Origin of the sequence: Mycobacterium persicum (assembly GCF_002086675.1) — a bacterium.
GTDB classification, from domain to species: domain Bacteria; phylum Actinomycetota; class Actinomycetes; order Mycobacteriales; family Mycobacteriaceae; genus Mycobacterium; species Mycobacterium persicum.
In genome coordinates, this window is record NZ_MVIF01000041.1 from 1 (window position 1) to 44145 (window position 44145).

41 protein-coding genes and 3 pseudogenes are annotated in these 44145 nt (G+C 65.4%); 25 read left to right on the top strand and 19 right to left on the bottom strand.

The genetic code is table 11. The features are described 5' to 3' along the window. Together BST40_RS32875 and BST40_RS14325 are read left to right on the top strand one after the other, a co-directional pair. A pseudogene (locus tag BST40_RS32875) lies at positions 1-1361 on the top strand (replication initiator); the annotation flags it as partial. Then, entirely contained in the window at positions 1354-1638 is a 285-nt protein-coding gene (locus BST40_RS14325) for a hypothetical protein (RefSeq protein WP_082275520.1), read from the top strand. The pseudogene BST40_RS32875 and the gene BST40_RS14325, both read left to right, overlap by 8 nt. Here BST40_RS14325 and BST40_RS14330 read toward each other — a convergent pair. From BST40_RS14330 to BST40_RS14350, 5 genes and pseudogenes are all read right to left on the bottom strand, one after another. Next, on the bottom strand, positions 1560-2999 hold the full coding sequence (locus tag BST40_RS14330; RefSeq protein WP_083154552.1) for a recombinase family protein: 1440 nt from the start codon (positions 2997-2999) through the stop codon (positions 1560-1562). The genes BST40_RS14325 and BST40_RS14330 overlap by 79 nt on opposite strands. A gap of 18 nt (positions 3000-3017) precedes the next feature. Further along, positions 3018-3827 (bottom strand): annotated as a pseudogene (locus tag BST40_RS14335) (HNH endonuclease signature motif containing protein); the annotation flags it as partial. 397 nt (positions 3828-4224) lie between these two features. Next, a complete protein-coding gene (locus BST40_RS14340) occupies positions 4225-4674 on the bottom strand; it encodes a DUF5078 domain-containing protein (protein ID WP_083154553.1) in 450 nt (149 codons plus the stop codon). A gap of 76 nt (positions 4675-4750) precedes the next feature. Continuing rightward, a complete protein-coding gene (locus BST40_RS14345) occupies positions 4751-5713 on the bottom strand; it encodes a crotonase/enoyl-CoA hydratase family protein (protein ID WP_075548165.1) in 963 nt (320 codons plus the stop codon). A 440-nt stretch (positions 5714-6153) separates the two neighbouring features. After that, a complete protein-coding gene (locus BST40_RS14350; protein ID WP_083154555.1) occupies positions 6154-8172 on the bottom strand; it encodes a prolyl oligopeptidase family serine peptidase in 2019 nt (672 codons plus the stop codon). A gap of 65 nt (positions 8173-8237) precedes the next feature. Between BST40_RS14350 and exaC the strand changes: the two genes are divergently transcribed. From exaC to BST40_RS14370, 4 genes are read left to right on the top strand one after another with little or no spacing between them, the layout of a single operon-like run. Next, the gene (gene exaC, locus BST40_RS14355) at positions 8238-9761 is read left to right on the top strand and encodes an acetaldehyde dehydrogenase ExaC (RefSeq protein WP_083154557.1); all 1524 of its coding nucleotides are present in this window, start codon (positions 8238-8240) and stop codon (positions 9759-9761) included. A 13-nt stretch (positions 9762-9774) separates the two neighbouring features. After that, a complete protein-coding gene (locus tag BST40_RS14360; protein WP_075548152.1) occupies positions 9775-10263 on the top strand; it encodes a DUF779 domain-containing protein in 489 nt (162 codons plus the stop codon). A 20-nt stretch (positions 10264-10283) separates the two neighbouring features. Continuing rightward, positions 10284-10562, top strand: a complete 279-nt coding sequence (locus tag BST40_RS14365; protein WP_082275522.1) for a putative holin — start codon at positions 10284-10286, stop codon at positions 10560-10562. Beyond that, positions 10555-11121 (top strand): hypothetical protein, encoded by a 567-nt coding sequence (locus tag BST40_RS14370; protein ID WP_089025149.1) that lies wholly within the window; start codon positions 10555-10557, stop codon positions 11119-11121. Before BST40_RS14365 ends, BST40_RS14370 begins: the two co-directional genes overlap by 8 nt. A 562-nt stretch (positions 11122-11683) precedes the next feature. Here the strand turns inward: BST40_RS14370 and BST40_RS29460 are convergent. The 5 genes from BST40_RS29460 to BST40_RS14385 form a co-directional block, all read right to left on the bottom strand. Next, positions 11684-12772 carry a hypothetical protein gene (locus tag BST40_RS29460; protein ID WP_141563933.1) on the bottom strand — a complete coding sequence of 363 codons (1089 nt, stop codon included), beginning with the start codon at positions 12770-12772 and terminating at the stop codon, positions 11684-11686. Positions 12773-13222: 450 nt separating this feature from the next. Next, positions 13223-14527 (bottom strand): PPE domain-containing protein, encoded by a 1305-nt coding sequence (locus BST40_RS14380; RefSeq protein ID WP_083154558.1) that lies wholly within the window; start codon positions 14525-14527, stop codon positions 13223-13225. 458 nt (positions 14528-14985) lie between these two features. Next, complete coding sequence (locus BST40_RS29465) at positions 14986-16143, bottom strand: hypothetical protein (RefSeq protein WP_131808326.1); 1158 nt, start codon at positions 16141-16143, stop codon at positions 14986-14988. Beyond that, the gene (locus BST40_RS32555) at positions 16133-16264 is read right to left on the bottom strand and encodes a hypothetical protein (protein ID WP_255245988.1); all 132 of its coding nucleotides are present in this window, start codon (positions 16262-16264) and stop codon (positions 16133-16135) included. Before BST40_RS32555 ends, BST40_RS29465 begins: the two co-directional genes overlap by 11 nt. Positions 16265-16630: 366 nt before the next feature. After that, on the bottom strand, positions 16631-17374 hold the full coding sequence (locus BST40_RS14385) for a hypothetical protein (protein ID WP_131808325.1): 744 nt from the start codon (positions 17372-17374) through the stop codon (positions 16631-16633). Between the two features lie 347 nt (positions 17375-17721). On the opposite strand from BST40_RS14385, the gene lpdA reads away from it, so the two are divergent. Both lpdA and BST40_RS14395 read left to right on the top strand, forming a co-directional pair. Then, on the top strand, positions 17722-19116 hold the full coding sequence (gene lpdA, locus BST40_RS14390; protein ID WP_083154572.1) for a dihydrolipoyl dehydrogenase: 1395 nt from the start codon (positions 17722-17724) through the stop codon (positions 19114-19116). 9 nt (positions 19117-19125) lie between these two features. Then, positions 19126-19401: a hypothetical protein gene (locus BST40_RS14395; RefSeq protein ID WP_075548146.1), complete on the top strand. Its 276-nt coding sequence runs from the start codon at positions 19126-19128 to the stop codon at positions 19399-19401. A gap of 5 nt (positions 19402-19406) precedes the next feature. Here the strand turns inward: BST40_RS14395 and BST40_RS14400 are convergent, their stop codons facing one another. Both BST40_RS14400 and ramB read right to left on the bottom strand, forming a co-directional pair. Continuing rightward, the gene (locus BST40_RS14400; protein ID WP_075548145.1) at positions 19407-19973 is read right to left on the bottom strand and encodes a carboxymuconolactone decarboxylase family protein; all 567 of its coding nucleotides are present in this window, start codon (positions 19971-19973) and stop codon (positions 19407-19409) included. After that, positions 19970-21391, bottom strand: coding sequence for an acetate metabolism transcriptional regulator RamB (gene ramB, locus BST40_RS14405; protein WP_075548144.1), 1422 nt, complete (start codon positions 21389-21391; stop codon positions 19970-19972). Before ramB ends, BST40_RS14400 begins: the two co-directional genes overlap by 4 nt. Positions 21392-21554: 163 nt before the next feature. On the opposite strand from ramB, the gene BST40_RS14410 reads away from it, so the two are divergent. From BST40_RS14410 to BST40_RS14420, 3 genes are all read left to right on the top strand, one after another. Further along, positions 21555-22349, top strand: a complete 795-nt coding sequence (locus tag BST40_RS14410) for an acyl-[acyl-carrier-protein] thioesterase (RefSeq protein ID WP_083154560.1) — start codon at positions 21555-21557, stop codon at positions 22347-22349. Positions 22350-22623: 274 nt separating this feature from the next. Then, positions 22624-23910, top strand: a complete 1287-nt coding sequence (aceA, locus tag BST40_RS14415) for an isocitrate lyase (protein WP_075548142.1) — start codon at positions 22624-22626, stop codon at positions 23908-23910. Positions 23911-24062: 152 nt separating this feature from the next. Further along, positions 24063-24926 carry a 3-hydroxybutyryl-CoA dehydrogenase gene (locus BST40_RS14420; RefSeq protein ID WP_075548141.1) on the top strand — a complete coding sequence of 288 codons (864 nt, stop codon included), beginning with the start codon at positions 24063-24065 and terminating at the stop codon, positions 24924-24926. A gap of 13 nt (positions 24927-24939) precedes the next feature. Here the strand turns inward: BST40_RS14420 and pcaA are convergent, their stop codons facing one another. Further along, positions 24940-25803 carry a cyclopropane mycolic acid synthase PcaA gene (pcaA, locus tag BST40_RS14425; protein ID WP_075548140.1) on the bottom strand — a complete coding sequence of 288 codons (864 nt, stop codon included), beginning with the start codon at positions 25801-25803 and terminating at the stop codon, positions 24940-24942. 168 nt (positions 25804-25971) lie between these two features. Beyond that, positions 25972-26679: a TetR/AcrR family transcriptional regulator gene (locus BST40_RS14430; protein ID WP_075548139.1), complete on the bottom strand. Its 708-nt coding sequence runs from the start codon at positions 26677-26679 to the stop codon at positions 25972-25974. Positions 26680-26816: 137 nt separating this feature from the next. Between BST40_RS14430 and BST40_RS14435 the strand changes: the two genes are divergently transcribed. The 6 genes from BST40_RS14435 to deoC all read left to right on the top strand — a co-directional run bounded on the left by BST40_RS14435 (position 26817) and on the right by deoC (position 31141). Next, positions 26817-28178: a DUF445 domain-containing protein gene (locus tag BST40_RS14435; RefSeq protein WP_083154561.1), complete on the top strand. Its 1362-nt coding sequence runs from the start codon at positions 26817-26819 to the stop codon at positions 28176-28178. Positions 28179-28260: 82 nt separating this feature from the next. Beyond that, positions 28261-28677: a helix-turn-helix domain-containing protein gene (locus BST40_RS14440; RefSeq protein WP_075548137.1), complete on the top strand. Its 417-nt coding sequence runs from the start codon at positions 28261-28263 to the stop codon at positions 28675-28677. Between the two features lie 297 nt (positions 28678-28974). Beyond that, entirely contained in the window at positions 28975-29589 is a 615-nt protein-coding gene (hbhA, locus tag BST40_RS14445; protein ID WP_036398732.1) for a heparin-binding hemagglutinin HbhA, read from the top strand. A gap of 130 nt (positions 29590-29719) precedes the next feature. Continuing rightward, complete coding sequence (locus BST40_RS14450) at positions 29720-30007, top strand: DUF2516 family protein (RefSeq protein ID WP_023370391.1); 288 nt, start codon at positions 29720-29722, stop codon at positions 30005-30007. A gap of 4 nt (positions 30008-30011) precedes the next feature. Then, entirely contained in the window at positions 30012-30452 is a 441-nt protein-coding gene (locus BST40_RS14455) for a DUF2599 domain-containing protein (protein WP_075548135.1), read from the top strand. Next, positions 30452-31141, top strand: a complete 690-nt coding sequence (deoC, locus tag BST40_RS14460; RefSeq protein ID WP_075548134.1) for a deoxyribose-phosphate aldolase — start codon at positions 30452-30454, stop codon at positions 31139-31141. The genes BST40_RS14455 and deoC overlap by 1 nt, the downstream gene beginning before the upstream one ends. A 6-nt stretch (positions 31142-31147) precedes the next feature. On the opposite strand, the gene BST40_RS14465 is transcribed toward deoC, so the two are convergent. From BST40_RS14465 to BST40_RS14475, 3 genes are read right to left on the bottom strand one after another with little or no spacing between them, the layout of a single operon-like run. After that, on the bottom strand, positions 31148-32212 hold the full coding sequence (locus BST40_RS14465; protein WP_075548133.1) for an LmeA family phospholipid-binding protein: 1065 nt from the start codon (positions 32210-32212) through the stop codon (positions 31148-31150). Next, positions 32209-33039, bottom strand: a complete 831-nt coding sequence (locus BST40_RS14470; RefSeq protein ID WP_083154563.1) for a carbon-nitrogen hydrolase family protein — start codon at positions 33037-33039, stop codon at positions 32209-32211. Before BST40_RS14470 ends, BST40_RS14465 begins: the two co-directional genes overlap by 4 nt. Before the next feature lie 41 nt (positions 33040-33080). Then, complete coding sequence (locus tag BST40_RS14475) at positions 33081-33605, bottom strand: DUF2505 domain-containing protein (protein ID WP_083154564.1); 525 nt, start codon at positions 33603-33605, stop codon at positions 33081-33083. A 2-nt stretch (positions 33606-33607) separates the two neighbouring features. Between BST40_RS14475 and BST40_RS14480 the strand changes: the two genes are divergently transcribed. Further along, positions 33608-34732, top strand: a complete 1125-nt coding sequence (locus BST40_RS14480; RefSeq protein ID WP_083154566.1) for a UDP-N-acetylmuramate dehydrogenase — start codon at positions 33608-33610, stop codon at positions 34730-34732. A 94-nt stretch (positions 34733-34826) separates the two neighbouring features. Then, positions 34827-36149, top strand: coding sequence for a L,D-transpeptidase (locus tag BST40_RS14485; protein WP_198929538.1), 1323 nt, complete (start codon positions 34827-34829; stop codon positions 36147-36149). Here the strand turns inward: BST40_RS14485 and BST40_RS14490 are convergent. After that, positions 36127-36885 carry an SDR family NAD(P)-dependent oxidoreductase gene (locus tag BST40_RS14490; protein WP_075548128.1) on the bottom strand — a complete coding sequence of 253 codons (759 nt, stop codon included), beginning with the start codon at positions 36883-36885 and terminating at the stop codon, positions 36127-36129. The genes BST40_RS14485 and BST40_RS14490 overlap by 23 nt on opposite strands. A 177-nt stretch (positions 36886-37062) precedes the next feature. Between BST40_RS14490 and BST40_RS14495 the strand changes: the two genes are divergently transcribed. The 6 genes from BST40_RS14495 (at position 37063) to regX (ending at position 43312) form a co-directional block, all read left to right on the top strand. Continuing rightward, on the top strand, positions 37063-38364 hold the full coding sequence (locus tag BST40_RS14495) for an ROK family transcriptional regulator (protein WP_075548127.1): 1302 nt from the start codon (positions 37063-37065) through the stop codon (positions 38362-38364). A 58-nt stretch (positions 38365-38422) separates the two neighbouring features. Then, a complete protein-coding gene (mshA, locus tag BST40_RS14500; RefSeq protein WP_083154567.1) occupies positions 38423-39766 on the top strand; it encodes a D-inositol-3-phosphate glycosyltransferase in 1344 nt (447 codons plus the stop codon). Then, positions 39763-40296, top strand: coding sequence for a type III secretion system chaperone family protein (locus tag BST40_RS14505; RefSeq protein WP_176358024.1), 534 nt, complete (start codon positions 39763-39765; stop codon positions 40294-40296). The genes mshA and BST40_RS14505 overlap by 4 nt, the downstream gene beginning before the upstream one ends. 13 nt (positions 40297-40309) lie before the next feature. Further along, entirely contained in the window at positions 40310-41065 is a 756-nt protein-coding gene (locus BST40_RS14510; protein WP_075548161.1) for a phosphoglyceromutase, read from the top strand. Between the two features lie 136 nt (positions 41066-41201). After that, positions 41202-42425, top strand: coding sequence for a sensor histidine kinase (locus BST40_RS14515; protein ID WP_089025150.1), 1224 nt, complete (start codon positions 41202-41204; stop codon positions 42423-42425). A 203-nt stretch (positions 42426-42628) separates the two neighbouring features. Continuing rightward, positions 42629-43312 carry a two-component sensory transduction protein RegX gene (regX, locus tag BST40_RS14525; RefSeq protein ID WP_075548125.1) on the top strand — a complete coding sequence of 228 codons (684 nt, stop codon included), beginning with the start codon at positions 42629-42631 and terminating at the stop codon, positions 43310-43312. A gap of 180 nt (positions 43313-43492) precedes the next feature. Here the strand turns inward: regX and BST40_RS30120 are convergent. After that, a pseudogene (locus BST40_RS30120) lies at positions 43493-44145 on the bottom strand (hypothetical protein); the annotation flags it as partial.

Sequence of the window (44145 nt, forward strand, 5' to 3'; positions counted from 1 at the left end):
TGTATGCCCGCGACACCTGGCAGCTGGTGCACGCCGGAGCCGCCGGCGGCCACCACAACGTACACGCTGAAGTCGCCACTCATCCGCAAGTGTTCACCACCTTGACTGCACCAGGCTACGGGGCCGTGCACAACGCCACCGGCACACCCTGCCACACCAAGGCCAACAGGTCGTCTACTCACTGCCGACACGGAAAACCCCTGCGCTGTAACACAATCCACGTCGCCGATGATCCGGTGGCGGGGCAACCCTTGTGTGCGGCCTGCTATGACTATCTCGGGCATGTGCTGTTCGCATGGCAGCTGCCCGAACTGTGGCGGCGCTTCACCGTCACGCTACGACGCGCCATCATCACACCTGAAAGCCATTGGACTGACTACGGATTCGGTGCGGGTCAGTTTCGTCAAGGTGGTGGAACTGCAAGCCCGCGCCATCCCGCACATTCACGCACTGATCCGCCTCGACCCACCCGGAGATTGGCCTACCACGGCATCGGGTGACCGCATCAGTCACGGCCCCGCCGCCCCTCGGGGTGGTGGGGAGCCCCGTCACATCACCGACCAGCAACCTGGTTGGTCGTCACCGATCACCGCCGCCGAGCTGGCCGCCTTGATCCAACACGCTGCCGGTCGCGTCAGCATCGACGTGCCCGCCGACGACGACGATTACCCAACCAGGGCGGGATGCGCACGGTGCGGTTCGGCACCCAAATCGACACCCAAGCACTGATACCCGAAACCGACACGACCGCAACCGATTCCGTGGCAACGGGAGCCGCAACCGCCGGATCGTCGCGGCTTTCACCGCGCTGGGTCGCTGCATATTTGGCGAAATACGTCACCAAATCGTTGCACGACTTCGGCATCAGCGCCCGACGCCTATCCGCCGAGGCGATTGGCGAGCTGGCCGTCAGCGACCATGTGCGGGCCATCCTGGACACCATCGCCGAGCTGGCCGAACACGGCAGCGCCGCGGTGGCGGGGATTGGACGCTGGCTACACACCCTCGGGTATCGCGGGCACATCATCACCAAATCGCGCCACTACTCCACCACCATGAGTGCTTTGCGTACCGCCCGCGCCACCTGGACCCGCCAACAGCTGACGAAAGACGCAGCGCAACGAAACGAAACCCCACCCGACGGCGCGGTGACTGGCCCCGACCAGCGGCCTTACGCCCCACTCGACCCCGATGCCGTGTGTTGGGAGTTCGATCACGCCGGACACACCAACGCCGGCGACCGAGTGCTGGTCGTCTCCGCAGCCCTGCGCCACATCGCCGCCCGCATCACTGCCATCACCGAAACCCGCTCCCGCACCGGCAACCGGTGGCCGGCACCACCAGGGGGCGGTGATGGCTGAGGCCACGCCCGATGCCGACACCACCGACACGGGGAACAACGGCGATCAGCCGGTGCCGTTGCATGAGCGGCCCGAGTTCATCGCCTGGCTGACCGCCTCATGTGAACGCCAGAACCTGCCAGTCACCGTGACCGACCCGGCCGTCATCGCCCGCATCGCCACCCTGCTCGGGATCGATCACCGGCCGTCGCCGGCGGGTTACACCCGCCAGACGGGTCGTACTCGGTCGATGTCCAGGCGGCGCGCACCCGGTGTGCCCGGGGCGATGACGGCGTGATCGAGCACCGCTTTGATGATCGCCTGCTGGCGGCCCAGGTCCAGGTCAGCCCACCCGCTGCGCAGTATCGCGCCGGTGCCGGCCAGCTCGTAGACCGCGGTGGTGTCGGTGGCGGCGGCGATATCGCGGCGGGCCGCGGTGATGCGGTCGGTGATCGGATCACGCGCAGCGATCCACTCCCGGGCGGTAATGGCGCCATCGGCATACAACCCCGCCAGCTCATCCAGACGTTCCTGATCCGCATCGAGCTGAGCCGCCAAAGCGGCGACATCGGCATCAGCGGTGGCTTTGCCCGCCAGCACCTCGGCCAGCCGCGGTGAATCCAGCCGTGCCAGCACCGCTTCGGTCAGCAGTTCCTCGACCGGGGCGGCGACCACCGTCAACCGGCCACACCCACCATGATCCGGCCCCTTCAAACACACATACCGGCGTGTCCGATTGCCGGGATTGCTATGTCGGGCTTGGGAATACAGTCGGTTGTCGCAGCGCCCGCAGCGCAACATCCCCGACAACAGATACGTGCGTGCGCTGCGGGATTTGGTCACCGAGCGTGCCGCCATGCGGGCCAGCACCCGATCACGCTCTGCTGGAGTGATGATCGCTGGCCACACCGCCGCACCGATCACCTCCCCGCGGTGCTCCCGCAACCCGGCGATACGGCCCGAGGACAACACCTGGCGCACCACCGAAGTCTGCCACGACCTCGCCACGCTCGGGGCGATCTGCGATTCGTTGAGCCAGATGGTCAACGACCGCAAGGATTGGCCCGCCAGATACCGGTGCACCATCTGGCGGACCACTGCGGCCTCCGATTCGCGCACGGTGACCTTGTCCGGTTCATACCCGAACGGGCGCGCTGAACCATGCGGCAACCCAGCCTGCGCGTTCTGCAACATCTTCCGCCGGATGCGCGCCGACTTGCGGCCGGACTCCTTGGCAGCGAACGCGGCGAAAATGCGGGCCATGAACAACCCGTCATCATTGCCCAAATCGATGTCGGCGGTCACCGTCGCCACATCACGCACCCCCACCGACTCGCACAACGTGACGAACTCCTCCAACTCGACCGGACGCCGATGCAACCGATCCAAGTTGTAGACGATCACCGCATCACGATCACCAGACGCCAGATCAGCGAGCATCCGGGCATACTGCTGGCGGGGCTTGCCGGAAAACGCCGACACATCGTTGTCCACATACTCGGCCCCGACCGGCCACCCCCGATCAGCGGCGAGCTTGCGGCAATCCTCCACCTGCCGCGCCACCCCCAACCCCGTGCCCTCCGCATCCGAGGAAATCCGGGCATAAATCGCCGCCGAGCACACCCCAACACGCTGACCAGCAGATTTCCGTAGAGACATGAGGGTAGTTTAACAACGTATGACCTTGTCCAGTTCGGTGGCGCCGCTGTCTTCCCAATGGCGTCGGTGGTGGGCGTGTAGGCCGCGGGTGGCCCCGCACCCGGGTACTGCGCAGGTTTGGTCGCGGTGCTCCAGGGCGCGGTGCAGCCGGCGGTTGATCACGCGGGTCGCCCGCCCGGCGCCGAGGAGCTGGCCGTCGCGTTCGAACCAGGCTTCGCAGGTGGCATCGCAGCTGAGGTAGCGGCGCTCGGCGTCAGACAGCAGCGGACCCAGATGCAGTGCGGCGATGCGGTCCTTGACATCGACGTGCACCAGCACCGTGGTGTGCTGGCCGTGGGGGCGGCGGGTCGCCTCGGTGTCCCAGCCGGTCTCGACCAGCCGCAGGAACGCCTCGACGGTGCTCGGCAATGGCGGCCGCTGCTCTGAGGCGCCCGCGGCGGTGTCGTGGTCGTGTTTTCACTCGGCGATCAGCGCCTCACGATGAGAGGCCAGCGCGGCGTCGAACTTCGCCGCGTCGTCATGGGCAAGTCTGATCCCTTCCCGCATGCCCGCCACACACCGGTGGAACTCCTCGAGCCGGCCCGCCACCGTGGTGATCGTGTGGGCGTTGGTCGACGACGAGCCGAGCTTCCAGGCCAGCAACGCCGCCACCGACCGCGCACCCGTCATTCCGCACAGCTCGTCGCGATCCATCTCCGCGGCGATCTCCACGATGCGCCCATCAATCGCATTGCGCTGACCGGCCAACTCCGACAACTCCGCAAACAACACCTCAAGGTGCTCCGTCGGCAGCATGGGCGCACAGCCCAACGACGCGGCCGAAGACATAACCCCATCATCGCAGCCGGGTCTGACATTGATGATGAAACAGCGTTACCGCGCAGGTCGTGACCCTGAGTCTGGCCGCCGCCCTACTGGGCTGTCCTTCACTTGATCTGCCCGGCCCGCGTGGTGCGCGTCTTGAGCACGCCGGACTTGACCTAATCAGGAGCCCGGCCGTTCCTCATCAACGGCTTGTCTGCCCGCCCTGGCCGGTGTGAACCCCCACCTCAACGCTCGTCAGAAGGGACACCACCATCTTGGCGGAATCAGTGCTCATCGTCGCCGGCACGCACACCCACGCCGACACCCTCCACGTCGCCGCCATCACCATGACCGGCGCCGCGGTCGAAGACCGGGAGTTCCCCGACCGTCGCGCACCGCCGATCTCGACGCACGCCGGTGCCTACCCCCAGTTCCACACCGACATATCGCCGGGCGGGTATTGGTTGCACACCTCGGTGGACTTGGCGACAACGCCCTTGTTGTTGAAGAAGATCTTCATGTGGTTGCGCCAGCCCCACCACAGGGGATCGATGGAATCGTAGAAGTGCTCGGAGTAATCCCGGCGGTCCGCCGGTGACAACGAGAAGAACCAGTGCACCTTGTCCTGGGTAGCCTGCTGGTATTGAGCATGGTTGTTGTAGTCGATCATGTACCGCTCGTAGTACACCGGGCTGGTGTCCCTGGTGGCCGCGAGTATTTGTTCGGCATCGCAGGTGGTGGCGATTATCCGGCGAGGAATCGGAAAGTCTTCCGTGGAATCGGCCGTAGCGGTGCTCGGAACAGCCACTGCGGCGACACCCAACGCGAGGAAAACAACGCCTGCGCGCAGGCGAGAACTCAGCGGAGACATAGTTGTTACGGTAACACTTTTCGGCTCCCGGCATAGCGTCGACCGTCACCTTCGGTCATATTCCTAGCCCAGCTCACTATGCAGTGTCATCAGGGATGATGACGTGGTTCGGGTCGGGCTGCAGCTCCGGAGGGGCTTGACTGTAGTCGCCGAACGGGCCGTCGCGGCGCTCGACCGCTGCCCGCACCCCCTGGGTTTGGGCGGTCGTGATGAAGTCCAACGCCTCGGGGGTGTTGCGCATCAGGCCATCGAGAATGCCGCCCAACGTCTGGGTGGACGCCAGTCCCATGTTTTCGTAGGCCTGGTTGACGATCAGCTTCTGGGCCTGCAATTGCGACAACGGGATTCGTGCCAGCTCGGTGGCGATCTCGGCGACTCGCGCCTCGAGCCGTTCGAAGGGCACCGCCTCGTTGATCAGCTCGACCTTGGCGGCCTGGACACCGGTCAACGGCCGGCCGGTCAGCGCATGCCACTTGACCTTGGCCAGGCTCAGGCGGTACAGCCACATCCCGCTCAAATAAGCCCCCCACATGCGGCTGTAGGGTGTCCCGATCACGGCGTCCTCGCTGGCGATCACGATGTCGGCGCACAACGCATAGTCGCTGGCGCCGCCCACGCACCAGCCGTGTACCTGCGCGATCACCGGCTTCGACGCCCGCCAGATGGCCATGAACTTGTGCGTCGGACCGGTCTCACGGGCGCTGACCATGGCGAAATCCTTACCCGGATCCCACTTGCCGCCGGTCATCATGGCCTCACCCCAGTGCTGGAAACCGCCGCCGAAGTCGTAACCACCGGAGAAGGCGCGTCCGGCGCCGCGCAGCACGATGACCTTGATGTCTCGGTCGCGCTCGGCCAGCCCGACAGCTGCCTCGATCTCGTCGGGCATGGGCGGGACTATCGTGTTGAGGTGTTCCGGGCGATTCAACGTGATGGTGGCGACTGGGCCGGCTGCCGAGTAGAGCAGCGTTTCGAAGTCCGGTATCGACCGGGGACTAGGTGAGGGACTAGACGGGGGACTAGGCCGGGAAGTAGGCATAGCCGAAGCGAAGCCGCTGGGGGACTTCAGTGTCAAGGGTGCGCCATTGCGAGGCGCACGGGACGTCTTGTGTTTCTTGCGCTTCCGTGCCATGCCCGGATCGCCGTTTGAGCAGTCACGGATCAGCAGGGCGACGGCCAGGGCGGCTGACGCTGCCCATACGTATTTCTCGTGGCGCTGGAAATCCGCGTAGATCGCCCCGATAGTAGTCACCGACCAACACCCGTAGGGCGACCCACGCGGCGCCCCCGAGGGTGTTGAACGCCGAAAACGCCACCACCCCAGGTGGGCCGCCCCGGCAACGATCCCGTTGGCCTGGCGCAGCCCGTCGATGAACCGCGCACCGACCACCACGACGGCGCCGCGTCCGGAGAAGAAACGCTCGGCCGCGGCCCGAAGATGCCTGGTGCTAGACGTCCGCTCCTGACCCGCTGACAGGGTTACCGGCTCTCGCCCAGCATCCGGTGCAGGAAGGAGTAACTCAACGCCGACTTGAACGCCAGCTGCTCGTTGTCGGCCGCGCCGGCGTGCCCGCCCTCGATGTTCTCGTAGTACCAGACTTGATGGCCGGCGGCCTCCAGGGCGGCCGTCATCTTGCGGGCGTGGCCCGGGTGGACGCGGTCGTCGCGGGTGGAGGTGGTAATGAGCACCGGCGGGTACTTCCGGTCCGCCGAAATATTCTGGTACGGCGAATATTCGGAGATGAATTTCCAGTCGTCGGGATTGTCGGGGTCGCCGTATTCGGCCATCCAGGAGGCTCCCGCCAGCAACAGGTGATAGCGCTTCATGTCCAGCAGTGGCACATCGCAGACCAGCGCGCCGAACCTCTCCGGGTACTTGGTGAGCATGATGCCCATCAGCAGCCCGCCGTTGCTGCCGCCCCGGGCACCGAGCTGCTCGACCGTGGTGAGCTCCCGTCTCACCAAATCCGTTGCAACTGAGGCGAAGTCCTCGGCAACCTTGTGCCGGTCAGCGCGCATCGCCTGGGTGTGCCAGCCAGGTCCGTACTCGCCGCCGCCGCGGATATTGGCCAGCACGTAGGTGCCGCCGCGGGCCAGCCACAACCGGCCCAGCACGCCGTCGTATGCGGGCGTTCTGGACGTCTCGAAGCCGCCGTAGCCGCTCAGCAGCGTGGGACCGGGTCCGTCGGCGGCCACGGGCCGCACCACGAAATACGGAATGGCCGTCCCGTCGTCGGACTCGGTGAAATACTGCGCCACCGTGAGGTTTTCGGCATCGAAGAAGGCGGGCGCGGACTTGATCGGGGCGAGTTGTCCGTCGTCGGTGCCGCGCAGCAGTCGCGACGGCGTGTCGAATCCGCTGGAATCGAGGAAAAACTCGTCGCCGTGGTTGTCGGCGGTGACGACGACGGTGTGGGTCGCCGCGGGGATGCCCGCCAACCCTTGTCGCTGCCAGCTGCCTGGGGTGGCGATTTCGACGCGGCTGGCGACGTCGGCGAGGGTCACGATCAGCAGCCGGTCGCGGGTCCACAGGTACTGATGCAGGGCGGTATGCGGGTCGGGTTCGAATACCACACGCAATTGCGCTGTGCCGGCAAGGAATTCGTCGTAGTCCGCGGCCAGCAGCGCGCCCGCGGGGTAGGTGGTGGCGGCTACCGTCCAGTCGGTGCGCAGTTCGATCAGCAGCCATTCGCGGTGCACGGACACGCTGGCGTCGGTGGGCGCATCGATGCGGATCAGCTCTGCGCCGCGCAGCTCGTAGACCTCGTCGTTCCAGAAGTCGAGTGCCCGCGCAATCATGGTGCGCTCGAAGCCGGGGGTGCGATCCACCGATGCCATGACGCGGACGTCGGCACGGGCGCCCTCGAACACCGTCTCCGCCTCGGCTAGCGGGGTGCCCCGGCGCCATCTCTTGACGACGCGAGGGTAGCCGGATTCGGTGAGGGAATCAGCGCCGAAGTCGGTGCCCACCAGCACGGTATCCGGGTCTTGCCAGGAGATCTGGGACTTGGCTTCCGGAAGCTCGAATCCGCCGTCGACGAATTGGCGTGTCCGCATGTCAAATTCACGCACCACGGATGCGTCCGAGCCGCCGGGCGACAGACCGATCAGCGCGCGAGTGTGGTCGGGTTCGATGACGCCGGCGCCGGCCCACACCCATTTCTGGTCGTCCGCTCGTCCGAGTTCGTCGACATCGATCAGCACGTCCCATTCCGGGTTGTCGGCGCGGTAGCTGTCCAGCGTGGTGCGCCGCCACAGCCCGCGCGGGTTGGCGGCGTCGCGCCAGAAGTTGTAGAGGTAGTCGCCGCGGCGCACCACGTAGGGGATCCGGGTATCGGTGTCGAGCACCTCGAGCGCCTCGGCCCGCATCCGTTCGAAATCGCCGCCACAGAACCGGGTCAGCGTCGGCTCGTTGCGTGCGCGCACCCAGTCCAGTGCGTTCTCGCCGGTGACGTCTTCAAGCCACAGGTGCGGGTCGTCGGGCGCCTCAGATGTCATGGAAGCCATTCTTGCCCCGGCGGTAGTGTGAGCTGTATTACATGATCTAGCGAGGAGCCGAAAAGATGACCGTCTTTGCACGTCCGGGTTCCGCCGGTGCGCTGATGTCGTATGAATCCCGGTACGAGAACTTCATCGGCGGCGAATGGGTCGCACCCGCCCAGCGCCGCTACTTCGAAAACTTGACGCCGGTGACCGGCCAGCCGTTCTGTGAGATACCGCGGTCCGACGAGGCCGACGTCGACAAGGCGCTCGACGCCGCGCACGCCGCGGCGCCGGGGTGGGGCAAGACCGCGCCCGCCGCGCGGGCGGCGATCCTGAACAAGATTGCCGACCGCATCGACGAACACCGGGCCGCGCTGGCGGTGGCCGAAGTGTGGGACAACGGCAAACCGGTCAGGGAGGCGCTGGCTGCCGACATTCCGCTGGCCGCAGACCATTTCCGGTATTTCGCCGCGGCGATCCGCGCCCAGGAGGGCACGCTTTCCCAGATCGACGAGAACACTGTCGCCTACCACTTCCACGAGCCGCTGGGAGTGGTCGGCCAGATCATTCCGTGGAACTTCCCCGTCCTGATGGGCGCCTGGAAATTGGCGCCGGCGCTGGCCGCCGGCAACACCGTGGTGCTCAAGCCGGCCGAGCAGACCCCGGCATCAATCCTGTACCTGATGTCGCTGATCGCTGACCTGCTGCCGCCGGGGGTGGTCAACGTGGTCAACGGATTCGGCTTCGAGGCCGGTAAACCGTTGGCGTCCAGCAACCGGATCGCCAAGGTGGCCTTCACCGGCGAGACCACGACCGGTCGGCTGATCATGCAATATGCCTCGCAGAACCTGATTCCGGTCACCCTGGAACTCGGCGGCAAGAGCCCCAACATCTTCTTCTCCGACGTGATGGCGGCCAACGACGATTTCCAGGACAAGGCGCTGGAGGGTTTCACGATGTTCGCCCTCAACCAGGGCGAGGTGTGTACCTGCCCGTCGCGCAGCCTGATCCAGGCCGACATCTACGACGAGTTCCTGGAACTGGCGGCGATCCGGACCAAGGCGGTTCGGCAAGGTGACCCGCTGAACACCGAGACGATGCTGGGCTCTCAGGCCTCCAACGACCAGCTCGAGAAGATCTTGTCCTACATCGAAATCGGCAAGGAGGAGGGCGCCAAGCTCATCACCGGCGGTGAGCGTGCCGACCTCGGTGGTGACTTGGCCGGCGGGTTCTACCTGCAGCCCACCATCTTCGCCGGCAACAACGCGATGCGGATCTTCCAGGAGGAGATCTTCGGGCCGGTGGTGGCGGTCGCGTCGTTCACCGACTACGACGACGCGATCGGCATCGCCAACGACACCCTCTACGGTCTGGGAGCTGGTGTGTGGAGCCGCGACGGCAATACCGCCTACCGGGCCGGGCGCGACATCAAAGCCGGGCGGGTGTGGGTCAACTGCTACCACGTCTATCCACCGCACGCGGCGTTCGGCGGCTACAAGCTGTCCGGCTTCGGCCGCGAGTGCCACAAGATGGCGCTCGAGCACTACCAGCAGACCAAGAACCTGATGGTGTCCTATTCCGACAAGGCGCTGGGATTGTTCTGATGCTCGGGCTGTCATGAACCCGCCCAGCCGTGCGGTCATCACCGCGCCGGCCGCCGAGTTGTTGGCCCGGCTGCACGAGCAGCACGGTCCGCTGATGTTTCACCAGTCCGGCGGCTGCTGCGACGGGTCCTCGCCGATGTGCTACCCGCAAGGGGACTTCCTCGTCGGTGACCGCGACGTCCTGCTCGGGGTGCTCGATGTGACGGAACCGGGCGTGCCGGTATGGATCTCGGGTCCGCAGTACCAGGCTCAATATCGAGAGCAGCACACCCAACTGGTTATCGACGTGGTACCGGGCCGCGGCAGCGGGTTCAGCCTGGAAGCCCCCGAGGGCGTGCGCTTCCTCAGTCGCGGCCGGGTTTTCAGCGACGAAGAGAAGGCCCAGGTCGAAGCTGTTCCAGTGATCACCGGCCTGGCGTACGCACGGGGTGAGCGGCCGCCGGTACGTGGCGAGGTTGTCGCCGACAACGCGCCGGGAGCGTGCCGGGCCACCGGGGCGTGACCGCAGTAAGGTCGTACAACGTGATTCCCCTTCCACGTGCGCGGCTACTGACGAGCGCCATGCTGGTTGGCAACGCGGTCGGCTTGCTGGCCGGAGTGGCGGGAACAGTCCTGGTTCATACGCCGCTGCGGCCGGACATCGTCATTGCGCTGGTGGTCGCGATTCCCAGCGTGCTCGGGCTGGCGATCATTCTGTTTTCCGGGCGCCGTTGGGTAACGACGCTGGGCGCCTTCATCCTCGCGCTGGCGCCGGGCTGGTTCGGTGTGCTGGTGGCGATCGAGGTGGCAACCGGTGGCTGACAAAGAGGCTGACCAGGATCACGTTTCGGACCCTGGGACGGCACCGTTCGTGCCCGATTTCGACACCGGCTCGCAGCCCTTACCCCTGTTGGCCGCCCACGCGGAGAAGGCTGACTCGGCGACGCAGCCCAAGGAGGAACCTGAAAGCCCGTCCTCGGCCCCGCCTGTCGCGGAAGCGCCCGCCGATGCGTCGACGGGCGAGCCGGCTGCCGCACCGGTGCAGGTGCCCGGCCGCTACCAGTACCTGAAGTGGTGGAAGTTGCTGCTGGTCATCCTCGGCGTGTGGTTTGGCGCGGCCGAAATCGGGCTGAGTCTGTTCTATTGGTGGTATCACACGCTGGACAAGACGGCGGCCGTCTTTGTCGTCCTGGTTTATGTGGTCGCGTGCACCGTGGGCGGCTTGATTCTGTCGATGGTGCAGGGCCGGCCCATGATCGCGGCAATGTCAATCGGGGTGATGTCGGGGCCGTTTGCCTCGGTCGCCGCGGCGGCACCGCTGTACGGCTATTACTACTGCGAGCGGGTGGGCCACTGTCTGGTCGGCGTCATTCCGTATTAAAGCGTGTCGAACAACTCTGACGAATGTCTGCACCGCCCTTCCCGGGGCGTCGTCGGTTCAGGCCGCCGGGGCGGTGTGAACGTCGGTTTCCGTGTATTCGGGCTGGTTTCATCAACGTGAGGGTGTCCCGTTGGCGGACATTGGTGGCCGGCCGCTCCCCCGCAAGCGGGCGGTACCCCCAGTTTGGGGGTCCGAGGTTCGGCGGGGCTCGTGAGGGGTGTGGCTGGATCAGATGGGGCGCCGCGTGTGTGCCTGTCGGCGGTATGCCCACATCCGTAGGTGGACACCCGATCTGCCAGTGTCATCGCAGTGTCGACTACCCGCGCATTCGGGGCATAGGAGGGTCGAGGGATACCATGTCAGCCGCGGCCCGCTCTCGAGCTGCACCATCCCCGCCGCGCCGGCTGTGAAGATCACATCCGGGGTCCGCCAACGACCCCGGCCCGCCAACCTACCACTGCACTGATTCGACCAAGAACAGATCTGGCGCGCGCCGGTGATCTGACCGCCCCGCAACCGAAAAATCGGCCGGCCAGCCCCCGCCTTCCGTCGTCATCAAAGTTCAATTATTGTTGTTTGAAATATTGTCATAGTTTAACGCCTCAAGCGCTGCAACGCTCATAGCTTCGTAATCAGGCACGTCGGGGTAGGGTTCGGCAAACTGAATTCGCGTTGGCGGTGGCTCGGCGTTCGCGCCATAGTCGGGGCCGCTATTGCCAAGGGCGTTATTGTTGGAAAAATTATCGTATGGACTGGCCCAGCCGGCGACAATTTCGTCGCCCAGGTAATTATTTGAATTGCTTTCTCGTCTCATCCCTACCTCGCCCAACTCAGAACTTTCAGTCTCGTCTGACTCAAAGTCTTCGGCCTGAGGCATAGTCGAGTGCAAAGTATCTAGGTGATCATCAATGTGGTCGTAGGAAAGTCCAATAAGGCTATCATGAGTAGTGTCAAAGGCGATGATGGTTTCTAATTGCGATTCAAGCTGTTCCCGGAAGCTACTGGCGAACTCGCGGTCCACCCAGCCAACGTCGGGTATGTAATAAGGAGTCTGTGCGGTTCTTGTCGATGATACATTCGCTGGGGTAAATTCAGTTCTGAAATCGTCCTCTGCCTCTGCTGTGTTGATTTCCGCGTAAATCCTTGTGACCGTCACGAGGGGATTAGTATGCTCCGATGATTCGCTCGACGATTCTTCGCGATCATCGCGATAGGCCAGAACATTTACCGGCAAGGGCTCGAGGATACGGATGCGTGCGATATTGGTATTGCTGGTGTCGTTGTTCGTCGGCGTTTCGTCGATGCCGGTGGAATCGTTGTTGGAAGTGGTAGTCGTGTCGGTAGGGTCGGTGGCCGAATTTCCAGTGTCGTCTGTTGTGCAGATATCGAGTTTGAATACCTCGTGGGCGCTCAACGTGATGGCGAGTCGGCCTGCGCTGAGCTGAGCACTCATCGCCGATGGGGATGTCGGGACAGCCAGGTTGGCACTGGCAGCGCTGGTCAGCGCGAGTGCTCCCAGCGCGACCCCTGCCGCGCGGGCGCGTTGTCGCGGCGACCTGTCTGGGCCGGGTTTGCGGTGACTCGCTGCACGGTTGGGGTCATCAGCCGTGGCATCGCTGTGAGAACTGGACGCTTCGGGCTCAGCTGGCATGTGTCACCACCGTGGAATCGAAACTGCGCCGGCGGCATTGGCGGCCGGCAGTCGAGCGCTCAGCGCGTTTGCGGCGGCAGGCGCGCCCGCACGTCGTAAGGGTCGAGCCGCAACGTAGCCGCCACAACCCCTTTCACCTGCTCTCACACCGTGAAGCAGACTACGTCGGCCAGCCGCAGCGGTATACGGGTGTATTAGACAACATATATCTGCATCAGACATAGTTGCATATGTCACCTGTGTAGCCGGGCAGTCGACGACGCGGCCCGGCCGGTGGCCGAACTCGCCGGCCCACGGTGTGTCCTGGCCTGGCCGTGTATCGGGGCGTTGCCGCCCGGCGAGCACCGCGGTCAATTTCTCGGCCACTGAGGCGTACTCCGCGCTCAGCGTTGTCCGGATTCCCGCCGCGGCCAGCGGGGTGGACCACTGTCTGGTTGGCGTCATCCCGTATTAGGCGCTCGTGAGCACGGTGTGGGCAGCGTCGGCCAAACCTGGTTGCCAACCGGTCGGCAGCATGGGCACCTGCGCGCAACCACCCGACTCGCCGCCGCCGATCGCGGCCAACCCGCCGGCCTGCACCACTGCCTCGGTGGGTGTGGTCGCGGCAAACCCCATCACGCCAGCGCCCTGATCAGCCGGCGCGGCCGAGGCCGATAACCCCGACGCAGCCCCCATCGTTACTGCTGATACCACCGGCGCTTGCGGCAATGCCGCCGATACACCCGCCAATGGCCCTAGCGCGCCAACAGCCACACCCGCCGCCGGCACAGCGGTCAGCGCGGCCACGCTCGACTCGGCAGCAGCGGTGGCCACCCCGGCCGTCGACAGCGCGATTCCCTCAGCAATTGACGTCGCCAAACCCGGAATAAGACCAAGACCAAGACCCGCGCCGTCGAGAATCCATTCGAGGATCGCGCCTATGAAAAAGAACGGGTTGAGCACCAGAGAAAAGGCGTACGAGGCGACCAGACTCCAAAGCAAATAGAGAACCTGCAGCATGAGAAATGCGGTAGCGGGCTGGCTAAATAACAACACGAAGGCCTCAACAAGCATCGGTCCGGTAAATACCATTCCCATTAGAAAGTAGCCAATAAATTCCACCATCGTGAAGAGCTCTACGGTAAGAAATACTCGGAACGCCTGTAAAAATTGCTGCCATGGCGTGAGGCCGAATTGGACAACCCCGGCCGCGATATCGCCGATGACGCCTGTCCCGGGTTTGACGACGACCGGTGCCGGACTCGTGCGCGGTACGGAGGCTAGGACGGCGGCAGTGGTCATTTCGTAAACGCTCATCGTGGTGGCCGCCTGGATCCACATCCGCACATAGTCGGCCTCATTCAGGGCGATCGGGATCGTGTTGAGGCCAAAGAAATTCGTCGCCACCAACACGGCATGGGTGGCATGGTTGGCCGCCAACTCGCCTAACGTCGGCATCGTCGCCAAGGCACTCACATAGGCTGTTGCGGCGGCCTGGTGAGCAGCAGCGGCTTGCGCGTTGTCGGCGCTGGCCTGCAGCAACCACGCGGTGTACGGCGCATAGGCCGCGGCACAACACTCCGCGGTGGGACCGTCCCATGCGCCGGCTTGGATCCCGGCGAGCACCGCGGTCAATTCCTCGGCCACTGAGGCGTACTCCGCGCTCAGCATTGTCCGGATTTCCGCCGCGGCCAGCAACGAGCCCGGCCCTGGGCCCGCATAAAGTAACGCAGAATGCACCTCCGGCGGCGACGCCGACCACAGCGGCGCCGTCATTTCGCACCACCTGCGAGCGCCGTCGGGACCATCGCGGCATCGCGGGCCGCAGAGCCACCAGCGGGTCGATGAGGGCCAACCTGCGAGCGGCTCAGCTCATGAGCTGCCGGTGTGTTCACCGCGGCTTGCACGGTGCTTGGCGATTTCGGACTGCCCGCCGGGGCGGCCGGCGTGGTAGTCGCTGGCGTAGCAGCGGCGTCGGTCGTGAGCCGGGTAGCACGCAATGACTCCCGCGCGCCGACGAAGGCCGCCGGGGATGTCGGTCCCACCGGATACGTCATTTCACTCATTCCACTACTCCCGTTTGCTTTGTCATACTTCCGTTGCCGCACCCGGGCGTCATTACCGTGAGCGGGCTGCTGCCTATGACAAATCTGGTTGCCCGCTGATGCACCTGGCAACCGATCTGACAACCAAAAGCCAACCGGCTCGCCGAAGTCTTTAACCGCCATCAGCGTTCAATTGTTATCGTTGGAACTCGTTATATCGAAAGCGTCGGCTACGGTAACGTAGTTGTCGTCGGCGCCGACTAAATTGGTATATGCCAACGCCGAAAGCGCCGCAACGCTCATACCGTGATAATCAGGTGTGTCAGCGTAGGGGTCGATCAACGGGATCTGCATTGAAGATGCCTCGGTATTCACCTCATAGTCGACCGCGCTGTAGTCGGGAATATTACTGTTCGAGAGGTTATTGTCGGAAGGACTGTTACCGAGAGTAGCAAATACCGAATTACTTTCTTCCCCGCTCAATAGAATCGCATCTGACTCGGAACTGTCAGGCTGATCTGACCAGGGATTTTCAGGCAAATTCGCGCGCAGGTTAGTTAAGTGATCGTCAATGTTCTCTCTCGAAAACCCGACCTTGCTCTCATTTATGTCGGGGTTAAATTGGTTGAGCTGTTCCTGTATCTCATCGAGCTCATTCCTGAATCTGCTGGCGAATCTCTCATCTACCCAGCCGACGTCAGGTATGTAATAAGGAGTCTCTGCGGTTCGTATCGAGGACAAATTCGTTGGCGTGAATTGGGTTCTTAATACCTCCTCTACCTCCGGCGTGTCGATTTCCTCGAATATCCTTCTGACCGTTTCCGCGGGATTAGTAGGTTCGAGTGATTCGCTCGATGATTCTTCGGAATCATCGAAATTGGCCCGAAGATTTCCCACGGCTTCGGCTTCTTCGGAATCGGAGAGAAGGGCCAGGGCATTTATCGGCCAGGGCTCGGGAATGCGGATACGTGACGTATGGGTATTGTTGGTCGCGTTGTTTGACGGCGTTTCTCCCGTGCCGTCGGAACGGTCGGTGGATGTGGTGACGGAATCGCCAGGGTCCTCTGTTGTGCAGGTATCGAGTTTGAACACCTCGTGGGCGCTCAGCGTGATGGCGAGTCGGCCTGCGCTGAGCTGAGAAGAATTCATCACTGATTGGGGTGCCGGGCCATCCAGGTTGGCACTGGCGGCGGTGGTCAGGGCGAGTGCTCCCAGTGCGACGCCGGCCGCGCGGGCGCGTTGCTTCGACGACCTGCCTGGTCGGGGTTTACTGCGACGCGTTGCGCGATTGAGGCCGTCGGCGTTGGCATCCCCGCGACAACTGGACGCTTCTCGCTTAGCCGACATTTGCCGCCACCGTGTACATCGGCGGCGCGGCAGCGGCGGGGGCGTGCGCCGGTCGAGCGCTCAGCACCGCCACGGCGCCAGCCGCGCTCGCCACGTCGTCAGGAACGACCCACAATGTCACCGTCGCCACTCCTTCCAGTTCATCTCAGCCTGTGAAGCTGACGCCGCCGGATCCCGTGTCGTATACGAATGTATCGTATAGAATACGACTGTATTGGACATAGTTGCACAAGTCGTCTGTGCGGCCAACTGTCAATGCCGGCTTCTCGACCCGGCTGGGCCGTTCACCCCAGACGCGCCCTTCACACTTCGGCTGCGTCAGCACATGTCCAAGCAGTCGCCGACGCGGCCCGGTCGGTGGTCGAAGTCGCCCAGGTCGATGATCTGCCCTGGCCGACCGGGCGGCGGGCGTTCAGCGACGCGCCACGACGGTATTACCGAATCCGGTCACCTTCGGCACCGCGTCCCGGAGGCAGCGCGTGGGCAGTTATCCGCGCGGGCCCCCGACCCCGCCGAGTTGAGCACCAAGTGTGGTCCGCTTGAGGTCGGGATATGCGCGTGCCGCGTAATGCTGCACCAATGCGGGCAAGTCAGCGAGCCGCACAACCAGACTCTCAAATGGCGAAAGCGATATCGCAACCATGTGCGCTTGGGCCCGATCAACCTCCGCTGGTGCAATGAGCACTACCCCTTGCAATGTGGGCTGTGCTACCGAGGGTGAGAAAAAAGGCGACACAATGCCCTTCAATAGCCCCAGCTCGGATTCGGGGCAGTAATCCGCCGGATTGATCCGGCAATCTTTCACTGCACGTTTGGCAAGACCCAGTTCCGCGGCGACGCGGTGTAACAACCGGCGATTGATGGTGAAGTCGCCCGCCCCGGTGAACAGAAAGTGCTGGTTATCCAGCCGCACCGTCATCGTCTTGTTGACCAGCAGCACGCTGCCGTCGAGCCCACCCGCTATCAGGGTCTGCTTAGTGCTGGCTTTCACGGAGGGCGGGTGGCGAATGATCGTGTGGAAAATACCCAGGCTGGATATGAGGAGATGCAGGAGTTCGATCGCGGGACAGGAAAGAGTCGCGACACCGAGCAGATTTTCACGCCGCTTCAGTTGGGCCGTCGCCACTGTGTCGGGCAGCGTAGCCCAAACCTCCTCGATCGGCGGCAGCGTCGCAATAGAGCGTTCGATCGTGGTGAACGACCACGACGGCAGCCCGCTTACGGCGAGCATCGACGCCGTGATGGTGCCGCTGACCCGAGGATGGCCCGGCGATCTGCCGGGGCGCAACGATGCTCGCAGATATCGGTGATTCCCATTGCGCTCATTTCTTTCGATCGTGTCAATTCTAGGGTCGAGTCTCCGGCCCCCGCGCTGAATTGGCGAAGTAACTAGCGTCCGCGTTCGATAGGACGGGCGCGGGCACCTCCCGGTCTCCGCCGAGAACCGCATCGTCACGGCCGCGAGCGGATCGCGGCGGCTATGCCGGTCGCCGCGCGTCGCCGACGGCTGTGGGATCGCCGCCGCTACTGCCGTGACTCGGTCCCTGCCCAGGCATTGCAGCCGTTAGGGTAGTGCCCGTGACTCACTATGACGTCGTCGTCCTCGGGGCCGGTCCGGGCGGATACGTGGCCGCCATTCGTTGCGCGCAGCTCGGTCTGAACACCGCAATCGTCGAGCCGAAGTACTGGGGCGGCGTCTGCCTCAACGTCGGCTGCATTCCGTCCAAGGCGTTGCTGCGCAACGCCGAACTCGTGCACATCTTCACCAAGGACGCCAAGGCTTTCGGCATCAGCGGCGAGGCCACCTTCGACTACGGCGTCGCCTTCGACCGGAGCCGAAAGGTGGCCGAGGGGCGCGTCGCCGGGGTGCACTTCTTGATGAAGAAGAACAAGATCACCGAGATCCACGGCTACGGCAGGTTTACCGATGCCAACACGCTCTCGGTCGATCTCAACGACGGCGGTACCCAAGAGGTCACCTTCGACAGCGCCATCATCGCCACCGGTGCCAGCACCCGGCTGGTGCCCGGCACGTCGCTGTCGGCCAACGTCGTCACCTACGAGGAACAGATCCTGTCCCGGGAGTTGCCGAAGTCGATCATCATTGCCGGCGCCGGCGCCATCGGTATGGAGTTCGGCTATGTGCTCAAGAACTACGGCGTCGACGTGACCATCGTGGAATTTCTACCGCGGGCCTTGCCCAACGAAGACGCGGAGGTCTCCAAGGAGATCGAGAAGCAATTCAAGAAGCTGGGAGTCAAAATTCTCACCGGTACCAAGTGCGAGTCGATCACCGACAACGGCTCCGAGGTCACCGTGGTGGTCAGCAAGGACGGTAAATCCGAGGAGCTCAAGGCCGAGAAGGTATTGCAGGCCATCGGTTTTGCGCCCAATGTCGACGGCTACGGACTGGACAAGGCCGGCGTTGCGCTGACCGACCGCAAGGCCATCGGCATCACCGAGTACATGCAGACCAGTGTCGGTCACATCTACGCCATCGGCGATGTCACCGGCCAGCTGATGCTGGCCCATGTCGCCGAGGCCATGGGCGTGGTCGCGGCCGAAACCATCGCCGGCGCAGAGACTTTGGCGCTGGGTGACTACCGGATGTTGCCGCGGGCGACGTTCTGCCAACCTCAGGTCGCCAGCTTCGGACTCACCGAGGACCAGGCCCGCGCCGAGGGTTACGAAGTTGTCGTGGCGAAATTCCCGTTCACCGCCAACGGCAAGGCCCACGGACTGGGCGACCCCAGCGGCTTCGTCAAACTGGTGGCCGACGCCAAACACGGCGAACTGCTGGGCGGGCACCTGATCGGCCACGACGTCTCCGAGCTGTTGCCCGAACTCACCCTGGCGCAGAAGTGGGATCTGACGGCCACCGAACTGGCCCGCAACGTCCACACACACCCGACCATGTCGGAGGCGCTGCAGGAGTGCTTCCACGGCCTGACCGGGCACATGATCAACTTCTGAGTCACCTCGATGATTCGCACCGAGACCCTCCTGGGCGGCATCGGCGGTGTGGCCACCGGCTATGTGCTGTGGCTGGTGGCCATTTCGATCGGCGAAGACGTCACCACGGTGAGTAGCTGGAGCGTGGCGGTGCTGCTGCTGTCGGGTGTGCTGGCCGTCTGCGCCGTGTTGGGCGGTCTGCTGCTGCGCTGGCGCAGCAACCACCTGTGGGCGGCCTTCGCGTTCGGCCTGCCGATTCTGCCGGTGGGGCTGACGTTGGCGGTGCTGGCCGACATCTATCTCTGAACCAGCTAGCGCGGGTTGTCCAACGGAATGTTGAGCGCCGTTATCGTCGCCGCGAGCCCGTCGTATTGGGTTGCGAGCATGCAGAATTCGATCAGCTGACGCTGTTTGAGGTGAGTCGCCAGCTGCTGCCAGGTTTCGGTGGTGATCGACCGGTCCTTGATCAACTCGTCGGTCGCCTTCAACAACGCCTGATGCCGGGCGCTGAGCACCTTCCGGGGCCCGTCGCCCTCCGGAACGTCCGGCCACGCGAAGATCGTGGCTTGTGTCTGCGCATCCAGCCCCGCGGCGCGCGCCATCCGGCGATGGTGTTGCAGCTCGTATTCGCACGATCGCAAATGCGCCACCCGCAGGATCACCAACTCGGTGTCGATTCGGGGCAGCCGACCGCGCAGCAGCCGGCCGCCGTAGATCAGCCAGGCCCAGAACAGCGACTGGCGGTAGCCCAGTGTGGTGAACAGATGCATCTCCGGTGCGCGGACCGCACGTGCTCCCAGCTTCGCCAGAACCCAGTTGATCGGACCCAGCTGGCGTAACCGGCCCGACGGGATGCGCGCGACCTGGTCCCCTGTCATGGCTGCTTGACCAGGTAGGGGGACACGGTACTGCGATGCTCGTCGAGGTCGAGCGCGCGGCCGAGCGCGGGAAAGGCCCGCTGCGGACAGTTGTCGCGTTCGCATACTCGGCAACCCGCGCCGATCGGGGTGGCGGTGTTCGGATCCCCGGACAAGTCGAGTCCTTCCGAGTAGACGAGTCGGTGCGCGTGGCGAAGTTCGCAACCCAGTCCGATCGCGAAGGTCTTGCCGGGCTGACCATACCGGGCGGCGCGTCGCTCCACGGTGCGGGCCACCCACATGTAGTTGCGGCCGTCGGGCATCTGGGCGATCTGCACCAGGATCTTGCCCGGATTGGCGAACGTCTCGTAGACGTTCCACAGCGGGCAGGTTCCGCCGCTGGAGGAGAAGTGAAAACCCGTGGCGGACTGGCGTTTCGACATGTTGCCGGCGCGGTCAACCCGGATGAAGGAGAATGGCACGCCGCGCATCGACGGCCGTTGCAGTGTCGACAGCCGGTGCGCGATGGTCTCGTAGCTCACCGAGTAGAACGCCGACAGGCGCTCGACGTCGTAGCGGAAATTCTCGGCGACATCGTGGAATTGACGGTAGGGCAGCACCGCGGCCGCCGCGAAGTAATTGGCCAGTCCCAGCCGGGCCAGGGTGCGTGACTCGTCGCTGGTGAACTTGCCCTCTTCAACCAGCGTGTCGATCAGGTCGCCGAACTCGAGGAAAGCCAGCTCGGCGGCCATCTTGAACAATTGCTGGCCGGGGGCGAGGTGATTGCTGATCTCCAGCGTCTTGGAAATGGGCTCGTAGCGGTGCAGCACGCCGTCGCCGAGGTCGATCCGCCTGTTGATGTGCACCCCGTGCACCTCGGTGAGTCGCCGGGTCAACTCGCGGCCCAGATCGCCGTGGTGCATCCGCATCTGGATCGTCAGGTCCTCGGCGGCGGTGTCCAGTTCGTGCAGGTAGTTCTGTCGCTGATAGAAGTAGTCGCGCACCTCTTCGTGCGGCATGGTGATCGACCCGGTGCCGCTGCCGTCGGAGAAGCGCTCCTCGGTGGCGGCGGCTAGCTGTGCGGTGGTGATCCGGTACCGCCGGTGCAGGTTGACCATCGCCCGCGCCAGGGCCGGATGTGCGCTGACCACCTCGGCGACTTCAGTCGGGTCGACGTCGATATCCAGGTCGCGGTCCATGGTGACCTCCCGCAACTCGGCGACCAGCCGGGTGTCGTCCTGGGAGGCGAAGAAGGTCGCGTCCACGCCGAACACCTCGGTGATCCGCAGCAGCACCGCCACGGTCAGCGGCCGGACGTCGTGCTCGATCTGGTTGAGGTAACTCGGCGAGATCTCCAGCATCTGAGCCAGCGCCGCCTGGCTGAACCCACGCTCGCTACGCAGCTGGCGGACCCGGGACCCGACGAACGTCTTGGACACTTCACCGAGCGTACCGGCTGTGCTAAGCCATCTTTCGCAGAGTTCGCATCTGGGCGGCCACCGGTGTTCCGATTGGTGTTTTCAAGGCGTCGTTGGCATGATTCGCATCAGGCTTTCAGGGTCAGCCTGGGGTTTGCATGAGGAGGGAACGGGGAGTAGCGCCGTGAGCCTGGACAAAGAACTGATGCCGGTACCGGACGGTCACCCCAGCGTGTTCGATCGCGAGTGGCCACTGCGGGTCGGCGACATCGACCGCACCGGCCGGTTGCGTCTGGACGCGGCGTGCCGGCATATCCAGGACATCGGCCAGGACCAGTTGCGCGAGATGGGCTTCGAGGAGACCCATCCGCTGTGGATAGTCCGCCGGACCATGGTGGACATGATCCGGCCGATCGAGTTCCAGGACATGCTGCGGTGCCGACGGTGGTGTTCGGGAACCTCCAACCGGTGGTGTGAGATGCGCGTTCGGATAGACGGACGCAAAGGCGGGCTGATCGAATCCGAAGCGTTCTGGATCCACGTCAACCGGGAAACCGAGATGCCGGCACGCATCGCCGACGACTTCCTCGCGGGCTTGCACAAGACAACGTCGGTTGACCGGCTGCGGTGGAAGGGCTATCTCAAGCCGGGCAGCCGTGATGACGCCACCGAAATCCACGAGTTCCCGGTCCGGGTCACCGACATCGACTTGTTCGACCACATGAACAACTCCGTGTACTGGAGCGTGATCGAGGACTACCTGGCCGGTCACACCGACCTGTTGGCCGGGCCGTTGCGGGTGACCATCGAGCACGAGGCGCCGGTGGCGCTCGGCGACAAGCTGGAGATCATCTCGCACGTTCATCCGCCCGGCTCGACCGAACAATTCGGTTCCGGACTGACTGACCGTACTGTTACAACGCTCACATATGCGGTTGGCGACGAGACCAAAGCCGTCGCAGCCATCTTCGCCCGCTAGCGTCGGCCCCTACCCGCAAATCCGCGCTTTGACCTGCGACTTTGCCGTTACTGGCGGGTAGGTTCTGTAACGGTTCAGTTGAGCGGCGACTTTGCAAAATTAGCAAGATCGCCCAAAGTCATTGCTGAACTTGGCAAATGAAATGGGTAGACCAGGTTAGCTGGCTGTGCCATGGTCGGATTAGCACACCAGTGAAGCTGAGCCTTCGGCACCGTCGCGATCGCGCCGTGGTCTCAGCAGTCCAGCAAATTGAGTGACCGTTAGGAGCAGTCCAATGTCTGTGGTTGGCACCCCGAAGAGCGCTGAGCAAATCCAGCACGATTGGGACCACAACCCCCGGTGGCAGGGCATCACCCGCACCTACACCCCCCAGGATGTCGTCGCCCTGCAGGGCCACGTCGTCGAGGAGCACACTCTCGCCCGTCGCGGCGCCGAGGTGCTCTGGGAGCAGCTGCACGAGATGGACTTCGTCAACGCGCTGGGCGCCTTGACCGGCAACATGGCCGTGCAGCAGGTGCGCGCCGGCCTGAAGGCCATCTACCTGTCGGGCTGGCAGGTCGCCGGTGACGCGAACCTGTCCGGCCACACCTACCCGGACCAGAGCCTGTACCCGGCCAACTCGGTGCCGCAGGTCGTCCGTCGCATCAACAACGCGCTGCTGCGCGCCGACGAAATCGCCAAGGTCGAGAACGACCGTTCCGTCGACAACTGGCTGGTGCCGATCGTCGCCGACGGTGAGGCGGGCTTCGGCGGCGCGCTCAACGTCTACGAGCTGCAGAAGGCCATGATCGCCGCGGGTGTGGCAGGCACCCACTGGGAGGACCAGCTGGCCTCGGAGAAGAAGTGCGGCCACCTCGGCGGCAAGGTGCTGATCCCCACCCAGCAGCACATCCGCACGCTGACCTCGGCGCGGCTGGCGGCCGATGTCGCCGGTGTTCCCACCGTCGTCATCGCGCGGACCGACGCCGAGGCGGCCACGCTGATCACCTCCGACGTCGACGAGCGTGACCGCCCGTTCATCACCGGCGAGCGCACCGCCGAGGGCTTCTACCGGATCAAGAACGGCCTGGAGCCCTGCATCGCCCGTGCCAAGGCCTACGCGCCGTTCTCCGACCTGATCTGGATGGAGACCGGTACCCCGGACCTGGAGCTGGCCAAGAAGTTCGCCGAGGGTGTCAAGGCCGAATACCCCGACCAGCTGCTGGCCTACAACTGCTCGCCGTCGTTCAACTGGCGCAAGCACCTCGACGACGCCACCATCGCCAAGTTCCAGAAGGAGCTGGGTGCGATGGGCTTCAAGTTCCAGTTCATCACCCTGGCCGGCTTCCACGCGCTCAACTACTCGATGTTCGACCTGGCCTACGGCTACGCCCGCAACCAGATGAGCGCCTATGTCGAGCTGCAGGAGCGCGAGTTCGCCGCCGAGGAGCGCGGCTACACCGCCACCAAGCACCAGCGCGAGGTCGGTGCCGGCTACTTCGACCGGATCGCCACCACGGTGGACCCGACGTCGTCGACCACGGCGCTGGCCGGTTCGACCGAAGAGGGCCAGTTTCACTGAGCTGGCCGAGCAGCCGCAGACTCGCACTTCTGCTGCGCAGTTGATGCGAGTCTGCGACTGCTCGCGGGCGAAGTTGACAGCGTAGGCCCTGCCCAGCCAACCTGGGCGGGGCCTACTGCGGTGCAGGACAATCCGATTCGGAAGAGGTAACAGTGAGTGACGCAGCGATTCAGCGGGTAGGGGTGATCGGGGCCGGACAGATGGGGTCCGGAATCGCCGAGGTCTCGGTCCGCGCGGGCGTCGAAGTGACGGTGTTCGAAACGAACGAGGCGCTGGTCACGGCAGGACGCAACCGCATCGTGAAATCGCTGGAGCGAGGCGTCAGCGCGGGCAAGGTGACAGAGCGCGAGCGGGACCGCGCGCTGAGCAACCTCACCTTCACCACCGACCTGAACGACCTGGCCGACCGGCAGCTGGTGATCGAGGCCGTGGTCGAAGACGAAGCCGTCAAGGCCGCGATCTTCGCCGAACTCGACCGAGTCGTCAGCGATCCCGACGCGGTGCTGGCGTCCAACACCTCCAGCATCCCGGTCATGAGAATTGCCGCGGCCACCAAGAACCCTCAGCGGGTCTTGGGTCTGCACTTCTTCAATCCGGTCCCGGTGCTGCCGCTGGTCGAGTTGGTCACCACCCTGGTCACCGACGAGGCCGCTGCCGCGCGCACCGAGGAGTTCGCCGGCACCGTCCTGGGCAAGCAGGTGGTGCGCTGCTCCGACCGATCCGGTTTCGTGGTGAACGCCCTTTTGGTGCCGTATCTGTTGTCGGCGATCCGGATGGTCGAAGCCGGGTTCGCCACGGTCGAAGATGTCGACAAGGCCGTCGTCGCCGGGCTGTCGCATCCGATGGGACCGTTGCGCTTGTCCGACCTCGTCGGCCTCGACACGCTCAAACTGATCGCGGACAAGATGTTCGAGGAGTTCAAGGAGCCGCTGTACGGACCGCCGCCGCTGTTGCTGCGGATGGTCGAGGCCGGCCAGCTGGGAAAGAAATCCGGTCGCGGTTTCTACACGTACTAAAAGAGCGCGTCGGCTACTTCTCCAACGTGAACTGGTTGACGTCGGTGTAGCCCTCGCGGAACAGTTTCGCGCAACCCGTGAGGTACTTCATGTAGCGGTCGTAGACCTTCTCGGACTGGATCGCGATCGCCTTCTCCCTATTGGCTTCCAACGCCGCTGCCCAGGTGTCCAGTGTCTTCGCGTAGTGCAGCTGCAACGACTGAACCCGGGTGACTTTGAAACCGGCCGTGGTGGCGTGCTCTTCGACCGTTGGGATCGTTGGCAGCCAGCCGCCGGGGAAGATCTCAGCCAGGATGAATTGAGTGAAGTGCACGATTTCGTGGGTCAGGGTCAACCCCTGCGCTCGGGCGTCTTTGAAGGTGGGACGAGCGATGGTGTGCAGCAGCATCACGCCGTCGGAGGGCAGTACGTTGTAGGCCATCTTGAAAAAGCGTGGGTAGCGCTGACGACCGAAGTGCTCGAAAGCGCCGATCGAGACGATCCGGTCGACCGGATCGTGGAATTTTTCCCAACCTTCCAGCAAAACCCGCCTGGTGCGGGGGGTGTCCAACTTGTCGAACATCTGTTGGACGTGGGCCGCCTGGTTTTCGGACAATGTCAGGCCGACGACGTTGACGTCGTACTTTTCGATGGCTCGCCGCATGGTCGCGCCCCAGCCGCAGCCGATGTCCAACAACGTCATCCCCGGCTCGAGCTTGAGCTTTCCCAGCGACAGATCGATTTTTGCCAGCTGCGCCTCTTCCAGCGTCATGTCATCGCGCTCGAAGTATGCGCAGCTGTAGGTCTGGGTCGGGTCCAGAAACAGCCGGAAGAAGTCGTCGGACAGGTCGTAGTGGGCTTGTACGTTTCCGAAATGCGGCGTGAGCTGCACGGACATAGCGGTCGGGCCTTTCTGCTTCGCAGGGCGTGGCTCAGCGCACCCTGGTCTCCCCCCGGGATGCCCCTCAAGCATGTTAGCCGTTGCGAACGGCCTGCAACGGCCGCGGCAGCCGCTACCGGGCCCGCACCGCTACCTCCAACCGCGCCCCCGCCCTGGCGGGGCAGCCTATTCCACGGGTCGCCGTGGTGGCACGATCGGCGTTGGATGCGGCTGCTCGCGGAACTTTTCCAGCGACCCGCCGGCCTCCACGATCCCACACAACGCACTCCAGCTCAGCATCGTCAGATAGTCGATGAGCTCGTCGCTGGTCATCCGCGGCGCTGACATCCAGGAGTGGGTGGCCAACTGAACGCCGCCGACAATCAGATATGCCCACGGTTCCACCCCGCCGGTGTCCATGCCGACCTCCTGCATGCGGCGGCGCAGCATCACCGCGATCATGCGGGCAATGATCCGTTCGGAGTCGGCGATCACCTTGCTCTTGCTGGCCGAGCTATTGGCCATCACGAACCGGTACGGCTCGGGTTCGGACGCCACCGTTTCCACATAAACCCGGATGACTTCGCGGGTCAGCTCGTAGCCGTCGAGGTTGGATGACAGCGCCGCGGCCATATTCGGAATCAACGTAATCTGTGCGAACCGCATCATCACCGCGGTCGTCAGGTCATTCTTGTCGACAAAGTAGCGGTAGAGCACCGTCTTGGAAACACCGATCTCCGCCGCGATCTCGTCCATGCTCAGGAAGCGGCCGCGGACCCGAATGGCCTCGATGGTGCCGTCAACGAGTTCGTTGCGGCGCTCCACCTTGTGCTGGTGCCAGCGCCGCTTGCGCCCATCCGTCTTGCCCGCCACGGCCGGGATATGCTCTGTCACTCTCCGCCGATTCCATTCACTAGACGCAGTCGATACTACGGCGTGCGGTAGCTGATATGACTGATCGGTCACCCGGTGCGTGCAGCCTGCGAAGAGTGCCGTCACACTAACTGGTCACCGCGATAGCGGATGATGGTGTGGTGGCACACAGAGTCGACGCGTCGGGTTCGCCGCCGAGGCTTGAGGTGGGCACGCCGCCGGCCGGGATGCGCCGGCCGTCCCTGGCTGAGTCGTTCGCCGGAGCCGATCCGAAGGCGGACGCCGAGCGCCGGCGGGCGCTGCGGCGGATGAAATTGGTGGCGTTGAGTTTTCTGCTCGGCGCCACGGTGGTGTTCCTCGTCTGCAGGTGGGCGCAGGCGGACGGCGCCGCACCGCTGTGGGTTGGCTACGTGGGCGCGGCCGCGGAGGCCGGAATGGTGGGCGCACTGGCCGACTGGTTCGCCGTCACTGCGTTGTTCAAGCATCCGTTGGGCATTCCGATCCCACATACCGCCATCATCAGGCGCAAGAAAGACCAGCTGGGTGAGGGCCTGGGCACCTTCGTCCGGGAGAACTTCCTGTCCGGACCGGTGGTGGAGACCAAACTGCGCGACGCGCAAGTGCCCAGCCGGCTGGGAAAGTGGCTGTCGGATCCCGTGCACGCCCGTCGGGTGGCGGCCGAGACGGCCACGGTGCTGCGGGTACTGGTGGAGCTGCTCAACGACGACGAGATCCACCAGCTGATCGACCGCATGATCATGCGCCGCATCGCCGAGCCGCAGTGGGGCCCACCGGTGGGACGGATGCTGCAGACGGTGCTGTCTGAGAACCGGCAGGAGGCGCTGATCCAGCTGCTGGCCGACCGCGCGTTTCAGTGGTCGCTGAACGCCGGGGTGGTTATTCAGCGGGTCGTGGAACGCGATTCGCCGACCTGGTCGCCACGATTCATCGACCATCTGGTGGGCGACCGCATCCATCGTGAATTGATGGACTTCACCGACAAGGTCCGCCGAAATCCTGATCACGAACTTCGCCGGTCGGCGACCCGGTTTCTGTTCGAGTTCGCCGACGACCTGCAAAACGACCCGGCCACCATCGCGCGCGCCGATGCGGTCAAAGAGCAGCTGATGGCGCGCGATGAGGTCGCCAACGCCGCCGCAGCGGCGTGGAAGACGCTCAAACGGCTGGTGCTCGAGGGCGTCGACGACCCGTCCAGCAGCTTGCGCACCCGGATCGCCGACACGGTGATCCGGATCGGCGAATCACTGCGCGACGATGCCGAGTTGCGCGACAAGGTCGACGACTGGATGGTTCGGGCCGCCCAACACCTGGTTTCGCAATATGGGGTGGAGATCACAGCGATCATTACCGACACGATTGAACGTTGGGATGCGGAGGAAGCCAGTCGGCGAATCGAATTACATGTGGGGCGCGACCTGCAATTTATTCGGATCAACGGGACCGTGGTAGGCGCGCTGGCGGGACTGGCCATCTACGCCATCGCTCAGCTGTTCTTCTAGGTGCTAACAAGCGCTTGCAAAAGCAAGCACCTGTCCGTACCCTGAGTGCGTCAAGATCAAACAGCAGGTAAGGAGCACACCCATGCCGCCGGAGGAGAAGTTCGGCGCGAAGGTGTCCAGTGTGACTTCCAGAGCCTCCGACATCGGCAGCTTCATCCGGACACAACGCGAAACGGCACAGGTCTCGATGCGGCAACTCGCCGAACGGTCCGGTGTCAGCAATCCGTACCTGAGCCAGGTCGAGCGTGGCCTGCGTAAGCCGTCGGCAGACGTCCTGGCCCAGATCGCAAAGGCGCTACGGGTTTCCGCCGAGGTTCTTTACGTGCGGGCCGGGATTCTCGAGCCCAGCGAGACCAGCCAAGTTCGTGACGCCATCATCACCGACACGGCGATCACCGAGCGTCAAAAGCAGATTCTGCTGGATATCTACGCCGCATTCACCCATCAGAACGAATCCACCCGTGAGGAGTGTTCGAGCCCATCCGACATTGACGAATGATCAGCGTGTCGGCCGTCAGATCCGACGTCAGGTGAGGTCTAGATCGACGGCCGCCGGGCAACACAAGAGGGACGGGGAATTCTGTTTCAGGCCAGCCGCCTGAGCGACCCGATTACGCGGCCCGGACGACGAACTCGATCACCAACCCGACCCGACACATCAGGAGGTCTTCAGCAAGTCGCGTGCCAGGTCAATCCGCGGGTCTTGACTACTCCGCCAGAGGAGCCGACGCTTGCTCCAACTTCATATCACGATGCAATAACACCAATAATGAAACAATTGATGAAAGGAAATACCATGGCTGAAAACCCGAACATCGAGGACCTGCGGGCTCCGTTGCTCGCCGCGCTTGGTGCCGCGGATCTGGCTCTGGCCACCGTCAACGACTTGATCGCCAACCTGCGCGAGCGTGCCGAAGAGACCCGCACCGACACCCGTACCCGCGTTGAGGCCCGCGTCGAGGAGAGTCGCGCCCGCCTGACCAAGCTGCAGGAGGACCTTCCCGAGCAGTTCAGCGAACTCCGCGAGCGTTTCACCGCCGAGGAGCTGCGCAAGGCTGCCGAGGGTTACCTCGAGGCTGCCACCAACCGGTACAACGAACTGGTCCAGCGCGGCGAGGCCGCTCTTGAGCGGCTGCGCAGCCAGCCGGTCTTCGAGGACGCGTCGGCGCGTGCCGAGGGCTACGTGGACCAGGCCGTCGAGCTGACCCAGGAGGCGCTGGGCACCGTCGCTTCGCAGACCCGCGCCGTCGGTGAGCGTGCCGCCAAGCTGGTCGGCATCGAGCTGCCGAAGAAGGCGGAGTCCGGTAAGAAGGCTCCGGCCAAGAAGGCCCCGGCTGCGGCCAAGAAGGCGGCGCCGGCCAAGAAGGCGCCTGCCAAGAAGGCGCCGGCCAAGAAGGTCACCCAAAAGTAAGCCGGCGACCTCGACTCGACTCCGAGTCGCCCCGTTGGGCGACTCGGAGTCGACGTTTTTGTGGGTCCGAGTCGCCCCGTTGGGCGACTCGGAGTCGACGTTTTGGGCGCTGCCCGCATACTCTTTAAGCGTGAGCCACCTTGTGGGTACCGTCATGTTGGTCTTGCAGATCGCCGTCCTGGTGACGGCGGTGTATGCGTTTGTGCATGCGGCGCTGCAGCGGCCAGACGCCTATACCGCCGCAGACAAGCTGACCAAGCCGGTGTGGTTGGTGATCCTTGGGGCGGCGGTGGCGCTGACATCCATCCTCGGTTTCGTCTTCGGCGTGCTCGGGATGGCAATTGCCGCATGCGCGGCCGGCGTCTATCTGGTCGACGTGCGGCCCAAGCTTCTGGAAATCCAGGGTAAGTCCCGCTGACCGGATGAAAGCCCTGGTGGCCGCGCCGGCAGCGGTGCTTGTCGGCATGCTGTGCGCTGTTCCCGCCGAAGCCGGCTCCGGTAGCGGCGTCGCCGACCCGTCAGGCCCGGTATATTCGCCGCCGTTCGTCGACCACACCCAGTGGGCATATTCGGGGCGCCTGAGCAGCCTGCGGGTCTACCCGACGCCATCCGGGCGCGCGGCTTCCCGCGACCCCGGCAGCAGCGCCGCAGCCGCCGACGAGGCCTGGGCGGAGGTACTCGGCCTGGCCCCCGACGCCGACACACCCGGCATGCGGGCGCAGTTCGACTGTCACTGGCAGCTAGCCGAGGCCGCTGAACCCGGGAAGATCAGCTGGAATCTCGAGCCGTGGCGCCCGGTCGTCGACGACGAGCAGATGCTTGCCTCCCGGTGTAACCCGGGTGGCGCCGAAGAGCAGTTCTGATGCCGAGCCCGCCGACCCGACGTCAGCTGGCGGCGGTGGTCGACCACACGCTGCTCAAGCCCGAGGCGACGGTGGCCGATGTGACGACGCTGGTCGCCGAGGCGGCGGAGCTGGGCGTCTACGCGGTATGCGTCTCGCCGTCGATGGTGCCGGCCGCGCGCACCGCGCTCGGCGCCGGTGGCGTGCGGATCGCCGCGGTGACGGGTTTCCCGTCGGGCAAGCACCTGTCGGCGGTCAAGGCGCACGAGGCGGCGCAGGCCGTCGTGTCGGGGGCAGCCGAGATCGACATGGTGATCGACATCGGCGCTGCGCTGGCCGGAAACCTGGATGCGGTGCGGACGGACATCGAGGCGGTGCGCGACGCGACGGCCGGGGCCGTGCTGAAGGTAATCGTCGAGTCGGCGGTGCTGTTGGACCGGGCGGGGGAACACCTGCTGAGAGCCGTATGTCGGGTCGCCGAAGGCGCCGGCGGCGACTTTGTCAAGACGTCGACGGGCTTTCATCCCGCGGGCGGGGCGACGGTGGCCGCCGTCGCACTGATGGCCGACACCGTCGGCGATCGGCTGGGGGTCAAGGCCAGTGGCGGCATCCGCACCGCCGCCGACGCCGTCGCCATGCTGCAGGCCGGCGCCACCCGACTCGGCCTGTCCGCAACCCGTTCGGTTCTCGATGGGCTCAGCCCCGACTGACGGGCCTCAGAGGTTGGCGAAACAGGGATCCTGCTCGCCGCCGGCGGGGATGGTGGCGTTGCGGGTCGAGAGGTGAGCAACCACACCGGTATCGGTGACCTGCACACTGTCCCAATGAATGCCCAACGGGAAATCTTTGGTCAGCTTGCTGAAAAAGTCGTCGATCATCGATTGCACTGACTCCTTGGGCAGCGTGAAGCCCAGCGCGTTGAACGTGACAATCGGCAGTTGCAGTCCGGATCCGGTCACCTGCGGCTTGACCACGATGTTGTCGAGGAAGCCCTTCATTTCGACTGTGCCGTCTCTGGGATGGGTCGTCACGGTGTTGGAAACGAATGGACCCAGCACCGGTATCGCATTCTGGAACGATTCCTTGATGCCCACAGACGTCCACGTGACGGTGGCATCGAGCGCACCCACAGTGCCCTGGGAGTTGGGGGTGTCTCTGAGCTGGACGTCTCTAATGCTGATTTGCAGCTTCATGCCCTTGGCATCGCGAACCTGGTTGCCCGCTGTCTCCGCCGTGATGTTGGTGAAGTGCTTGGTCGCGAGTTGCCACAAGACCAACGGGGCCACACCGAAAGAAGCGCTGGCCTTGTCCTTGACCTCGCACGCCACCGCTTCGGCAATCTTGGTGTTTGCTTCGTGGCGGACGTACAGCTCGGCTCCGATCAGCCCCGCGACGACCAGCGAGAACACGATGATCAGGATGAGGAAGATCGACAACGGGTCCCGACGCCAGCGGCGTTTCCGTTTAGGCGCTCCCGATTCGGCGTCGTCTTGCGGCTTGGCAATCGGAGTGGTCCTGGCGGCGGCCCCGGCCGCCGGCGGTGGCCCGGGTCGCTGTGCATCGGCGTTGGCGGCAGCCAAGTGCTCCGTCGGCTGGGTTGTCTGGCCGGCACCGGGTCCGGCCTGAGTGGCCGGATCCTGGGCAGGGGCGCCGGGCCCGCCGGGACGCAATTGTCCGCCGGAGGGATCTGTGGGCGCTGGAGGCCGGCCAAGGGAACCTGGATTGCTGGGACGCGACCATGTCGACGGGCCCTCGTTGGGTGGCCCTTGCGGGTTCGTCACTTAAGCGATTGTGCCCTATCCATGTGAACGAAGTCTGAATGGTTGCGCAGCACGGCGATACTGTCGCGGGCTGCGGTCACGTTCTCGACATCGATATCGGCGACCAGGAGCTGCGGCTCGGCTCCGGCCGACACCAGCACCTGCCCTAACGGCGAAGCCACCAGGCTGCCACCCACGCCGGTGGGCGCACCTGAGCTGGTGAGCGTGCCGCCGGGGTCGGCCTGACCGGCCGCGGCGACATAGCTCGTGGAGTCCAGCGCCCTGGCCCGGGCCAGCAAGGTCCACTGGTCGAGTTTGCCGGAACCCGAACCCCAGGATGCGCACACGACGATCAGCGAAGCGCCGCGCCGGGCCAGCTCGGTGTAGAGCTCGGGGAAACGGATGTCGTAACAAACGGTCAAACCGACCCGCACGTCGTTGACGGTGATCACCACCGGCTCGTGTCCCGGGGCGACGGTACGCGACTCGGCAAAGCCGAACGCGTCGTAAAGATGAATTTTGTGGTAGTGCGCGTCGGGCTCATTCGGCGTCCCCGGACCTGCTGCGACCACGGTGTTCATCACCCGCCCGTCGTCGGCTGGGGTGAACATGCCCGCGACCACGGTGATGCCGGCCTCGGTCGCGATCCGCCGCACACCGTTGGCCCAGGGGCCGTCGAGGGGCTCGGCGATCGGCGCCAGGGGCACACCGAACCGGCACATCGTCGCTTCGGGAAACACCACCAGCTCGGCGCCGGCGTCGACAGCCCGGTTAGCGTACTCACGCACCAGGAGCAGGTTCGCTGCCGGGTCGGTGCCGCTGAGGATTTGCGCCAACGCGATCCGCATACTGGCCAGCTTAGGAGCCGCCGACACTCACGCTGGTATGGCTAGGCGTTGTTGGCGATCCATTGCGTGGTGAAGCGTTGCTCCAGCGTCACCAGCTGACGCAGTTCGGTGCCGATGATGCTCTCCAGCTTGCCGCCGATCAGCGGAATACGTACCTGGATGGTGACCTGCAGCGACAACCGGGCGCCGCCGGAGTCGGCGTTGGGAGCCAGCACGGCGGTGCCCCATAGGTTGGCCGGCGCGTCCACGATCGATCCGGCGATGGATGCCGTGGCGACGCCGTCGGTCACCGGACTCCACATTTCCTCGCGCCGCACACAAAGGTCGCCCCGATGCAACTGGGTGACCAAACCCGGGAGGTTGTGCCGGTGCACGGTCTGCAGCGTGACCACTTCGATGGTGCCCTCGCCGCCGGACTGACCACCTACGCGCATCGAGTGCAGGGTCGCAACGTCGACCGGGGTCTCGGCCAGCCTGGCCCGCCAGTACTCCTCATCGTGGAAAACCCGGTGAACTTCTTCGACGCTGCCTTGGTAGTCGGCCGACATGTCGAATGAACGCGGCATAGCTGGTCAGGCTACCGTTACGGGCCGTGATTGGTTCACGCTTTGCCGGCGCGCGAGTCGAGGAGTCGGTGCCGCTGGCTCCCTTGACGACGTTGCGGGTAGGGCCCGTCGCGCGGCGCGTAATCACCTGCGCCACCGGCGATCAGGTGGTAGCGGTGCTGCGCCAGCTGGACGCCGAGGTCCGAGCCGAAAACAGTGAGCCGGTGCTGGTGTTTGCTGGTGGATCCAATGTGGTGATCGGCGATACCGTGGCCGACCTGACCGTGGTGCGGCTGGCCAATACCGGCATCACCGTCGACGGCAACCTGGTGCGCGCCGAGGCGGGCGCGGTGTGGGACGACGTGGTGCTCACGGCCATCGACCACGGTCTGGGCGGGTTGGAATGCCTGTCGGGGATACCCGGATCGGCCGGTGCGACACCGGTGCAGAACGTCGGGGCATACGGCGTGGAAGTCTCCGACGTCATCAGCCGGGTACGGCTGTTGGACCGCAGCAGTGGCCAGGTGCACTGGGTACCGGCCGCCACGCTGGGCTTCGGCTACCGCACCAGCGTGCTCAAGCAGGCTGACGGGCTGCGGTTGCCGGCCGTGGTGCTGGAGGTGGAATTCGCGCTGGATGCCTCGGGCCGCAGCGCGCCGTTGCGCTACGACGAACTGACGGCGGCGCTGGGAGCGGCCAGCGGCGAGCGTGCCGACCCGCAAACCGTCCGCGCGGCCGTCCTGGCACTGCGGGCGCGCAAGGGCATGGTGCTCGACGCGACCGACCATGACACCTGGAGCGCGGGGTCGTTTTTCACCAATCCGGTGGTCGCACCGGACGTCTACGAACGGCTGGCGGCGGCGGTGGACGGCCCGGTGCCGCACTATCCGGCGCCTGGCGGTGTCAAGCTGGCCGCGGGCTGGCTGGTCGAGCACGCCGGCTTCGGCAAGGGCTATCCGGATCCGGCCCTCACCGGGGAGGCCGCCCCGTGCCGGCTGTCCACCAAGCACACGCTGGCGCTGACCAACCGGGGCACCGCGACGGCGGCCGACGTGATGCTACTGGCCCGCACGGTACGTGACGGTGTGCGTGATGTGTTTGGTATCACATTGCAACCCGAGCCGATCCTGATCGGTTGCCGGTTATAGCTGCTAGTTTCGTGTCCGATACGCTCGCCGCGCCGTCGCCTCGGCCGGTTCGCCGGCGCTTGCAGCCGGTTATGGACGGTTTGGCCCGGTATCTTTGATTTCCGTGACCACCTCCAACTTGCCCCAAAGTCCAGGGCCGATCAACCGGCGCATGGCTTTGATGGCTCTGGGGGCCGGGGTGCTAGCGCCCAATGTGCTGGCCGCCTGCGCGGGCGGGGTCACCAGGCAATCCGAGAAGAAGCCGCCGGCTGCGCCCCATCTGACATTCCGGCCGGCCGACGCCGCCGACGACGTGTTGCCGATCGCCCCGATCAGCGTCGAGGTCGGCGACGGCTGGTTCCAGCGAGTAGCGCTGACCAACCCGTCCGGCAAGCTCGTTGCCGGCACCTACAACCAGGACCGCACGGTGTACACCATCACCGAGCCGCTGGGCTACGACACCACCTACAGCTGGAGCGGCGCGGCCGTCGGCCATGACGGCAAGGCGGTTCCGCTCGCCGGCAAATTCACCACCGTCACGCCCAAGAAGAAGATCGACGGCGGCTTCCAGTTGGCCGACGGTCAGACCGTCGGGATCGCGGCGCCGATCATCATCCAGTTCGACGCGCCGATCAGCGACAAGGCTTCCGTCGAGCGGGCGCTCACGGTGAATACCAACCCACCCGTCGAGGGCAGCTGGGCCTGGCTGCCGGACGAGGCGAAGGGCGCTCGGGTGCACTGGCGTCCCCGCGAGTACTATCCGGCGGGCACCACCGTCAACGTCGACGCGAAGCTGTACGGGCTGCCGTTCGGCGACGGCGCGTATGGCGCGCAGGATTTCTCGTTGAACATCCAGATCGGCCGGCGGCAGGTGGTCAAGGCCGAAGTCACCTCGCACCGCATCCAGGTCGTCACCGACGAGGGCGTCATCATGGACTTCCCGTGCAGCTACGGCGAAGCCGACAAGGCGCGCAACGTCACTCGCAACGGGATCCACGTGGTGACCGAGAAATACGCGGACTTCTACATGTCCAACCCGGCGGCCGGCTATAGCAACGTGCACGAACGCTGGGCTGTGCGCATCTCCAACAACGGCGAGTTCATTCACGCGAACCCGGCCAGCGCGGGCGCGCAGGGCAACAGCAACGTCACCAACGGCTGCATCAACCTGTCGACCGGCGACGCCGAGCAGTACTTCCACACCGCGATCTACGGTGACCCGGTCGAGGTGACCGGCAGCTCGATCCAGCTGTCCTACGCCGACGGCGACATCTGGGACTGGGCCGTGGACTGGGACACCTGGGTATCGATGTCGGCGTTGCCCCGCCCGACCTCACGCCCCCCGGGGACACAGATCCCGGTCACCGCGCCGGCCACGCCGTCCACCGCGCCCAGCTTGTCCGGCACGCCGGAACCTAGCGCGGGTCCGGGTGGTTAGCCCGGCGCGTCGCTGAGGCCTGATCGCGCGGCCGGATGATGATCTGGTCCAGATTGACGTGCGACGGCCGCGAGGCCACAAACCCGATCACCTCGGCGATGTCTGCGGCCACCAGCGGCGTCATGCCGGAGTAGACGGCGTCCGCGCGTTGCTGGTCACCGTCGAAGCGGACCAGCGAGAACTCCGTCTCCACCGCGCCGGGGGCGATCTCGGTGAGCCGGACCGGCTTTCCCAGCAGCTCCCCCCGTAACGTGCGGTGCAACGCGCCTTGGGCGTGCTTGGCCGCCGTGTAGCCGGCGCCGCCGTCGTAAACCTCAAGTGCCGCAATGGAAGTGACGGTGACAATCAGGCCGTCGCCCGATTCGATCAACTTGGGCAACAGTGCGCGGGTCACTCGCAGCGTGCCCAGCACATTCGTCTCCCACATCCAACGCCAGTGTTGCAGGTCGGCGTCGGCGACGAGCTCCAGGCCCTTTGCGCCACCGGCGTTGTTGACCAATACGTCGACCCGGCTCAGTCCCGCCGCCAGCACCGCCACGGCCTTGTCGTCCGTGATGTCGGCCACAACCGCGGTGCCGCCGATCTGGTCCGCCAGGTCGCTGATCCGGTCCGCGCGACGTGCCACCGTGACCACGTGAAACCCTTGTGCCGCAAGGGTTTTTGCGGTTGCTTCGCCAATACCGGAGCTGGCGCCGGTAACCACCGCAACCCGGTTCGGCGCGTCGGGAGTCGTCATCGGGACCACTCTAATAAACGTGCTAAATTCTCGGTGTGTACTGCAGCACCTGGTTCAACACGACGACCGCGCGTCTTTGCGCGGGCGCCTGTTGTTGCCGCGTACTTTGTCGCGCCTGACTCACGTCAGCAGGCGTGGCCAAGAACCCGGTCAGTTGAACTCGGAATAAGGACGCCAGTGCACTCGACAACTCTCACCACCCATCGCCCCGCCCGTGGTGGCCGGACACGGCCGTACCGACAGGTGGTGCCGCCATCGCTGCACCTGGCCGACTCCGCGGCCGCATCCGTCTTCCGGGCCGTGCGGTTACGTGGCCCCGTCGGCCGCGACGTCATCGCGAGTGTCACCTCGCTGAGCATCGCGACAGTGAATCGCCAGGTCATTGCGCTACTCGAGGCCGGTCTGCTGCGTGAGCGCGCCGACTTGGCGGTCTCCGGGGCGATCGGGCGTCCCCGGGTCCCGGTGGAGGTCAACCACGAGCCGTTCGTGACGCTGGGCATCCACATCGGTGCGCGCACGACCAGCATCGTGGCCGCCGACCTGTTCGGTCGTACCCTCGACGCGGTCGAGACGCCGACACCGCTCAGTCCCGCGGGCGCAGCGCTCGGGTCACTGGCCGACAGTGCCTGCCGCTACCTGAGGCGCTGGCATCGGCGGCGGGCGCTGTGGGTCGGAGTGGCGATCGGTGGCACCGTCGACGGCGCGACCGGCCACGTCGATCACCCCCGGCTGGGCTGGCAGCGGGCACCGGTCGGGCCGGTGCTGGCCGACGCGCTGGGCCTTCCCGTTTCGGTGGCATCCCACGTGGATGCGATGGCAGGTGCCGAGTTGCTGCTGGGGATGCGACGGTTCGCGCCGGGCTCGTCGACCAGCCTGTACGTCTATGCCCGCGAGACCGTGGGGTATGCGCTGGTGATCGACGGGCGGGTGCATTGCCCGGCCAGCGGGCCCGGAACCATCGCGGGCCTGCCGGCCCGCTCCGAGCTGCTCGGCGGCACCGGACAGCTCGAGTCCACCGTCAGCGACGAGGCGGTGTTGGTGGCCGCGCGCCGGCTCCGGATCCTTCCAGCCGCCTCGGCTACCCGCACCAATGGCTCGAGCGGCGCCGTCACCGACCTGCTCCGCGCGGCACGAGCCGGTAACCAACAGGCCAGCGATCTATTGGCGGAGCGGGCCCGGGTGCTCGGCGAATCGGTCGCGCTGCTACGCGACCTGCTCAACCCCGACGAACTAGTGGTGGGTGGCCAGGCGTTCACCGAGTACCCGGAAGGGATGGAGCAGGTAGAGAAGGCCTTCGCCGCATGCTCGGTGCTGCCGCCGCGGGACATCCGGGTCACGGCATTCGGCAACCGAGTGCAAGAAGCCGGGGCCGGCATCGTGTCGCTGGGCGGGCTCTACGCCGACCCGTTGGGCGCGATGCGTCGTGCCGGGGCACTGGACACCCGGCTGCCGGATACCGAGCCGGGGGCCCTCGCCTAGTGCGGCTTATGCCCGTGCGTGGGCCTGGCTCCGGAACGCGTGCTGTAAAGATGACAGTGTGCGCCACAGCGACAGTCCCCGGCTAGGCGGAGACGTAGATCCACGCCGGGTCGCCCTGCTGGCGGTGCATACCTCGCCGCTGGCCCAGCCGGGCACCGGCGATGCCGGTGGAATGAACGTCTACGTGCTGCAAAGCGCGCTGCACCTGGCCCGTCGGGGTATCGAGGTGGAGATCTTCACCCGGGCCACCGCTTCGACGGATCCACCGGTGGTGCAGGTGGCACCGGGCGTGCTCGTGCGCAACGTGGTAGCCGGGCCCTTCGAGGGTCTGGACAAATACGACCTGCCCACCCAGTTGTGCGCGTTCGCGGCCGGGGTGCTGCGCGCCGAAGCCGCCCACGAACCGGGCTACTACGACATCGTGCACTCGCACTACTGGCTGTCCGGGCAGGTCGGCTGGCTGGCCCGCGATCGTTGGGCGGTGCCGTTGGTGCACACCGCTCACACGCTGGCGGTGGTGAAGAATGCGGCGCTGGCCGCCGGTGACGCCCCCGAGCCGCCGCTGCGCATGGTCGGCGAACAGCAGGTTGTCGACGAGGCGGACCGGCTCATCGTCAACACCGAAGATGAAGCCCAACAACTGATTTCGATCCATCATGCAGATCCGGCGCGCGTTGACGTCGTTCACCCCGGTGTCGACCTTGACGTGTTCTCACCGGGCGACCGGCGGGCGGCGCGGGCCGCTCTGGGGTTGCCGCTAGACGGGCAGGTGGTGGCCTTCGTCGGACGGATCCAGCCGCTGAAGGCACCCGACATCGTGCTGCGCGCCGTCGCCAAGCTCCAGGGAGTGCGCGTCGTCGTCGCCGGCGGGCCGTCGGGCAGTGGATTGGCCGCGCCGGAGGGACTGGCGCAGCTGGCCGGCGAACTCGGTATCGCGCAGCGAGTGACGTTCCTGCCGCCACAGTCTCGCACGGATCTGGCGACCGTGTTCCACGCCGCCGACCTGGTCGCGGTGCCGAGCTATTCGGAGTCGTTCGGTCTGGTGGCCATCGAAGCGCAGGCCTGCGGTACGCCGGTGGTGGCGGCGGCGGTTGGGGGGCTGCCGGTCGCGGTGCGCGACGGGATCACCGGCATCCTGGTAGCCGGGCACGACGTGGACCGGTGGGCCGACGCGATCGGCCAGCTGCTGCGTCGCCGTGCCGGCCCGCCGGGCTGGGCGATGAGTCGCGCAGCAGCCCAGCACGCGGCCGGGTTCTCGTGGGACCACACCACCGACGCGCTGCTGGCCAGTTACCGGCGGGCGATCGGTGACTTCACCGCGGGGCGCCGGCACCGGGTGCGTGACCTGGTTGCGGCGCGCAAACCGCGCCGCTGGACGGCTCGTCGCGGGGTGGGCGCGTGACATCCGATGCCGCCGAGACCGTCGCGCAAGTGATCGAACAGGCGCTGCAGGCCAGCCGGCTGAACTACTCGCGACATCCCGGCGCGCATGGCGGGCCGGCGGGTCTCGTCGTGGAGTTGCCGGGTGAGCGCAAGCTCAAGACCAACACCATCTTGAGCATCGGGGAGCACTCGGTGCGCGTCGAGGCATTCGTGTGCCGCAAACCGGACGAGAACCACGAGGGTGTCTACCGGTTCCTGCTCAACCGCAACCGCCGGCTCTACGGGGTCGCCTACACGCTGGACAACGTCGGCGACATCTACCTGGTGGGCCGGATGTCGCTGGCGTCGGTCGACGCCGAGGAGATCGACCGGGTGCTCGGGCAGGTGCTCGAGGCGGTGGACTCGGACTTTAATACGTTGCTGGAGTTGGGTTTTCGTTCATCGATTCAAAAAGAGTGGGAATGGCGGGTGTCGCGCGGTGAATCGCTGAAGAACCTGCAAGCATTTGCACATCTGATCGACGGCGATGACGCTGGCGACGGCGCGTGAGAAACTTGCCGGCATGGGAGACACTGGCACGCTGGTGCTGCTGCGCCACGGTGAGAGCGACTGGAATGCCCTCAACCTGTTCACCGGCTGGGTGGACGTCGGCCTGACCGAAAAGGGCGAGGCCGAGGCGATCCGAAGCGGCGAGCTGCTGGCCGAACACGACTTGCTGCCCGACGTTCTCTACACATCATTGTTGCGGCGCGCGATCACCACCGCGCATCTGGCGCTGGACCGCGCTGACCGACTGTGGATTCCGGTGCGGCGCAGCTGGCGGCTGAACGAACGTCACTATGGCGCACTCCAGGGTCTCGACAAGGCGGAGACGAAGGCGCGCTACGGCGAAGAGCAGTTCATGGCCTGGCGGCGCAGCTACGACACGCCGCCGCCGCCGATCGAGAGAGGCAGCGAGTTCAGCCAGGACGCCGACCCCCGGTACGCCGATATCGGCGGTGGCCCGCTGACCGAGTGCCTGGCCGACGTGGTCGCACGGTTTCTGCCCTACTTCACCGACGTCATCGTCGGTGATCTGCGATCGGGCAAGACGGTGTTGATCGTGGCACACGGCAACTCGTTGCGTGCGCTGGTCAAGCATTTGGACGGGATGTCCGACGACGACGTCGTCGGACTGAACATCCCGACAGGCGTTCCGCTGCGCTACGACTTGGACCGCCAATTGCGCCCCGTGCAGCCTGGCGGTCGCTACCTGGACCCGGAGGCCGCAGCCGCCGGTGCTGCCGCGGTGGCCAGCCAAGGCACGGCCAAAGTCTGATCGTCGGCGCCGGTAGGGCTGTTTGCTGAACAACGCGTGAACGACAGCCGAACACCTGAGGCGATTGGTGTGACTTGTCCGATTTCCGCGTCGCTCGGCTAGGGCCGCGTTCACCGGAGTTTGTAGGATTTTGCTTGTGACTGTGTTCTCGGCACTGTTGCTGGCCGGGGTGTTGTCCGCGCTAGCGCTGGCCGTAGGTGTTGCGGCGGGAAACCGCCTGTCGCAGCGGGTCGCGCGGCGCCGCCAGCAAGCGGCCACCGAGCGGGCCGGGATCACCGTCGCGCAGATGCTGCAGCGCATCGTCGCCCTGATGCCGATGGGTGCGGCGGTGGTGGATGCCCATCGCGACGTTGTCTATCTCAACCACCGGGCCAGGGAGCTGGGCCTGGTGCGCGACCGGCAGCTCGACGACCAAGCCTGGCGGGCCGCGCAGCAGGTGCTGGGCGGTGACGACGTCGAGTTCGACCTGTCACCCGCCAAGCGTGCGGCCGGCCGCTCCGGGCTGTTGGTGCACGGGCACGCCCGGTTGCTGAGCGAGGAAGACCGCAGATTCGTCGTGGTCTTCGTCCATGACCAGTCCGACTATGCCCGGATGGAGGCGACCAGGCGCGACTTCGTGGCCAACGTCAGTCACGAACTCAAGACCCCGGTCGGCGCCATGGCGCTGCTTGCCGAAGCTCTACTCGCGTCGCCGGATGACCCCGACACCGTTCGACGGTTCGCTGAGAAGGTGCTCATCGAGGCCAATCGACTGGGCGACATGGTCGCGGAGCTGATCGAGCTGTCCCGGCTGCAGGGCGCCGAGGGACTGCACAATGTGACCGACGTTGACGTCGATACCATTGTGTCCGAAGCGATTTCACGTCACAAAGTGGCCGCGGACACTGCCGACATCGAGGTTCGTACCGACGCGCCCAGCGGGCTACGGGTGCTCGGTGACCAAACCCTGCTGGTTACCGCGCTGGCCAACCTGGTTTCCAATGCGATCGCCTATTCACCACGCGGGTCGCTGGTCTCGATCAGCCGGCGCCGCCGCGGTGACAACGTCGAGATCGCCGTCACCGACCGCGGGATCGGGATCGCCCTCGAGGACCAGGAGCGGGTCTTCGAGCGGTTCTTCCGGGGCGATAAGGCACGGTCGCGAGCTACCGGCGGCAGCGGGCTGGGCTTGGCAATCGTCAAGCACGTCGCCGCCAACCACAACGGCAGCATCGGCGTGTGGAGTAAACCCGGAACCGGGTCCACGTTCACGTTGTCGATTCCGGCGGCGGACTGTGATGACGGCGAGCTATCTGACCAACTGCGGGCGTGCGACGCGCGACCCAACAGGTCACAACGAGAGGAAGAGCTGAGTCGATGACCCGCGCCGACGACGATGCAGTGCAAAGCAATGAGGTGGGGGTACCGCCCGCGTGCGGGGGAGAGCGGCGCTGATGACCCGCGCCGACGACGATGCAGTGCAAAGCAATGAGGTGGGGGTACCGCCCGCGTGCGGGGAAGAGCGGCGCTGATGACCCGCGCCGACGACGATGCAGTGCAAAGCAATGAGGAGGAGCGGCGCTGATGACCAGTGTGTTGATCGTGGAGGACGAGGAGTCGTTGGCCGATCCGCTGGCATTTCTGTTGCGCAAGGAGGGCTTTGAGGCGACGGTGGTGACCGATGGTCCGTCGGCGTTGGCCGAGTTCGACCGGTCCGGCGCCGACATCGTGCTGCTGGATCTGATGCTGCCGGGGATGTCGGGCACCGACGTGTGCAAGCAGTTGCGTGCCCGGTCCAGTGTTCCGGTGATCATGGTGACGGCTCGGGACAGCGAGATCGACAAGGTGGTCGGACTCGAGTTGGGTGCCGACGACTACGTGACCAAGCCGTATTCGGCACGCGAGTTGATCGCCCGAATCCGCGCGGTGCTTCGCCGCGGCGGCGACGACGACGCCGAATCCAGCGACGGCATCTTGGAGTCTGGGCCAGTGCGGATGGATGTCGAGCGCCACGTCGTCTCGGTGAACGGCGACGTTATTACCTTGCCGCTCAAGGAGTTCGACCTGCTCGAATACCTGATGCGCAACAGCGGGCGGGTGCTGACCCGCGGCCAGCTGATCGACCGGGTCTGGGGCGCGGACTACGTCGGCGACACCAAGACGCTCGACGTCCACGTCAAGCGCCTGCGGTCCAAGATCGAAGCCGACCCCGCCAATCCGGTGCACTTGGTGACGGTGCGGGGACTCGGTTACAAGCTCGAGGGCTGACCTCTTGCCCCAGGCTCCGCGGGTCGCAATCGATCCCGGAGCCGCTCTGTGGTGGAAAGCCGAACGTGATCACGGCCCGCGAGTTGGCCATGGCTGCGGGGCGTTCGCCGACGGGCGCCGTGTGGCGCCACCGTCAGAGTTTCAAAGACCAAGGTTTACAACAGCTTTGGTGGACCAGATCTAGAATAGTTTCGGCGAGGCCCCTGATGGGCCGGGCTGGCCGGCTTTGCCGGCAATGCCGGCAGTGCCATCGGTGCCGTCGATCCCGGCGGTGCCCTCGAACAACCCGGTTCCGGCGGCTCCGCCGACACCGGCGGCCCCAGCGGCACCGGCCGCGCCGCCCGCGCCGGCAGCGCCGCCCGATCCCAGCGGGCCGATGCCAAGACCTACTCCGAAGCCGCCATCGCTGGTAAGTCCGAGCAATCCACCAAAGCCGGACGTTCCAGCCGCCCCGCCGTTGCCGCCGTTGCCGCCTTCGCCGCCGTCGCCGCCGTCACCGCCATCACCGCCGTCGCCACCCGTGCCCAGGCCCACAGTGAAATCGCCGCCGGCCCCCCCGGTACCACCGGCGCCGCCCGAGCCGCCGGCCCCGCCGGCGCCGCTGTCACCGGCGGCGCCGCCGTTGCCGTACAGCCGCCCGCCGTTGCCGCCGATACCGCCGGTGCCACCGTTACCGCCGTGACCGCCTGCTGTCTTTCCGTCAGCGCCGTCGCCGCCGTCACCGCCGAGACCACCCGTGCCGTTGCCGCCGGCAGCTGAAGACAACACGCCGTCACCGCCGGCGCCACCCGCGCCGCACGACAAACCGAACCCGCCGGCGCCGCCGGCGCCGC

What these genes read in the sequence shown, in the direction of transcription:
- BST40_RS14325 (WP_082275520.1), top strand. Translation starts at nt 1,354, where the DNA reads ATGGCTGAGGCCACGCCCGATGCCGACACCACCGACACGGGGAACAAC.
- BST40_RS14330 (WP_083154552.1), bottom strand. Translation starts at nt 2,999, where the DNA reads ATGTCTCTACGGAAATCTGCTGGTCAGCGTGTTGGGGTGTGCTCGGCG.
- BST40_RS14340 (WP_083154553.1), bottom strand. Translation starts at nt 4,674, where the DNA reads ATGTCTCCGCTGAGTTCTCGCCTGCGCGCAGGCGTTGTTTTCCTCGCG.
- BST40_RS14345 (WP_075548165.1), bottom strand. Translation starts at nt 5,713, where the DNA reads ATGCCTACTTCCCGGCCTAGTCCCCCGTCTAGTCCCTCACCTAGTCCC.
- BST40_RS14350 (WP_083154555.1), bottom strand. Translation starts at nt 8,172, where the DNA reads ATGACATCTGAGGCGCCCGACGACCCGCACCTGTGGCTTGAAGACGTC.
- exaC (WP_083154557.1), top strand. Translation starts at nt 8,238, where the DNA reads ATGACCGTCTTTGCACGTCCGGGTTCCGCCGGTGCGCTGATGTCGTAT.
- BST40_RS14360 (WP_075548152.1), top strand. Translation starts at nt 9,775, where the DNA reads ATGAACCCGCCCAGCCGTGCGGTCATCACCGCGCCGGCCGCCGAGTTG.
- BST40_RS29460 (WP_141563933.1), bottom strand. Translation starts at nt 12,772, where the DNA reads ATGCCAGCTGAGCCCGAAGCGTCCAGTTCTCACAGCGATGCCACGGCT.
- BST40_RS14380 (WP_083154558.1), bottom strand. Translation starts at nt 14,527, where the DNA reads ATGACGGCGCCGCTGTGGTCGGCGTCGCCGCCGGAGGTGCATTCTGCG.
- BST40_RS29465 (WP_131808326.1), bottom strand. Translation starts at nt 16,143, where the DNA reads ATGTCGGCTAAGCGAGAAGCGTCCAGTTGTCGCGGGGATGCCAACGCC.
- BST40_RS14385 (WP_131808325.1), bottom strand. Translation starts at nt 17,374, where the DNA reads ATGCTCGCCGTAAGCGGGCTGCCGTCGTGGTCGTTCACCACGATCGAA.
- BST40_RS14395 (WP_075548146.1), top strand. Translation starts at nt 19,126, where the DNA reads ATGATTCGCACCGAGACCCTCCTGGGCGGCATCGGCGGTGTGGCCACC.
- BST40_RS14400 (WP_075548145.1), bottom strand. Translation starts at nt 19,973, where the DNA reads ATGACAGGGGACCAGGTCGCGCGCATCCCGTCGGGCCGGTTACGCCAG.
- aceA (WP_075548142.1), top strand. Translation starts at nt 22,624, where the DNA reads ATGTCTGTGGTTGGCACCCCGAAGAGCGCTGAGCAAATCCAGCACGAT.
- pcaA (WP_075548140.1), bottom strand. Translation starts at nt 25,803, where the DNA reads ATGTCCGTGCAGCTCACGCCGCATTTCGGAAACGTACAAGCCCACTAC.
- BST40_RS14440 (WP_075548137.1), top strand. Translation starts at nt 28,261, where the DNA reads ATGCCGCCGGAGGAGAAGTTCGGCGCGAAGGTGTCCAGTGTGACTTCC.
- hbhA (WP_036398732.1), top strand. Translation starts at nt 28,975, where the DNA reads ATGGCTGAAAACCCGAACATCGAGGACCTGCGGGCTCCGTTGCTCGCC.
- BST40_RS14455 (WP_075548135.1), top strand. Translation starts at nt 30,012, where the DNA reads ATGAAAGCCCTGGTGGCCGCGCCGGCAGCGGTGCTTGTCGGCATGCTG.
- deoC (WP_075548134.1), top strand. Translation starts at nt 30,452, where the DNA reads ATGCCGAGCCCGCCGACCCGACGTCAGCTGGCGGCGGTGGTCGACCAC.
- BST40_RS14470 (WP_083154563.1), bottom strand. Translation starts at nt 33,039, where the DNA reads ATGCGGATCGCGTTGGCGCAAATCCTCAGCGGCACCGACCCGGCAGCG.
- BST40_RS14475 (WP_083154564.1), bottom strand. Translation starts at nt 33,605, where the DNA reads ATGCCGCGTTCATTCGACATGTCGGCCGACTACCAAGGCAGCGTCGAA.
- BST40_RS14490 (WP_075548128.1), bottom strand. Translation starts at nt 36,885, where the DNA reads ATGACGACTCCCGACGCGCCGAACCGGGTTGCGGTGGTTACCGGCGCC.
- BST40_RS14510 (WP_075548161.1), top strand. Translation starts at nt 40,310, where the DNA reads ATGGGAGACACTGGCACGCTGGTGCTGCTGCGCCACGGTGAGAGCGAC.
- regX (WP_075548125.1), top strand. Translation starts at nt 42,629, where the DNA reads ATGACCAGTGTGTTGATCGTGGAGGACGAGGAGTCGTTGGCCGATCCG.